General features: G+C 67.2%; 47 protein-coding genes and 2 pseudogenes (1 of these 49 running past the window's edge). 16 read left to right on the top strand and 33 right to left on the bottom strand.

The window, feature by feature from the left end; genetic code table 11:
- The 3 genes from BST40_RS08695 to BST40_RS08685 form a co-directional block, all read right to left on the bottom strand.
- Positions 1 to 204, bottom strand: partial view of a hypothetical protein gene (locus tag BST40_RS08695; protein WP_089025072.1) — the 5' portion only. The gene continues 180 nt to the left of window position 1, outside the view; the window shows 204 of its 384 coding nt (coding positions 1-204); it begins with the start codon at positions 202 to 204; its stop codon lies beyond the left edge, outside the window.
- A 167-nt stretch (positions 205 to 371) separates the two neighbouring features.
- Positions 372 to 1040: a UdgX family uracil-DNA binding protein gene (locus BST40_RS08690; protein WP_075547913.1), complete on the bottom strand. Its 669-nt coding sequence runs from the start codon at positions 1038 to 1040 to the stop codon at positions 372 to 374.
- A 133-nt stretch (positions 1041 to 1173) separates the two neighbouring features.
- Positions 1174 to 1560 (bottom strand): MerR family transcriptional regulator, encoded by a 387-nt coding sequence (locus BST40_RS08685; RefSeq protein ID WP_075547914.1) that lies wholly within the window; start codon positions 1558 to 1560, stop codon positions 1174 to 1176.
- 148 nt (positions 1561 to 1708) lie between these two features.
- Between BST40_RS08685 and BST40_RS08680 the strand changes: the two genes are divergently transcribed.
- Entirely contained in the window at positions 1709 to 2158 is a 450-nt protein-coding gene (locus tag BST40_RS08680; protein ID WP_075547939.1) for an Hsp20/alpha crystallin family protein, read from the top strand.
- A 415-nt stretch (positions 2159 to 2573) separates the two neighbouring features.
- Positions 2574 to 3308 carry a GTP cyclohydrolase I gene (gene folE, locus BST40_RS08675; RefSeq protein ID WP_240316835.1) on the top strand — a complete coding sequence of 245 codons (735 nt, stop codon included), beginning with the start codon at positions 2574 to 2576 and terminating at the stop codon, positions 3306 to 3308.
- On the opposite strand, the gene BST40_RS08670 is transcribed toward folE, so the two are convergent.
- Together BST40_RS08670 and BST40_RS08665 are read right to left on the bottom strand one after the other, a co-directional pair.
- The gene (locus tag BST40_RS08670; RefSeq protein WP_083154022.1) at positions 3305 to 4192 is read right to left on the bottom strand and encodes a universal stress protein; all 888 of its coding nucleotides are present in this window, start codon (positions 4190 to 4192) and stop codon (positions 3305 to 3307) included. The genes folE and BST40_RS08670 overlap by 4 nt on opposite strands.
- A 170-nt stretch (positions 4193 to 4362) precedes the next feature.
- Entirely contained in the window at positions 4363 to 5247 is an 885-nt protein-coding gene (locus BST40_RS08665) for a universal stress protein (RefSeq protein ID WP_083154021.1), read from the bottom strand.
- Between the two features lie 245 nt (positions 5248 to 5492).
- On the opposite strand from BST40_RS08665, the gene BST40_RS08660 reads away from it, so the two are divergent.
- On the top strand, positions 5493 to 5792 hold the full coding sequence (locus BST40_RS08660) for a cold-shock protein (RefSeq protein ID WP_089025068.1): 300 nt from the start codon (positions 5493 to 5495) through the stop codon (positions 5790 to 5792).
- A gap of 11 nt (positions 5793 to 5803) precedes the next feature.
- Here the strand turns inward: BST40_RS08660 and BST40_RS08655 are convergent, their stop codons facing one another.
- The 8 genes from BST40_RS08655 to BST40_RS08620 form a co-directional block, all read right to left on the bottom strand.
- Complete coding sequence (locus BST40_RS08655; protein WP_075547917.1) at positions 5804 to 6679, bottom strand: formate/nitrite transporter family protein; 876 nt, start codon at positions 6677 to 6679, stop codon at positions 5804 to 5806.
- 38 nt (positions 6680 to 6717) lie between these two features.
- A complete protein-coding gene (locus tag BST40_RS08650; protein ID WP_176357685.1) occupies positions 6718 to 7278 on the bottom strand; it encodes a flavin reductase family protein in 561 nt (186 codons plus the stop codon).
- A complete protein-coding gene (locus BST40_RS08645) occupies positions 7275 to 7541 on the bottom strand; it encodes a hypothetical protein (protein ID WP_075547918.1) in 267 nt (88 codons plus the stop codon). Before BST40_RS08645 ends, BST40_RS08650 begins: the two co-directional genes overlap by 4 nt.
- Positions 7538 to 8152, bottom strand: coding sequence for an RNA polymerase sigma factor (locus BST40_RS08640; protein ID WP_075547919.1), 615 nt, complete (start codon positions 8150 to 8152; stop codon positions 7538 to 7540). The genes BST40_RS08645 and BST40_RS08640 overlap by 4 nt, the downstream gene beginning before the upstream one ends.
- A 19-nt stretch (positions 8153 to 8171) precedes the next feature.
- Positions 8172 to 9239 carry an acyl-CoA dehydrogenase family protein gene (locus BST40_RS08635; protein WP_075547920.1) on the bottom strand — a complete coding sequence of 356 codons (1068 nt, stop codon included), beginning with the start codon at positions 9237 to 9239 and terminating at the stop codon, positions 8172 to 8174.
- Complete coding sequence (gene cynS, locus BST40_RS08630) at positions 9236 to 9712, bottom strand: cyanase (RefSeq protein WP_082275491.1); 477 nt, start codon at positions 9710 to 9712, stop codon at positions 9236 to 9238. The genes BST40_RS08635 and cynS overlap by 4 nt, the downstream gene beginning before the upstream one ends.
- Positions 9713 to 9722: 10 nt before the next feature.
- On the bottom strand, positions 9723 to 10247 hold the full coding sequence (locus tag BST40_RS08625; RefSeq protein ID WP_075547943.1) for an OsmC family protein: 525 nt from the start codon (positions 10245 to 10247) through the stop codon (positions 9723 to 9725).
- Between the two features lie 174 nt (positions 10248 to 10421).
- Complete coding sequence (locus BST40_RS08620; protein ID WP_083154019.1) at positions 10422 to 11258, bottom strand: DUF3097 domain-containing protein; 837 nt, start codon at positions 11256 to 11258, stop codon at positions 10422 to 10424.
- 455 nt (positions 11259 to 11713) lie between these two features.
- On the opposite strand from BST40_RS08620, the gene BST40_RS08615 reads away from it, so the two are divergent.
- From BST40_RS08615 to BST40_RS08605, 3 genes are read left to right on the top strand one after another with little or no spacing between them, the layout of a single operon-like run.
- Positions 11714 to 12037, top strand: a complete 324-nt coding sequence (locus tag BST40_RS08615; protein WP_075547922.1) for an ArsR/SmtB family transcription factor — start codon at positions 11714 to 11716, stop codon at positions 12035 to 12037.
- Positions 12034 to 12522, top strand: coding sequence for an SRPBCC family protein (locus BST40_RS08610; RefSeq protein WP_075547923.1), 489 nt, complete (start codon positions 12034 to 12036; stop codon positions 12520 to 12522). The genes BST40_RS08615 and BST40_RS08610 overlap by 4 nt, the downstream gene beginning before the upstream one ends.
- Complete coding sequence (locus BST40_RS08605) at positions 12519 to 13160, top strand: maleylpyruvate isomerase family mycothiol-dependent enzyme (protein ID WP_075547924.1); 642 nt, start codon at positions 12519 to 12521, stop codon at positions 13158 to 13160. The genes BST40_RS08610 and BST40_RS08605 overlap by 4 nt, the downstream gene beginning before the upstream one ends.
- A gap of 35 nt (positions 13161 to 13195) precedes the next feature.
- Here BST40_RS08605 and BST40_RS08600 read toward each other — a convergent pair whose 3' ends face one another.
- The 5 genes from BST40_RS08600 to BST40_RS08580 are packed head-to-tail and all read right to left on the bottom strand — an operon-like array spanning position 13196 to position 18376.
- Positions 13196 to 14170, bottom strand: coding sequence for a patatin-like phospholipase family protein (locus BST40_RS08600; protein ID WP_089025071.1), 975 nt, complete (start codon positions 14168 to 14170; stop codon positions 13196 to 13198).
- 44 nt (positions 14171 to 14214) lie between these two features.
- Positions 14215 to 15285, bottom strand: coding sequence for an ABC transporter ATP-binding protein (locus tag BST40_RS08595; RefSeq protein WP_075547926.1), 1071 nt, complete (start codon positions 15283 to 15285; stop codon positions 14215 to 14217).
- A 4-nt stretch (positions 15286 to 15289) separates the two neighbouring features.
- The gene (locus BST40_RS08590; protein WP_075547927.1) at positions 15290 to 16132 is read right to left on the bottom strand and encodes a carbohydrate ABC transporter permease; all 843 of its coding nucleotides are present in this window, start codon (positions 16130 to 16132) and stop codon (positions 15290 to 15292) included.
- Positions 16119 to 17054 (bottom strand): carbohydrate ABC transporter permease, encoded by a 936-nt coding sequence (locus BST40_RS08585; RefSeq protein ID WP_371687231.1) that lies wholly within the window; start codon positions 17052 to 17054, stop codon positions 16119 to 16121. The genes BST40_RS08590 and BST40_RS08585 overlap by 14 nt, the downstream gene beginning before the upstream one ends.
- 5 nt (positions 17055 to 17059) lie before the next feature.
- A complete protein-coding gene (locus BST40_RS08580; protein ID WP_075547929.1) occupies positions 17060 to 18376 on the bottom strand; it encodes an ABC transporter substrate-binding protein in 1317 nt (438 codons plus the stop codon).
- Positions 18377 to 18809: 433 nt separating this feature from the next.
- On the opposite strand from BST40_RS08580, the gene BST40_RS08575 reads away from it, so the two are divergent.
- Positions 18810 to 21020, top strand: a complete 2211-nt coding sequence (locus BST40_RS08575) for a PP2C family protein-serine/threonine phosphatase (RefSeq protein WP_240316423.1) — start codon at positions 18810 to 18812, stop codon at positions 21018 to 21020.
- A 55-nt stretch (positions 21021 to 21075) separates the two neighbouring features.
- Here BST40_RS08575 and BST40_RS08570 read toward each other — a convergent pair whose 3' ends face one another.
- Both BST40_RS08570 and BST40_RS08565 read right to left on the bottom strand, forming a co-directional pair.
- Positions 21076 to 22347: a ferritin-like domain-containing protein gene (locus tag BST40_RS08570; protein ID WP_075547931.1), complete on the bottom strand. Its 1272-nt coding sequence runs from the start codon at positions 22345 to 22347 to the stop codon at positions 21076 to 21078.
- Positions 22348 to 22365: 18 nt separating this feature from the next.
- Positions 22366 to 23472 carry a ferredoxin--NADP reductase gene (locus BST40_RS08565; RefSeq protein WP_158083998.1) on the bottom strand — a complete coding sequence of 369 codons (1107 nt, stop codon included), beginning with the start codon at positions 23470 to 23472 and terminating at the stop codon, positions 22366 to 22368.
- 171 nt (positions 23473 to 23643) lie between these two features.
- Between BST40_RS08565 and BST40_RS08560 the strand changes: the two genes are divergently transcribed.
- Entirely contained in the window at positions 23644 to 24273 is a 630-nt protein-coding gene (locus tag BST40_RS08560; protein ID WP_158006359.1) for a TetR/AcrR family transcriptional regulator, read from the top strand.
- Positions 24274 to 24296: 23 nt separating this feature from the next.
- Here BST40_RS08560 and BST40_RS08555 read toward each other — a convergent pair whose 3' ends face one another.
- Positions 24297 to 25103 carry a ketosteroid isomerase family protein gene (locus tag BST40_RS08555; protein ID WP_083154016.1) on the bottom strand — a complete coding sequence of 269 codons (807 nt, stop codon included), beginning with the start codon at positions 25101 to 25103 and terminating at the stop codon, positions 24297 to 24299.
- Entirely contained in the window at positions 25103 to 25663 is a 561-nt protein-coding gene (pncA, locus tag BST40_RS08550) for a pyrazinamidase PncA (RefSeq protein ID WP_075547945.1), read from the bottom strand. Before pncA ends, BST40_RS08555 begins: the two co-directional genes overlap by 1 nt.
- 95 nt (positions 25664 to 25758) lie before the next feature.
- Here pncA and BST40_RS08545 point away from each other — a divergent pair, with 95 nt between their 5' ends.
- Positions 25759 to 26616 carry a DoxX family protein gene (locus BST40_RS08545; RefSeq protein ID WP_075547934.1) on the top strand — a complete coding sequence of 286 codons (858 nt, stop codon included), beginning with the start codon at positions 25759 to 25761 and terminating at the stop codon, positions 26614 to 26616.
- On the opposite strand, the gene BST40_RS08540 is transcribed toward BST40_RS08545, so the two are convergent.
- The 3 genes and pseudogenes from BST40_RS08540 to BST40_RS08530 all read right to left on the bottom strand — a co-directional run bounded on the left by BST40_RS08540 (position 26585) and on the right by BST40_RS08530 (position 30601).
- Positions 26585 to 27130 carry a gluconokinase gene (locus BST40_RS08540; protein ID WP_240316424.1) on the bottom strand — a complete coding sequence of 182 codons (546 nt, stop codon included), beginning with the start codon at positions 27128 to 27130 and terminating at the stop codon, positions 26585 to 26587. The genes BST40_RS08545 and BST40_RS08540 overlap by 32 nt on opposite strands.
- Positions 27109 to 29094, bottom strand: a complete 1986-nt coding sequence (locus BST40_RS08535; protein ID WP_075549072.1) for a DUF7064 domain-containing protein — start codon at positions 29092 to 29094, stop codon at positions 27109 to 27111. Before BST40_RS08535 ends, BST40_RS08540 begins: the two co-directional genes overlap by 22 nt.
- Positions 29095 to 29096: 2 nt before the next feature.
- A pseudogene (locus BST40_RS08530) lies at positions 29097 to 30601 on the bottom strand (carboxylesterase/lipase family protein).
- Positions 30602 to 30679: 78 nt separating this feature from the next.
- Here BST40_RS08530 and BST40_RS08525 point away from each other — a divergent pair.
- The 4 genes from BST40_RS08525 to merB all read left to right on the top strand — a co-directional run bounded on the left by BST40_RS08525 (position 30680) and on the right by merB (position 32912).
- Positions 30680 to 31378, top strand: a complete 699-nt coding sequence (locus tag BST40_RS08525) for a hypothetical protein (RefSeq protein WP_075549074.1) — start codon at positions 30680 to 30682, stop codon at positions 31376 to 31378.
- Positions 31379 to 31554: 176 nt separating this feature from the next.
- A complete protein-coding gene (locus BST40_RS08520) occupies positions 31555 to 31974 on the top strand; it encodes a heavy metal-responsive transcriptional regulator (protein WP_083154013.1) in 420 nt (139 codons plus the stop codon).
- Positions 31975 to 31980: 6 nt separating this feature from the next.
- Entirely contained in the window at positions 31981 to 32253 is a 273-nt protein-coding gene (locus tag BST40_RS08515; protein ID WP_083154011.1) for an alkylmercury lyase, read from the top strand.
- Entirely contained in the window at positions 32253 to 32912 is a 660-nt protein-coding gene (gene merB, locus BST40_RS08510; protein ID WP_075549077.1) for an alkylmercury lyase family protein, read from the top strand. The genes BST40_RS08515 and merB overlap by 1 nt, the downstream gene beginning before the upstream one ends.
- Positions 32913 to 32962: 50 nt before the next feature.
- On the opposite strand, the gene BST40_RS08505 is transcribed toward merB, so the two are convergent.
- From BST40_RS08505 to BST40_RS31055, 4 genes are all read right to left on the bottom strand, one after another.
- On the bottom strand, positions 32963 to 34321 hold the full coding sequence (locus BST40_RS08505; protein ID WP_083154010.1) for an HNH endonuclease signature motif containing protein: 1359 nt from the start codon (positions 34319 to 34321) through the stop codon (positions 32963 to 32965).
- A 76-nt stretch (positions 34322 to 34397) separates the two neighbouring features.
- Positions 34398 to 37022: a sugar epimerase family protein gene (locus tag BST40_RS08500; protein WP_083154008.1), complete on the bottom strand. Its 2625-nt coding sequence runs from the start codon at positions 37020 to 37022 to the stop codon at positions 34398 to 34400.
- Positions 37023 to 37092: 70 nt separating this feature from the next.
- A complete protein-coding gene (locus tag BST40_RS08495; RefSeq protein WP_083154007.1) occupies positions 37093 to 49551 on the bottom strand; it encodes a type I polyketide synthase in 12459 nt (4152 codons plus the stop codon).
- A 350-nt stretch (positions 49552 to 49901) separates the two neighbouring features.
- Positions 49902 to 50273: a hypothetical protein gene (locus BST40_RS31055; RefSeq protein WP_082275607.1), complete on the bottom strand. Its 372-nt coding sequence runs from the start codon at positions 50271 to 50273 to the stop codon at positions 49902 to 49904.
- Positions 50274 to 50463: 190 nt separating this feature from the next.
- On the opposite strand from BST40_RS31055, the gene rbpA reads away from it, so the two are divergent.
- Positions 50464 to 50799, top strand: a complete 336-nt coding sequence (gene rbpA / locus BST40_RS08485) for an RNA polymerase-binding protein RbpA (protein WP_023364597.1) — start codon at positions 50464 to 50466, stop codon at positions 50797 to 50799.
- Here the strand turns inward: rbpA and lnt are convergent.
- The 3 genes and pseudogenes from lnt to BST40_RS08465 form a co-directional block, all read right to left on the bottom strand.
- Positions 50774 to 53407 (bottom strand): annotated as a pseudogene (gene lnt, locus BST40_RS08475) (apolipoprotein N-acyltransferase). The gene rbpA and the pseudogene lnt overlap by 26 nt on opposite strands.
- Before the next feature lie 178 nt (positions 53408 to 53585).
- On the bottom strand, positions 53586 to 55184 hold the full coding sequence (locus BST40_RS08470) for an amidohydrolase (RefSeq protein ID WP_075549087.1): 1599 nt from the start codon (positions 55182 to 55184) through the stop codon (positions 53586 to 53588).
- A gap of 38 nt (positions 55185 to 55222) precedes the next feature.
- A complete protein-coding gene (locus tag BST40_RS08465; RefSeq protein ID WP_075549084.1) occupies positions 55223 to 55753 on the bottom strand; it encodes an FxsA family protein in 531 nt (176 codons plus the stop codon).
- A 72-nt stretch (positions 55754 to 55825) separates the two neighbouring features.
- Between BST40_RS08465 and BST40_RS08460 the strand changes: the two genes are divergently transcribed.
- Positions 55826 to 56536 carry a dienelactone hydrolase family protein gene (locus BST40_RS08460; RefSeq protein WP_083153998.1) on the top strand — a complete coding sequence of 237 codons (711 nt, stop codon included), beginning with the start codon at positions 55826 to 55828 and terminating at the stop codon, positions 56534 to 56536.
- Between the two features lie 10 nt (positions 56537 to 56546).
- The gene (locus BST40_RS08455; protein ID WP_083153996.1) at positions 56547 to 57125 is read left to right on the top strand and encodes a hypothetical protein; all 579 of its coding nucleotides are present in this window, start codon (positions 56547 to 56549) and stop codon (positions 57123 to 57125) included.
- Between the two features lie 21 nt (positions 57126 to 57146).
- Here the strand turns inward: BST40_RS08455 and BST40_RS08450 are convergent, their stop codons facing one another.
- Complete coding sequence (locus tag BST40_RS08450) at positions 57147 to 57542, bottom strand: PPOX class F420-dependent oxidoreductase (protein WP_083153994.1); 396 nt, start codon at positions 57540 to 57542, stop codon at positions 57147 to 57149.
- Between the last annotated feature and the right edge of the window lie 129 nt (positions 57543 to 57671).

The raw sequence follows: 57671 nt of genomic DNA, 5'->3' as shown, positions 1-57671 counted from the left end.
GTCGGGGCACTGAGCGCCGCTGCATGCAGCCATGCTCATCGCCGCGCCGATGGCGAATACCATGACGAGTGCTGCCACGGGCACCGTCAGCAACGCCAGCACCCAGTTCACCAGGATGCGACGCCCACGATTGTGCTCACCAGTCTGCGGTGGGATGTCCGCGTCGGTGATGAGCTCGTGGTGTTCATGGTTCTGCAGCCTCATCAGCACCTCCCTTCCTGGGGTTCCGCGCAAACTGGCGGCGAGCCGCGGCGCCCACGATCGCTTCTTACCCGACTACCCGCGCGGGTTGAGTCGAAACATGAGGCCCGGCGCATGCGACCCGCGGCGGCGCCCCGGCTTCGTCGGCACCTCGGCGGTTGACGGCCCGGTCAGCGCCCGATGACCAGGTCGATGCCGGCCCGGGCACTCTTGAGGTCCTCGACAAACAGTGCGTAGGACTCGCCGTGGCGGTCACTGCGATCCCGCAGCACCGCCGACGGGTGAACCGTTGCGGTCACCCGTGGTTCGGGGTCGATCGCGACCTGCAAGGTCGCGGGCAGCCGTAACCGTTCACCACGATGTGCGGTCACGCGAAACGCGCTGCCCAGCAAGGATTGTGCGGCCGTCGCACCCAGACACACGATCAATCGTGGCCGTACTGCCTCGATTTCGGCGATCAGCCAGGGCCTGCAGGCTACGACTTCGGTTCGGGAGGGTTTCTGATGTATGCGCCGCTTGCCCTGCCTGCGGAACTTGAAGTGCTTGACGGCATTGGTCTGATAGGTCAATCGTGGGTCGATGCCGGCGTCGTCGAGAGCCCGCTGCAGCAGTCGGCCGGCCGGGCCGACGAACGGAAGCCCTTCGTGGTCCTCGCGATCGCCCGGCTGTTCCCCGACCAACATGAGCGGCGCGTCAGACGTGCCGTGGCCGAAGACGGTCCGGGTGGCGTCGGCGTACAGCGCGCAACCCCGACAATTGCTCGCCGCATCCTCCAACAGGGGCAATTCACGTTCGTCGGGGAGGTAGCGCCCCGCCCCAGCGGCAGGTGCTGCAGTCATGGCCGAAACCCGCTCCGGCCGATTGCGTCAGCGCCGACCTCGGTACCTTCTGCCACCGGTACTCCTTCGTCGACGCGTGTCCCACCTCGGGGTACCCGCTTCGACGGCACGCAATCCGGGCCGAGCCCCGCCGTCAGGCTTCGCCGCCGGCGGCAACTCGGGTGGCTCGGGTCGATCTTGCGGTCCCTTTCGCGGCGTTGCGCAGGGAGCGGTTGGTGGCCTGCAAGTTGTCGTTCGCAGCAGCCAGTGCCGCATTGTCGTCTTCGAGACTGAGGATGCGCGCAATTCCGGCCAGGTTGATTCCGGCGTCAACCAGAGCGCTGATCCGCTGCAGCCGGGCCAAATCGTCAGCGCTATAGCGCCGTGTCCCACCGTCACTACGAGCGGGGGTCAACAATCCATAGCGTTCATACAGCCGTAGCGACTGCACCGCGATACCGGAGAGCTCGGCTGCCACCGAGATGCCGTACACGCCCTGGTCAGGCGCCGGCGCGCCGGTTTCGCCGGGACGGTCAGCCATAGCTCAGCTCATCGACTGCTACTCGCATAGAAAACCTCTCTATCACACTTGCATTGTAATGTCGATAGTGATATAAAAAATCTATGGCTATAGCCATAGATATGCAGGCCCCATTGAACCCAGCAGATTGGAGTGAGAGGTGACCACCATGCTGATGCGCACCGACCCGTTCCGTGATCTGGACCGCTTCGCCCAGCAGGTGTTGGGCACGGCCGCCCGGCCAGCGGTGATGCCCATGGATGCGTGGCGGGACGGCGAAAAATTTGTCGTCGAGTTCGACCTTCCCGGCATCGACGCCAACTCCCTCGATATCGATATCGAGCGCAACGTGGTGACCGTGCGCGCACAACGGCCCAGCGTCGATCCGAATCGGGAAATGCTGGCCAGCGAGCGCCCGCGCGGAGTGTTCAGCCGCCAGCTGGTGCTCGGTGAAAACCTCGACACGGACCGGATCGAGGCGTGCTACCAGGAAGGCGTCCTGAGACTGGTGATCCCGGTGGCCGAGCGGGCCAAGCCGCGCAAGATCTCGGTTGCGCGCGGCAATGGCCACAAGGCCATCGACGAAGCTGGCGCGCAACCCGAGGTGATCGAAGCCTGATCGGGGATGGAGGCGCGGCGACCGAGGCCGGCATCGCCCGGACTCGCCGCGCCTCCACCAGACGGCATGTTCGCACCATCGATGCCTAGACCCGACTGGCTTCGCGGTCCGCAGAGCTGGACCGATTACTGCTGACTGCGCATCGCCGCGCCGCGGGGCAGTCCGGGCAACGGTGACGTTTCCCTCGATCGGGGGACACGAGATTCATCCGCGCAGTGACCCGTCAGCCGACAGACATCGCCGCAAGGCGAGGGCATGGTACCTGATGGAGCAGTGTCCGCGTCGGACCCGCTCCTGCCACACACCGCGAGCAGCAAGGGCGCACCGTGAAGGTTGGGCACGGGTCAGCCGCCGGACGGGAATCGAGAATGACCAGCATCGCAGTCAGCGCTGAGCCCGCGATCGGGCGGGCTGCATGACGGCCATCCCGTCGGCGCCACGCCAGGCCCGTTATCAGATGCCGCCGGTCTGCTCGAGCGGCTGGGCGATGACCAACGACGAGGTGGCGCACGGGGCTGCGGCCTACCCCGCCGACATCGACTACCAGACGACGGATTCGCCGCCGTGGTGGGACAACAACGCCGACGCGGCCGTCGAGGGAGCCGTACGGCAGCTTCTGTCCGCCCTCGGCGTCGACGAGGGCGAGCACACCGCCGAAACACCTGCGCGTGTCGCCCGCGCGTGGCGGGAGATGCTGTGGGGATACAACGAGGTCCCCGAGGACCACCTCGACACCGATTTTCCCGCTCCGGACGACCCCGGGCTGATCGTCCTGCACGGCATCTCGTTCGCCTCCACCTGCGCGCACCATCTGTTGCCGTTCTCGGGGACTGCCACCATCGCCTACCGCCCCCACCCCGGGCAGCGCATCGTGGGCCTGTCCAAGCTTGCTCGGCTGGTCCACGGTTACGCCGCGCGGCTGCAGGTTCAGGAGAACATCGGGCACCAGGCGACCGCCGGGATCATGCGCAAGCTCAACCCCTCCGGGGCCATGAGCGTCATTACCGCACGACACGACTGCATGAGGCTGCGCGGAGTGCGCGAGCCGGCCGCCGAGGCAACCACCGAGTCCCGCAAAGGCATGTGGCTGGACCGGGAAATTGCGCTGGTCCATCGCCTACATGCCGGCGGTCGTCCCGGCGCCTGTTAAGACGACCGCGCCACGATCAGGGGCATCCGCACGGCGTGCACCACCGCGTTGCTCACCGACCCCAGCAGTACGCCGGTGACGCCACCGCGGCCGTGACTTCCGACCACCACGAGCTGAGCGGTTTGCGACCGTTCGACGAGCTGCCGTGCCGGACGGTCACATACGACCACCCGGCGCACGGTCACATCGGGATAGCGCTCCTGCCAGCCGGCCAACCTCTCGGCAAGCAGGACCTGCGCTTCGGCTTCCACCGCGGACCAGTTCAGTCCCGGCAGCTCGACCACCTCGAGATCGCTCCACGCATGCAGCGCGATCAGCTCAACCCCGCGACGGGATGCTTCGTCGAACGCCACCGCCACCGCAGCCTCCGACGCCGGTGACCCGTCGATCCCGAGCAACACCGGGGCGTGCAACGGATCCGGCATCAACGGATCTTCGTCACGGATGATCGCGACCGGACACCGGGCGCGTCTCACCAGGCTCGAACTGACAGAACCCAGCAAGACCCGGGCCAACGCGCCGCGGCCGGAGCTGCCGACGACGATCATCTCCGCCTCGGCCGACATTTCGACCATGGTGGGTACCGGCGTGGAAAACACGATCTCGCTTTTCACGGTGAGCTTCCGCTCCCCCGTGACCGACTCGTCGGCGATCTTGTGGGCAGCGGCCAGAATCTTGCGGCCCTCGTCTTCCTGCCACACCGCCCAGGTGTCCGGGTAAGGCATCGGCGGCCAGGTAGCCACATCGGTGCTCACCACATGGACGATGGTCAGCTGAACGTTGCGCATTGCCGCGTCGCGGGCCGCCCAACATACCGCGGCATTCGAGGCGGGTGAGCCGTCGGCTCCGACGACAACGCCGAGACGCTTTTCCAAAATCGACATTTCGTTGCTCCTCCGATTACCTGACGTGCGTCGGCAAAGCTGCGACCTAAGCCCAAGCTACAAAACACCTACCGCTGTGGCGTCTTCCGAACGGCCTGACCAGCAGGGACCAAAGACCTCTGTTTCCGGTGTTTCGGGTATTTCGGGTGTTTGGTGCACGCGGCCGGCGATCAGGCGGGACGCACGACGATGACCGGGATTTTCGCCGAGTGGGCCACGGCAGAGCCGACCGAACCCAGGAGCATGCCGGGAAATCCCCCGCGGCCGCGACTTCCGACCACCACCAATTGCGCGTGCTGGGCTCCCTCGAGCAGCCAGTGCGCTGGCTTGTCACAGACCAGCGACCGCTGAACGCGCACGTCAGGGTACTGCTCCTGCCAGCCCGCGAGGCGTTCGGCGAGAACCTCCTCCCCCTGGCTCTCGCGATCGCGCCAGTCCATCCCGAGGATGGGGAAAACGCCGACGTCACTCCACGCGTGCAACGCGACCAGGTCTACGCCGCGACGGGAGGCTTCGTCGAATGCCAAGGCCGTCGCGGCCTCCGAGGCCGGTGATCCGTCGATGCCCACCAGCACCGGCGCGCTGGTGTCCGGAGCCACACCGTCGTCGGAATGAATGACCGCTACCGGGCCATGCGCATGGTGTAACAGCGCCGAACTCACCGAACCCAACAATGCGCGGCCCAGCGCGCCCATACCCTGACTGCCGACGACGGTCATCCAGGCGTCCTTGGAGGCGTCGATGAGCGCCGGCACGATGTTGGAATACACCACCTCCGTGCGGACATCCGGCGGGCCGGATTCACCCAGGCGCTCGTCCAGCACCCGGCGCGCCCGCTCGATCACGGTCTGTGCTTCGTCTTTCTGCCACTCCGGCATTTCGGTGTAGAGCTGGCCTACCGGCCAACCGACGACGACGGGGGCGACACCGTGCATCAAGGTGACCGGCATCTGGTGCAGGGTCGCCTCGCGGGCGGCCCAGGCCACCCCCGCGTCGGACTGCGCCGAGCCGTCGACGCCTACCAGAATCCCGTAATGCGTTGTATCCCTGGACATTTCACCCTCCTTGCAGCGGCCAGATGGGTAGCCGGCCAGCGACCGGCACCGAATGCTCACGTCGGCGCACTCTGGGCGGCGCGAGTCTCGACCTGACCGTATACGACGGCCGCCCGGTTCAGCAGAGACGATGGACCTCACTTTGACGCGGTTAATCCCAATCGGCTCGCCGGTGGGCCGAACAGCTCACGAAATCAGAGTCGAAGGACCCTACGCCGACACCCGCTCGATGGATACGGTCTGCCATGTCGGACTCCACCGACGGTAACGAGGGGAAGGCTGTCACCATGCCCGTCATCAATAGCTACGACGTCGAAGCGATGCTGGATTCGATGGCGACCGTGTCGTATGGCGTTATCAACTGGTTCGATGACGAGCGCGGATTCGGATTCGTGCATCCCGCAGACGGCGATCGCGACGTCTTCATCGATTCCTCCGAGATCGTCGATTGGCCTGCCGGCGGTGTTCATGAAGGTCAGCACGTGAGCTACCAAACCGGGGGCACCCGCCACTGGCCACTGGCGCAAGCCGTGCACATCCTCTAACGTCGCGACGGCTACCGCTCCCGCGGCTGAAGCCGCGCGATGACGTAGAACGGCAGCGCCACGAAGACCGTGCCGCCGACCAGATTGCCGAGGCTGGTAACGCAGATATTGGTGACCAAGCCGTGAGCTCCCCAGCCCCAGCTGATCCCGCAATGTGGGGCATCCTGGTGAAAAGCATTGAGCAGCAACGGAAGTCCCAGGAATCCGACATTAGCCACGACGTGCTGATCGCTGCCGATCACGAATGCGAACGGCCCGTAGAACGCAAAGCCCATCCGCGCGACATCGCTGCGCGCCTTGTAATACATGCACATGGCGGTTTGCAGGAACCAGGTGCACAGCACCGCCAGCAGGAAAGCGGTCCACAAGGGCTGGCCGGCTTTCTGGGCGCCGACGACTGCCGCACGGGTGGCGAAGGCACCCAGATACGGCCCCCCGGCCGCGGCGCAGACGGCGACGAACACGAGTGCACCAACGATATTGCCGCTCAGTCCGATAAGCAGCAGCTGCAAATAGCAGCTGACGCGCATCCGCCCCTGCAGCACCGCGAAGAAGCCGGCTGCCATGTCGGCAGTGATCAGGGATGCCCCTGACACCAGGATGAGAACAAAAGACATGCCGAACGCCAGACCCATCAGCAGGCTGGCGATACCGGGCGTGCCGACCCCGGTGCTGACGACCAACGATAGCAACGCGCCGAAACCCACCATCGCGCCGCCGACCAGTGAGCGGATCAGAAACGCCCACGGATGGGCTGATTTCTCGAGCGCCATGTCCGCTATTCGGGTCACCATGGCGGGAACACCGAGTGGTTCGAACGGATCACCGGCCCGGCGATCATCGGACGACGGGCCCACGAGGTCTGGGCCCAGGGCAAGCTGGGACATGATGCGCCTATCGGTAGGTATGGAAAGTGTTGTGTCGCTTAAGAAGCCACCGGGCAGACGGTGTCTGCCCAATCGTGCATCCGTCCCGAGTAATAGAGCAGCGGCAGGCCGCCGGCGCGGCGCACGGCGCAGGCGCGAATGAGCAGGATGACGTGGTCGCCCGCGTCGTAGATCCGGTCGATAAAGCCGCTTACCGAGGCGGCCGCACCGACAAGAACCGGACACCCGCAGTCATCGGTGTCGAATGCGACTCCCTCGAAGCGGTCGTCGACCTTGCTGGCGAAGCGGCGCGCCAGGCTCGCCTGGTCGTTCGCCAACACGTTGACAGCCACGGAGCTGCCGATACGGAACGCCGGAAGGCTGCCCGCGCTGCGCGCCACACACTGCAGCAATAGCGGCGGGTCCAGGGACACCGAGGCAAACGAGCTGATGGTCATGCCGACCGATCGGTCGCCCAGGCGGGTGGTCAGGACGGTGACGCCGGAGGGAAAGGCGCCCATGGCGTTTCGCATGGATGTGGCGTCGACGGGTCCGCCCAGTGTCCAAACCTGGTCCGGGCGGCGATCCGGTTGCGACGAGTCTGCAGTGGCGTTCGTCATTCCTGGCCTTTCCTGAGGGTGTTGATCGTGTTGATAACCCCCGTGATGTGCTCGTCGCTGAGCTTTTCCCCGTCGAATACGTGGTTGAGCAGAACCTTGAGGTCGAGCATTTGCTGCAGATACACCAGGCATGGCGGGCACTCGTCGAGATGTTTGGCCACGATCGCTCCCCACTCCTGCGGGTCCGAGTCCACCAGGTCGTCGACGAGTCGGAGGAAGTCGACGCAGTCGACGGCGGGGACCGTGTTGTCGTAGACGGTCATCGTTGGTACCGCTTTTCCAGTTCATTTCGGAGGTTTGCCCGGGCACGGTAGAGCAGGGCACGTTGCGCCTCGGCGGACAACTCGAGGATCTCGGACGCCTCTTCGGCGGAGGTGCCGACCAGGTCGCGCAGGATTACCAGCTGCCGCTGCCGCGGCGGCAGCGTGTCCAGCGCCGCCCGCACCTGCTCGACGAGTTCCCTTGCGACAGTGCGGTCCTCGGGGAGGAACCGCCTCGACGGCGGCACGCTCCAGTGCCCGGCGTCGGGATGGCCGGCCGGGTGCATCCGGTCCGACAGCGGGTCGGTGTCGTCGGTGGCCAGCAGCTCGTGCTCGCGGATCCGGGACTCGCGCCGCCGGTGCCGCGACGCGGTGTTCTTGACGATCCCGAACAACCAGGTGGCCACCGACGAGCGACCCTCGAACGAGGCCGACGACCGCATCACCTGTACCCATGCTTCTTGTACCGCTTCTTCGGCCGCCGTTGGCGAGTTCACCATTGTGCAAGCAAAACTCACCATTTGGCGGTGATAGTCGCGCACCAAGCCGGCCAGCGGAACCCCGCCGACCATGTGCTCGGATGCGGATCCGGGTGGGACCGCGACCGGGGTCATCGTCGACCCGAGCGGTCACTCAACGGCATCCCCCCAGTTCCCACCGCAGCTGCGCCTCCGACGGCGACTGCACGGGCAGGAATGCGGCTTCCCGGTATCGGCGGCTTGCCGGCGTCCTACTGGCATAGCCCTTGCCGCCGGCCGTACGAATCTCCAGCGCGGCGCTGGCACTGGCGATTTCGGCCGCGGTGAGGCGTAGCGAGAGCAACTCCTTCTTGCTCGGTGGTTGCTGGCCGCCGACCGATGCGGCCACGCTGGCCAAGGTGGTCTCGGCCAACGCGAGCTTTCCCGCGATCAGGTCGACGTCGGGGGCGAACACCGAATTCACTCCGGTGAGGCCGATCCGGCATTGCGTCAGCGTGGTCTTGGCCAGCCCGAGGCACATTGCCGACTGCAGCACCAGGAAAGTGGGGCGAACCGCGTCCAGAAACCCGTCGAAGTCCGTGGACAGCACCTGCTCCTCGCCAACGTACACATCGGTCAACTCCAGATACGACGAGGCCGTGCTGCCCATCGCCAAGAGTTCGAAGTGATCACCAATGGTGATACCCGGTGTGCGCAACGGCACCGCCACGATCAGCTTGTCGCCGCGTTCGGTGCGCGCCGCGGTCACCAAGACCGAGTCGTGGTACAGGTTGCTGGCCCACCTGATCGAGCCGCTCAGCTGGTAGCCGCCCTCGGCGGCTGCGGCGGTGAGCTCGAGGCTCCCGCAGCCGGCCGCGTCTTTGAAGGCGGCCGCCATTCCGGTGATGCCCAGCGCGGTGCCGGCCAGCAGCGGCTGGACCGCGGCCATGCTGTATTCCGTTGCGGCGGTGAGTAAGTACTCGATCGCCATCCGGTTGGCCCACACGCAGAACCCGGTGCTCATGCACTCGCCGGAGATCATTCGGATCACCTGGCCCATCTGTGGCAGCCGTCCGTCGATGTTGCCCGGAGCGCCAAGCCCGAGCAGTCCGACGGCCCCCAGGCCCGCAAAGCTGCGGCGGGCGGTGTCGTCTCCGCGGTCCAGCACACCGGCGTGCGTGCGGATGTCTGCCAGCAGCTCCGAATCGAGCAAGTCGATCGCAGCGTCGATGGTCGCGGTCACGACATGACCTCCTGTTCCGTGTTGTTCCATGTGTAGTCGAGAAACTTGCCGTCGAAGGTCACAATCACCCGATCACCGTGCGGATCCGGACGACGTCGCACACTCATCCGGAAGTTGATGGCGCTCATGATCCCGTCGCCGAACTCCTCGGCGATCAGTTCCTTGAGGGCGGGCCCGTAGAGCGACAGCGCCTCATGGAACCGGTAGATCGTCGGATCCGCCGACGCCGATTCGTCGGATCCCCGGTAGGGCGTCAACTGCAGTGCGGCGACCGCGTCGTCGTCGAGGTCGAGCAGTGCCGCGACGGTCGCGGCGTCGTCAGCCGACAGCGGGTGCTGGCCGAGGAGCGCCGCTACCGTCCACACCCGGTCCTTGCCGATTGCGTCGGCGATCTTGGTCCAGCTCAATCCCTTCGCCATCCGGGCCAGCTTGATGGCCTCGGCGAGCTGCAGCCTGGTCGCGTTGTATGTCACGTGGCGATGCCTAGTCGATGGTCAGGGTCGAGTCGACGGTGGCCGGACGGCGGAACGTGTTCACCACGGGCGACCAGGCGATCGCGTTGTCGTGGATCTCCTGCAGCGTCGCATCGTCGGCATCTCCGGCCAAGGTGACGCGGCAGCGCACCGAGGTGAAGCCGAGGACCTTGCCGGCCGGGGTGTCGCCGACGCCCCACACGGCGGAGATGTCGATGTCGCCTTCCATCTCGACCTCGATCTTGGTCAGGGTCACGCCACGGTGGGTGGCGTTGGCCAGCAGGCCCACCGAGATGCAGGATCCCAGGGCCGCCAACGTCGTCTCCGAGGGGTTGGGCGCCGAGTCGTCACCCAGCAGCGCGGGGGGCTCGCCCACGAGCATGGGCGCCAGGTCGCGCACGTAGGTCATGTTGCGAAAGCCGCTCTCACACACCGTCTTGGCTTTCAGGGTCTTCTTGCCGGTGCTGGGGTCGGTCTTGGCGTTGCACGACAGTCGGTCCAGGCCTTCGGCATCGATGACAAGCATGTCGGTCATGTCCATTCCTCCGTTTCTTTCCAAATCAAATAGTTTTCGGGGTCAAGCTTTAGTGCTCGGCAGACGCGCAGACGTGACGACGATCGGAAGTCTTTTACACGATCGACACAAAGCTCACCTGGATGAAACGTGGCGGTGCGCAGTTTTCCTACTGCCAGCGGGTGGCCTGGGCAGCTAGACGGCAGGCTGGGTAACGAAGTCGATCAGTTCTTCGACCCGGCTGATCAGCGCGGGCTCCAGATCGTTCCAGTCGCGGACCGTCGACCGGATGCGCCGCCACGCCGTGGCGATGTCCGCCTGGTCGGCGTGCGGCCAGCCCAGTGCCTGACAGACTCCGTGCTTCCACTCGATGTGCCGGGGTACGTTCGGCCACGCCTTCAGGCCGAGCCGGTGCGGTTTGACGGCCTGCCAGATGTCGACATAAGGGTGACCGACGACCAGGGTGTCCGAGCCACCCGGTCCCTGACGCACCGCGTCGGCAATGCGGGCCTCTTTCGAGCCGGGGATGAGGTGGTCCACGAGAACGCCGAGTCGGCAGCGCGGTCCGGGCCGGAAATCGGCGACGATGCGCACCAGGTCGTCGACGCCGCCGAGGTGCTCCACCACAACGCCTTCGATGCGCAGGTCTTCCCCCCAGACCTGGGCGATGAGCTCGGCATCGTGACGGCCCTCGACATAGATCCGGCTGGCACGGGCAACCCGAGCGCGGGCGCGGGGGACCGCGACCGACCCGGATGCCGTGCGCTTCGGTGTGACCGGCGCCGGGCGGCGCGGGGCAGTGAGGATTACCGGTCGACCGTCGATGAGGTAACCGGGCCCGAGCGGGAAACCGCGGGTCTTACCGTGGCGGTCTTCGAGGTCGATGCGGCCGTATTCGACTCGGACCACGGCGCCGACGTAGCCGGTTTGGGCGTCCTCGACCACCATGCCGATCTCGACCGGATGCTCCCCCGATCGCGGCCTGCGCCGCCCTCCCCCGGACAAGACGTCGCTGCCATAACGATCCAGCACGCGGCAATACTAGGCAGTCGCTCGCCGGACGCGGTTGCGGCGCGCCGTGGCTGCTCAGCGAAAATGCCTGCCTCACTCGGAAATTCATGGTGACCACGAATGCGGCTGGTCTACGATGTCCTGTTGCGCTGCCTTGGCTGCCTGGCTCTGTTTTCGGCACGCCAATACCGCACCCTCGCTCAACCGCTTGTGGTAGCAGGCGTTCGGGGGAAGTCGCACGTGCTCACCGTATCGGCTGGCATGCCGCCGTATCGAGTGTGCGGTGACGGCTTTGACTGTCCATGTAGGGCGGAAACATCCACGATCGGCCGCCCTGACGGCACAGTCGGCGGCGCCAGCGCACACTCGACGCCATTAACGCACGCTCGACGCCCTTCAGCACGGAGGACATCGGCGGCTCGCCACAGCCAACCCGCTCTTGAATCCCAGTATTGGTAAGCATAGACTTACGGTTCGTGGTTACTTACCAAGTGGGCGCCCAGGCGTGGCAGGCTCTGGCCGACGGGACTCGGCGGGCCATCATGGAACGCCTTGCTCATGGTCCGTCGGCCGTCGGTGAACTGGCTCGCGACCTGCCCGTCAGCCGGCCGGCGGTGTCACAGCACCTCAAGGTGCTCAAGGCAGCCGGACTGGTCTGCGACCGCGCCGCGGGCACGCGTCGGGTCTACCAGCTCGACCCGACCGGTCTCGAGGCATTACGCGCCGACCTCGACCGATTCTGGACACAAGCCCTGACCACCTACGCACAGACCATCGACATCGAAGGAGACGGCGTATGACACGTCCGGGAAGCACCGCAATCCACCACCATGTCGTCGTCAATGCCCCGATCGAGCGCGCATTCAGGGTGTTCACCGCTCGGTTCGGCGACTTCAAGCCCCGCGAGCACAACCTGCTCCGGGTGCCGATCGCCGAAACGGTATTCGAATGCCACGCGGGCGGGCATATCTACGACCGTGGCGTTGACGGCAGCGTGTGCAGATGGGCCCGCGTGCTGGTCTGCGAACCGCCCAATCGGGTGGTGTTCACCTGGGATATCGGCCCCACCTGGCAGCCCGAGACCGATCTGTCCAAGACCAGCGAAGTCGAGGTCCGGTTCACCGCCGAGTCCACCGAGACGACCCGGGTGGACCTGGAGCACCGTCACCTCGACCGACACGGTCCGGGCTGGGAATCGGTGGCAGCCGGCGTCGACGGCGAGGCCGGTTGGCCGTTGTACCTGCACCGCTATGCCGGCCTGTTCGGTGTCGAGGTGCGGCCATGAGCATCGACGGTGAGGGCGCGCAAGCCACCATGATGAGCATGGCCCGTGCCGAGCGCGCAGAACTGGCGGAATTTCTGGCGTCCCTGACCCCACAGCAATGGGCCACACCCAGCCTGTGCGCCGGATGGAGCGTCAAAGATGTTGTCGCGCATATGTTCAGCTACGAAGAACTCAACTCGCCGGGGCTGTTGAAGCGGTTCGTCAAGGGCCGGCTGGTACGGGCCAACGAAGTCGGCGTCCAAGAATTTTCCGCGCTTACCCCACCGGAATTGCTGGAGTTCGTCGGCCAACACCTCCAACCACGGGGGCTCACAGCGCGTTTCGACGGAATGATCGCACTGGTCGACGGAATGATCCACCACCAAGACATTCGACGCCCACTCGGTCGGCCCCGCACCATTGCCGCCGAGCGACTCGTCCGCGTGCTGAAGTTGGTGCCGAAGAATCCCCGGCTTGGTGCTCGGCCACGGATCAAGGAACTGCGGCTACGGGCAACCGACGTCGACTGGGCACACGGCAGCGGGCCCGAAGTGACCGGGCCCGGTGAGGCGTTGCTGATGGCCATGGCCGGCAGGCCGGCGGCCCTCGCCGACCTCGGCGGACCCGGACACCGCACCCTCGCACAACGCATGAGCTGACCGCCCGAGCCGCTTCGACCGTTGGCCCGGTGCGCTTAGTCCAACGGGGTGGCGGGGCCGCCGCACGCCGCGATGTAGTCGGGGTAGTTCCAGGTCCGCAGAAACTCTTGACCGGCTTGCAACCCGCGCTGGTACAGGGCCTCGCGTTGTTCGGCGGTGATATCGAAGTTGATCGGGCTGATCTCATCGGCCGGGACGAAGATCGTGCGCCGCACGGTACACGGGTCGTCGATGTAGGCGTTGTCCTGATTGCTGACCAACGTCTCAATCGCGGCGAGGCCCAACGACACCGGCCCATGAACCGGATGCGTGGGCGGAATTCCCGGACGCGACGACAGCCGGATCCCGAAGGTCGGCCACTCCGGCCCGCCGTCGGACCGGTCGAACAGCCCCACCGGAAAGTTCGACAGCAGTGCTCCGTCCACCCACGTCGCGCCGGCGACCCGAACCGGCTCGAACACGAACGGGATCGCCGACGAGGCATGGACCGCGCGCGCGACCGAAAAGTCGTCCGGGTCAATGCCATAGGAGTCCAGATCCCACGGGATGCGAACCAGGCGCCGCCGCGAGAGGTCGCTGGCGGTGACCACCAGCGACCAGGCGAATTGTTCCGGCTCGTCGCCGGTACGCAGGTCGGCGAAAGTGCGCACACCCAAGTCGGCTAGCAAACCGGTGAGCAGCTGTTCCAGATGGGTTCCCTGATACACGCCGTCCGACGTCAGCAGCGAGAGCACCCCGCCGATCAACGGCACCCGTCCGATAAGACTGCGGTCGAGGAACTTCGAGTAGTCGATGCTGCGCATGATCTCGGAAAGACGCGTCAGCGGTTCCCCCGCAACCTGCAGCGCGGCGACCAGTGACGCGACGATCGCACCGGCGCTGGTCCCTGCGACACGGGGAAACCGGTAGCCGGCCGCGCCCAGCGCGTCCACCGCACCGACCAGTCCGATCCCCCGGACCCCGCCGCCTTCGCAGACCAGATCGACACGTTGGGTGCTCACCGGCGTCACCATAGCCGCATCATGGGCAGTTACCGGTATGCGGCACACCGAGGTCAGGCAATCCGACGGCCGTCGGCTCCGAAGAAGTGCAGTTGACCGGGTTGAGGGTGCAGCCGCACCCGGCCGCCACGCTCGGGCGGCAGACGGCCGTCCGTGCGAGCGACGATCGCCTGACCGGCGAGCTGACCTGCCCCACTGATCCGGCCATACAGATAGGCGTCGGCGCCGAGCTCCTCCACCACGTCGACCTCGATTTCGACGCCGACATTGCCCACCTCGAAATGTTCGGGACGAATGCCGACGACAATCTCCGCTGCGGCGGCGGCTATCTCGCGTGGTATACCGATAGACCAATCGCCAAGCGTCACTGCGGAATCGGCGATCGGCAGGGTGAACAGATTCATCGCCGGGGAGCCGATGAATCCGGCGACGAACACGTTGTCCGGGTTGCGGTAGAGTTCCCGCGGCGGCGCGCACTGTTGCAGCACCCCGTCGCACAGCACCGCGACCCGGTCGCCCATCGTCATGGCCTCCACCTGATCATGGGTGACATAGACCGTCGTGGTACCGAGTTGACGTTGCAATGCGGCGATCTGATTGCGGGTTTGCACCCGCAGCTTGGCGTCGAGGTTGGACAACGGCTCGTCCATCAGGAACACCTGCGGACGGCGCACAATGGCGCGCCCCATTGCCACCCGCTGGCGTTGTCCGCCGGACAGGTCCTTGGGCTTGCGGTTCAGGTATGGTTGCAAATCAAGCAATTTCGCGGCGGCCAGCACTCGTTGGCGAATCTGCGGCTTCGGCGTCTTGGCGACCTTCAACGCGAATCCCATGTTCTGCGCCACCGTCATGTGCGGGTAGAGGGCGTAGTTCTGGAAGACCATGGCGACATCGCGATCCTTGGGATCGACATTGGTGACGTCCCGGTCGCCGATCCGGATCCTGCCCGAATCCAGTTTCTCCAAACCGGCCACCATCCGCAGCGACGTGGTCTTGCCGCATCCGGACGGTCCGACCAGCACCACGAACTCACCGTCGCCGACGACGAGATCCAGACGGTCCAGTGCGGGCCGGTCTGCGCCGGGGTACCGCCGGGTCGCCTCCTCGAAACTCACCGTGGCCATGCGGCTAGCCGCCGAGTCCGGTCGCGGCGATACCCCGGATAAACCAGCGCTGCGCCACCGCGTAGACGAGCACCAACGGCAGCAGGATCAGCATCGACGTCGCCATGAAAACCGGCCAGCGCGCCACGTATTCGCCGCGCAACCGCACCAGGCCCAGGGTCAGCGTGGCCAGGCTGTTGCGTTGGATCATCAGCAGCGGCCACAGAAAATCGTTCCACACACTCACCCAGGTGAGCACCGCCAGCACCATCACCGCCGGCCTAGCATGCGGCAACAGGATCCGCCAGTAGATCTGCCAGGGCGAGCAACCGTCCAGAATCGCCGCCTCTTCGAGATCGGCCGGCAGAGTGCGGAAGAACTGCCGCATGAGGTAGGTGCCGAAGGCGCTACCGAACAACCCCGGAACGATCATCGCCCACGGTGTGTCCACCCATCCCAGCACGCGCATGAGAATGAACTGCGGAATCACGGTGACCGTCAGCGGCACCATCAGCGTGCCCAGATACATGACGAACAAGGTGTCGCGGCCGCGAAAGTGCAGTCGCGCGAAGGCGTATCCGGCGAGCGAGCAGAAGAACACCTGACCGGCGGTGACGCAGCCGGCATACAGCACCGTGTTGAAAAACATTCGCCAGAACGGCATCAGCGCGAATACGTCGCCGTAGTTGGACCACTGCGGATGGTCGGGGATCAACGTCGGTTGGCTCACCTCGCCTTCGCTCTTCAACGAGCCCGACAGGGCCCACACGATCGGGAACAGGGCGCACCAGGCGATCGCGATCAGCGCCGTGTACAGGGCCAGGGCGCGAACAACGTTGCGGATGACCACTCGATCAGCCGAGCCCACGGGAAGCCTCCCACGAGCGGCGCCGCGCGAGGCGCAGCTGAAGCACGGTCAACATCAGCAAGACGGCGAACATCACCCAGGCCAGCGCCGACGCGTAACCGAATTCCAGGAATCCAAAGGCGTTTTGGAAGAGCATGATGCCCAAGACATAGGTTCCGGTTTCCGGTCCCCCGTTCGCCCCGGTGAGAACGTAGACCAGATCGAAAGCCTGGAATGCGTGGATGATCGAGATGACCACGACGAACGACATCGCGCCGCGGATCAACGGCACCGTAATCGACACGAACTGCCGTATCTCGCCGGCGCCGTCGATTTTGGCTGCCTCGTAAACGGTTTCAGGAACCCCCTGCATCGCGGCCAGCAGCACGACGGTGGCAAACGGCACGCTTCGCCACACACTGACCAGACACAGCGAGGCCATGGCCCACCTGGGTTCGATCAGCCAGGGGATCGGGCCGATGCCCACCCAGCCCAACATGATGTTGAGCAATCCGTTGTTGGTATCGAAGACGAATTGCCAGATCACCGCCATCACCACCGACGAAATGGCCAGCGGTAAGAACGTGATCGTCCGAAAGATGCCGATGCCCTTGGCTTTCCGGTTCAGCACGCCGGCGATGGCGAGGCTGATGAGAACGGTCGGGGCAACCGTCCCGACAGTGAAGATCGCCGTGTTGCGCACCGCGATGAGAAACAACGGGTCAGCGGTGAACAAGTCGCGGAAATTCCGCAGACCCACAAACTTTGGCGGGGTGAACAGGTCCCAGCTCTGAAAGCTCATGTACAGCGAGAACCCGAGCGGGAACAGCATGAACACCACGACGGCAGCCAGATTCGGCGCGACGAACAGTCGCCCGGCCCACGGCCGGCGGCGCCAGAGGCTCGGCCTGGTGGGGCGCTTCGCGGTCCCCGGCGTGTCGATCGATGTCACGGGCCGCGCAGCACCTCATCGACGGCTCGCGACAGCCCGGTCAGCGATATCGCCGGGCGGGATCCGCGTAGTACCGGTCCCATGCTGCGTTCCATCAGGGCGTAGACCTTCGGCCACGCCGGGGTGATGGGCAGGCCCTGGGAATGGCTCGGTCCTCCGGTGAGTACGGCGAGATTGTCAACCCTACTGTGTGCATTGGCGAATCCGGCCGAGTTGATCGCAGACCACACGACCGGCACGAAAAGGTTGGTTTCGCCGATCAACGCCTGACCCACGGGTCCGGTCGCGAACTTGACGAACTCCCAGGCCTGCTCCCGGCGCTGACAACTGGCAGCGATGGCCAATCCGGTGGCGCCGATATTGGAGCGGGGCGCGTGCCCCTGTGGGCCCAACGGCAGCGCGGTCACATCGAAATCCAGGCCGCCGGCGCGGTCGAACGTCTGGTAGCGCCAGTGCCCGCCCAGTGCCATCGCCGCCATGCCCCGCGAGAACAACTCCGGCGTGGCCGTCGACTGCAGCTCGGACGCGGTGGGCGCCACCTGGTGCTTGTTGGTCAGGTCGGCGTAGAACTGGACGGCTTCGATGAAGGCGGCGTTGTCGAAGTTGAGATGCGACGGGTTCATTCTCGGCGACGACCACGGCACCCCGTTGTTCATGGCGAACAGTCCGGCGGAGAGGGTCGGGACGAAGGTGTCGACAAACCCCCACTGGCTGACCCGTCCCGCGGCATCGCGCTTGGTGAGCGCGCGAGCCGCGTCGAGAAATTCGGCAAAAGTCCACGGCCGCTCCCAACTGGTGGGCGGTGGCCGAATGCCGGCCGCGGCGAAAAGCCGCTTGTTGTAGTACAGGTAATTTCCCGACCATTGCTCCGGAAAGGCGTATTGGCCGCCGTTGTAGGTGAACGTCTCATACAGTGGCCCAATGCCGTCCGATGACAGCTCGGCGGCGAAGCCGGGATCCCGCGCCAGCATGGTGTTCAGATCCAGCAGCACACCCCGGTCAGCCAATCCGGCGTAGCTCAACTCCCACGCCATCAGCACATCGGGACATTTGCCGCCGGCGCAGAACGTCGATATCTGCTGCAGCGGCCCCGGACCGGACAGCAAGGTCCGCACCTTGATGTCGGGGTGGCGGCGGCAAAACTCCTCGACGATGCGCATCCGAGCGTCCGCTTCGTCGGGATTGGCTGCAAAGAAGAAGGTCAAGGCGTCGTCGTCGGAGGCACACCCGGCGGGCCACGGCGCCAACGACGCCACGCTGAGTGCACCCGCTCCCCGCAACAGGCGCCGCCGCGCAAACGGCTTGTCGAACATGTTGCTCCCGGTTCTGGGCGTCGACTCCTGTGCCGACCTTATGTCATCGTCGTGGGTTGTCGGCGAGATATCCGAGTGCCCGGTTGGCAGAATTGTTGCAACACTTGGGAAGTCATTCCCGGCCCACCGATCCACACCGCCTTCGGCGCACCCTCGGCGGCATTGCGGCGCCGACGACAGGCCGGCGTGTTTGCTCAGAGATGCCCGCGGCGGCTGTTTTTCTTGTTGACGCGCCATCCGACGATGGCCGATGATTTGTCGGCAGTGCGGTTGGTTGGCTTAGCTGGGTAATCGGGGCCCGCGGCCAGCAGTGCGATCCGGACGACCGGCACAGGAGCGAAATGCGCGATAGCGCCAAGCACCGTCGCACCGATAACGCCCGCGGAACGGGCATCAGCAACCCCATCGGCTTCGCGGGAGGTTCACAGTGCCGGTGACTCCGCCGTCGCCGCCGGCTGGGCTCCGGCCACGCCCCCGACATCGCCTCGCCGACTGGTGGTCGATCGCGGGCCTATTCGGCGTGGTCGCGGTGCTCTACGGCGGTGGCGCGGAATTGGCGTGGCATTCGTCGGGCATCGCCGCGGTCGGAGCTTCGGCGGGCGCGGACTCGTGGCAGGCTTTCGGTCCCGCGGTGGGATTCGCGTTTTTCCCGCCCGCGGGCGTGACGGTGGCCGCGATGCTGCTGACCAATCGGGCGCGCTGGGCGGCGGTCGTCGCCGCGATCGTGGCCGCCGAGCTTGTGGTCGATGCGCACCACGGGATGGACATGTTGGCGGCTGCCGGGCTTGCCGCGGCCAACGCGATCGAGCCGTTGGTGGGTGCGTCGTTGGTCCGAGCATGGTGTGGGGGTGCGCCGGACCTGCGGCGGCGCACCGATCTTGCCCGCTATGTCGCCGGGGCATGTGTGTTGGGCCCGTTGGTCGGCGGGCTGCTGGGTGCGGTGGTCGGTGTGGCGTACGCGGGAATCTGGTGGCCAGGTGGCGTGGCGCGCTGGGTGGCCGCCGACGGGCTGGGTGCGTTGGTGGTCGGTGCACCGGCGCTTCTGTGGCCGCGCCAGCGCCAGCTCCTGGCTGCCCGGCGGGTGGAAACGACGCTGGTGGTCGTCCTTGCCGCCGCGTTGTCGGTGGCCGCATTTTCGATTCGTTCACCACCGGCGTTGTTACTGCTGCCCGTGCTGGCCTGGGCGGCGTTTCGGCTGGAGGTCATCGGCGCGGCCCTGGCCAGCGCGGTGTTGGCGGTCGCGGCCAACTACATGACCGCCGCCGGCCGGGGCGCGTTTGCCGCGGCGCCGCTGCCGGGGCCGGCCCGGCTGGCTGCCACACAGGGATTTATCGCGGTCATCATGTTGGTTTCCCTGCTGATCGGCCAAGAAGCCGCTGGACGGATCTCCGCGATCAGGCAGCGACAGGCCGAACAGCGCGAACGGACCCGCCTGGAATCGTTGGCGCGGCTGGGCGAGTCACTCGCGGCCGCGCTGACCCCCGAGGAGATCGGTCGGGCCACCTCCGTGGAGGTGCGCACGTATGCCGGGGTGCATGCTTTGGCGCTGGGACTGGTCAGCGACGACGGCAACACCCTGCATTGGATGCACATGGCCGGCGAGCTGCCGCCCATCGTGACGCAGTTTGCCGATGGCCTGCCGTTGACTCAGTCGTGCGCGGCCACCGACGCGATGGGCACCGGGATCCCGGTATTGATCCGCGACGAAGTTGAGTATCAGCGGCGTTACCCCGACACCGCGCACTGGACGATGGCGGCCGGCATTGCCTCGGTGGGTGTGTGGCCATTGACCGTCGGCCAAACCCGCATCGGCGTGTTGGAGCTGGTGTGGAGCCGGTCCCAGCCGCTGGACGCTACCCAGCGCTCGTTCGTCTCCGCGGTGGCGTCCATGGTCACCCAAGCACTGATCCGTGCCCGTGCCTACGCTGACGAGCACACCCGGGCGGCGGTGCTGCAGGCGGCCGTGCTGCCGGCGTGTCCGCCCGAGATCGCGGGCCTGGACCTGGCGGTGTGCTACCAGCCCGCCGATGTGACTCATGGCCTGGGCGGGGACTGGTGGGACGCGATGTCGCTGCCGAAGAACCGGACCTACCTGGCGGTCGGTGATGTGGTGGGCCATGGTCTGGCGGCGGTGGAGGACATGGCCCAGCTCCGCGCGGCCGGGCGAGCACTGGCGGTTCAGGGGCTGCCGCCGTCCCAGCTGCTTGCCGAACTGAACATCTTCACCGGCCATGCCAGCCACGGGAAGTTCGCCACCATGACGGTGGCGATCTTCGACCCCGGATCCGGCGTGCTGCATTACGGTTCCGCCGGTCATCCGCCGTCGCTGCTGCGCCGTTGCGGCACTGGCAAGGTCGTCCGGCTCGGCGGGGGGCGTGGACCGGTGTTAGGCCCGCGCCGTCACGCCGCCTACGAGCAGGACCAGGCGCTCATCGAAGCCGGCGACATCCTGGTGATGTACACCGACGGCCTGATCGACCGGCGTGGCCACGACATCGAAAAGGCGCTGGCCCAGGCTGAGCAACTCGTCACCGGCTGGCGGGCGCATACCTCGTTGCGCGAGGCGTGCCAGAGCCTCACCGCAGCTCTGGCGCCGCCGCCACGCGACGACGACGTGTGCGTACTTGCCGTCACATTCCGGTAGGACGCCTGTCGGTGACACGACGGTGACGGTCGAACAAGCGGCCCGACCCGATCCGTTATCCGACTCTCGAGGGCGCGGCCCCCGCCGCCAACTCCTGCAATTCGGCCGGCATCTCGTCGGCGTCGTAACCGGCGCCCGCGTCGACGGTCAGGTCGTCCTCGGTGAGCTGGGTGGCGTTTTTGCCGCCCAGATATTGGGTGAGCCCGGACTTTTCGTAATGGGTCTTGATCCGGTCGCTCATCAGCCCGATGTATTCGAGGTTGGGAATGAGCCGCTCGAACATGATGCTGCGGAACTTGACCATGCTGGGCGAATCCAGCATCTGTTGGTCCCAGACCCTGAGCGGCACCTTGTGGGAGAACCACTCTTCGTACACCTCGTGCATCAGGAACCGGTTGCGCATCAGCAGCGCCACCTCATAGACCCAGTCTTCGCGCTCGCGCCGCTCCTTTTCCGAGATGTTCTGGGTGATGTGGTCGCGCAACGCCAGCACGCCATAGTGCACGTGGCGGGCTTCGTCTTGGATCACCATCTTGAGCAGCTGTTTGAGCAGCGGCTCACGGGTCTGCTGGAAGATGGTGGTGAACGCGCCGAGCGCCAGGCCCTCGATCATGATCTGCATACCGAGAAACTTGAAATCCCAACGGCCGTCGGTCATCAGCTCGTCGATGAGGACGAAGAGGTTGTCGTTGACGGTGTAGATCTTCTCGAGCTTGGTGTCGAGGTAGCGCAGGAACACCTCGAGATGCCGGCCCTCGTCCATGACCTGGGTTGCTCCGTAGAGCTTCGCGTCGGTCCAATGCACGCACTCGGTCACCTGAGCCGAAGCGAACAGGGCGCCCTGCTCACCGTGCATGAACTGGCTGAGCAGCCACGCCGCGATGTCCCAGGTCAGTTGGCGCTCCTCCAGCGCCGTCAGCCGAACACCGAATCCCTCGATTTCCTTGAACGGCACGAAGCTGCGCGGCAGGATTTGCGCGTCGGGGTTGTCGGGGGTGACGTCGAGGTCCCACGGTAGGTCGGCGTCACCGTCCCACTGCTTGGACACCGCGCGACGATAGAGGTCATACATCTCGGCGAAGTCGCTTTGGTAATTGAGCCGAAAGTGCGCACTGTGGTGGGCAGGCATATCCACGTGATCGCCGCGCTTGCCTTTGCCCAGCACCAGTCCCCGTACCGCCGAAGGCGCCATGGAGACGGCAACTTTCGGGTTCTGCACCGACAGCATCAACCCGACACTGTCGAGGGTCTGGTGAATCTTGTTCTGCGCCTTGATCGGTAGCCCGCGCACCATCGATTCCACCGAAGTCTTCACAGTCGAAGTCATCTCCAACCTCCTGGGGTTTTAGGCGTCGAGGACGACGCTTTCTTGGGCGTAGGCCGAGCAGCTGAGGATGTAGCCAGCGGATCGTTCCTGGTCGCTCAAACAGTTCGGTTCGTCGACGGCCACCGCGCCGCTGATCACTTTGAGTTTGCATGCGGCGCAACCGCCGACGGTGCAGCTGAAGTTGAGCTTCAATCCGCTGCGCAGACCCGCCTCCAGAATCGTCTCGCCCGGCTGCTGGGTGACGGTGCGACCGGTCACGCGAAACTCCACATCGTGCGGTTCGGTCGGCAGCGTGCGGGTGTGATGGGGCGCCGCATAGAACCGCTCTCGATGGATGCGACCGGCGTCGACACCGCCGCGCGTCAGCGCGGCGGTGGTCACGTCCATCAATTCCGTTGGGCCGCGGAGGTATACCTGGGTGTCCGAGCCTGCCGCCAAGAGCGTGGCGGCACGTTCGCCGGTGAGCCGTCCGGCCTCTCCCGGCCACGCCGGCGCCGGCTGCGAGAGCACGTGCAACACCCGCAGCCGCGGATATGCGGCGGCCAACGCTGACAGTCGCCGCTCGAAGATGATCTCGCCTTGCCGCCGCGACGCGTACACCAGCGATATCTCGCGTTCCGCCGACTGTCGCAGTGCGGTTTCGATCATGCCGATCACCGGCGTGATCCCGCTGCCGGCGGCCAGGAACGCCAGTGGCACCGCGTGATTTTCGTCAATGTCGGGAAGCACGAAATCACCCGATGGGCCCAGCACCGTGTACTCGTATCCGGCAGCGACGTTGCGGTGCACGAAGCCTGACACGACGCCGCCGTCGATCGCCTTGACGGTGCAGGCCAGTCGATCGCCCTCAGGCGCGCTGATCGAATAGGCGCGCTTGACGGTCACGCCGTCGACGTCGAAGCAGTGCGTCAGGTACTGCCCGGCGCGGAACTCGACCGGCCGCCCGTCGGTGACCTCCAGCACCAGCGTCACCGCATCGTCGGTCTCGCGGATGACCTCGACAACCCGAACGGGTCGTCGCGCCGACGTCGTCTGGGATTGCCCCCATCGCCGCGACGGGCCGTTGGGCCGCGGCAGGACGACCGGATTGGGTTTCCTCGGGCGGAACAGGGTAACCCGCGGCATCGTGGGAAGGCTCGGCATCGGGTCCCCTGCCACAAAGTAGGAACTGGACGGTTCCGACAATGTTGACAGGTGTCACGTTTTGGCCGTAGGGCCGAAAGTCACTAATTCACACGGACGGCGCGAGCATCTCCAGGCAGCATGGGCAGCACGATGCTGTGTCAAGATGACTTCGTGATCCGCGTCGTGAGGCCATTTCGCGGCGTCAGCGCAGCGGAACGACGCGACCTGCGCCGAAATCAGTTGCTCGAGGGGTGCCTGGAAGTTGCCGGCACCGTCGGGATGGCGGCGACGACCATCGAGGCGGTCAGTCGGCAGGCCGGCCTGTCGAAGCGGTACTTCTATGAAAGCTTCCGGACCCGCGACGAGCTGTTCGTGACCCTGGCGCAGGGTCTGCTCGCCGAAATCAGCAGCGGCGTTCTCGATTCGATGACAGATTCCGCCACGGAGCTGATAGATCGCGCGCGGATGGGTATCGGTCGGGTGATCACGGTGCTGACCGATGATCCCCGCAAGGCGCGGTTGTTCACCGAGCTGATCGGCAGCGAGCTGCTCAAAGACACCGTCGGCGGGGCCGAGCACGAACTCGCCGAGCTGCTTACCCAGCTGCTGCTCGCCGGGACCGGCAGCGACCAGAGCCAATACCATCGGCTGCGGCTCGCCACACTGGTGATCGTGGCCGGCACCGCGAAGGCCGTCACCAGTTGGCTCGACGGAAAGCTGACCGTGTCCCGAAACGACCTCATCGAGGAGGTCGCCCAGATGTCGGTCGCCGCGGCGCACACCGTGCGCAGCGATCTGTGACCGCTACCGTCGCCCCCACCGAATCACGCCGGGAAGTAACGGATCCGGTTGATCAGATTCCCGCGCCATCCGCGCCACGGCAGTTCGGCGAACATGATCCCGCGCCCATGATCGGATGCCAGCGACACCGTGACCGTTGATCCGGCGCCGTTGATCTTCGTCCAGCTGACCCCACGGAGCTGTTGTGCTAGTTCGGCCGGGTCCAGTACCTCGTCATCACCCAAAGTCATTGCCGCAGTAGGCGACAGCGCACGCCCAGCGGCGTAGGTGTCACCGCGCCCGACCGCGTCGAGAAATGTCGTCACCAGTTTCTGGCGACGTGCGCCCGCCCGGCGGAATCCGGCCAGGAAGCCGCCGGTGCCGCGCAGGCCCTGATTGCCCAACAGCCCCTGCGACAGCTTCAACGCCGGCGACATCGCCGGCGTTCCGCTCCGCAGGAACTGCAGCATCATCGCCGGCAAGTCCCAGTACGCCCGCAGAACGGCAATCTTCCAGTCGCCGTTGACCTTTCGCAGGTCGTAGCGCAAGAAGGCGGGAACGAACATCGTCACCGCGGGTGCCATCTCCACCTCGAGTTCGACGTCGCGCAGGACGACCGGGGCGGAGACGATGTCGAGGTCTCGGTGGAACTTGATATCTCGCGGACCGATGAAAGTGTCGAAGAAGCGGCCGATCTGCTCGTGGCCCACGTGCGGCTGCGAGCCCACCGGGTCTTGGACCCGGCCGTCGCCGGTGAACAGCCCTACCCAGCCGGCGCGGTCGTGCGCTGCGGCGGCCCGCGGCGACCGCTCGACAGCGGCCAGGAGATCGTCGCGATCCGGCAGCGCCATCAGCGGGTCCGGATCAATGCGATGCCGGCGGTGCGCAGCTGCGTCAGCGCCTCGTCGGTGGTGTCGGCCGACGCTCCCGCGGTCAGGTCGACCAACACCCGAGTCGCGAAGCCGGCGCGGTCCATGTCCTCGGCGGTGCACCGCACGCAATGATCAGTGGCGACGCCGACCACGTCGACCTCGTCGATCCCGCGTTGCCGCAGCCAATCCACCAGGGTGGTGCCGTGCTCGTCGACACCCTCGGCCCCGCTGTAGGCGGCGCCGTAGGCACCCTTGCGGAAGACGGCCTCGAGTTGGCCGGTGTCGAGGTCGGGATGGATGTCGGCGCCGCGGCTTCCGGCGCGGCAGTGCGCTGGCCACGACGAGCAATAGTCCGGCCGGTCGGAGAAGTGGTCGCCAGGATCGATGTGGAAATCCTCGGTGGCCACCACGTGACGGTAACCGGGCCGGCCGGCCAGATAGTCATTGATCGCCCGGGCCAATCGGTCGGCGCCCGCCACCGGCACCGAGCCGCCTTCGCAGAAATCGTTCTGCAGGTCGACGATGATCAGTGCTCGCACGTTGTCCACCCTAATCCCAGCGGTTGCGGGCTGCTTGGGGCTGCGGCGACGGCCCGGCCGGTTTGCCGGCACCCGGACCGGGGAATACCCCGCCCATGTTGATTCGCAGAATCGCCCGACCCATGCTGTCAGCGGCGTTCATCGGCCAGGGAGTGGAGTCGCTGCTCAACCCGAAACCCGCGGCGGAAGCCGCCCAGCCCACCGTGAGCGGATTGCGGACGCTGCCCGATCCCGTCGGCAGCAGCATTCCCTCCAATGCCGAGACGTTCGCTCAGATCAACGCGGCCGTCCAGATCGGGGGTGGCGTGCTGCTGGCCACCGGCCGGCTACCTCGTTTCGCCTCGGCGGCGCTGGCGCTGACCGTGATTCCGGGCAACCTTGGCGCCCATATGTTTTGGAGCGAACCCGATCCGGCGGTCAAGGCGCAGAAGCGGCGCGAATTCCTGACCGACCTGAGCCTGCTGGGCGGGTTGATCATCGCCTCGGCGGACACCGCGGGCAAGCCGTCGTTGGCGTGGCGCGGCCGGCGCGCGGCGAGCCGCCTCTCCGAGGCGGTGTCCTCGACGTTGCCGGGATCCGACGACACCGTACTGGGCACTGAGCTAGGAGAGCTCGGCGACAAGATCGTGCACGGCCTGAAGGCCGGAGCCGAGCGTGGCCGGGAGCTGGCCGAGACAGCCGCCGAAAAGAGCGCGCCCTACGCCGAAGCCGCCCTGGAACGCGGCCGCCATCTGGCCGGTACCGCGGCCGAAAAAGGAGCGCCGCTGGCCGAGGCGGCGCGCGCCCGGGGCGAAAAGCTGGCCAGCAAGGCCCGGCAGCGCCGCCTGGAACTCGCCGATACCGTGCGTCACCAGGGTTCCCAGCTCGCCGACACGGCGGTGGCACGCGGCAGCGATCTGGCCGACACCGCACGTGAGCAGGTCAAGCGCCAGGGTAAGCGCCGCCGGAGCTAGCCAGGAAGCGCTCGACGATCGCATCGACGTCCTGACTTAGATCCACGACGACACCCGACTCGTCGCCGGCGAGCGGCTCCAGCGTGTCCAGCTGCGAGCGCAGCAGCGCAGCCGGCATGAAGTGCTCGGTTCGGCCGGCCAGCCGCCGGGCGATCAGTTCCGCCGAGCCGCTCAGATGCAGAAATCGCAGCTGCGGGCAATGCGCTCGCAATTGATCGCGGTGGCTCCGTTTGAGCGCCGAACAGCTGACCACGCCGCCGTCCCGGTGGGCGGCCAGCCACTCCCCCACCCGTCGCAGCCAGGGGTAGCGATCGTCGTCGTCCAGCGGTTGGCCGGTGGCCATCTTGGCGACATTTGCCGGTGGATGCAGCGTGTCGGCATCCAGGAACGGCATGCCCAGCCGCCGGGCGAGGGCAGCGCCCACCGTCGACTTGCCGGACCCGGAAACACCCATCACCACAATGGGACAACGCATCGACGCGCGCGCCGTGGTCATGCCTGGTTGCGATTCCATTCCAGCCAGCCCACACCGCTGCGGCCGTCGGCGGTGCTGACAGCGGCCCAGGCGCGCGGGAATTGGCTTACCCGCCCGTCGACGGCCACCAGCCGCACCGGTGCGTGCGCGCGTACCTCGACGTCCACGGTCAGCTCACCGGGATCTAGGCTTAGTATCGCGCGCAGTGGTAAACCGTTGGGGCCGAAGCTATCTTGAATGCTCACCGTCTGCAGCTCGGTAAGTAGCCCGTCAGCGTCCTGAACGTAGCCGACACTGAAGGCCGGTGCGCCCGGGATTTGGATTCGGACACCGTGCAGGTGGGTGCCGTCGTCGAGGTGCACGGCACTCCACATCCAGTCCATGCCCCACCAATCGCGCACGCCCCAGGAGTGGTCGCGTTGCCCGGGAACGGAGTCGAAGCGGTAGCCGGTCCCATCGACGGTGACGGTTCCCGATACGGTGCAAGGGATTTCGTAGCGCGACGTCATTCGATACCGATAAGGACGGCCGTCGGTGGTCCACACCAGGCGCATCGTGACCTCGACCGGATCTCCGGGCTCCCCGCGCAACAATGCCGCGGGGTCGGCATATGCCTGACCGCGCGCCTGCAGGTCGACGCGATACGTCTGCAGCGGTGCGCCGACGGCGTGACCCAGCTCGATGGCGTCGGTGCGCACCGTCCACGGGTCGTCGGGCAGCGAGACATCGACGTCGACGACGGCCACGGTCGGCATGTCGGGTCCGCATAGCAGCGCATGCACCCATGCGGTGTGCTGATCGGCTATCCGGCCGAGACGGAACCAGCCGCCCAATCCCTGTGGCGCGTCGACGAAGTCGGCGTACCAGCTCTCGCTCCACAGCGGTTCGTCGGTCGGTGGGTGGGCGAGTTCGTCGTCGTCCGAAGGCCGCAGCGGCTCGGGTCGCTCGGCGGCCGGCAGTGTTGCCAACGCGTCGGTGTCCAGCACGTGGTCGCAATGGCGTTGCAGCATCGTCATGAACAACCGGTCACCCCGCTCGGTGCGCTCCACCAGCATCGACGACACGATTGCCATCATGACGCCGAAAAAGCTCTGGCCACGGACACCTTCGGCAACCTCGGTCAGGCTGATCGGCGGCTCGGGCCCCAGCGCTTGGTGATAAGTCCGCAGCAGGTCCTGGTAATGGGCCCGGCGATCTGGCGTCGGTAGCGCACAGCCCAGGAAGTACGCCAGATCGGTCATCGCCGGACCCCAGGAGACGGTCTGCCAGTCGACGACCGTCAACGCCCGGTCGGCTCCGGCTTCGCCGAAAAGCAGGTTGTCCAAACGGTAGTCGCCGTGTACGAGTCCCTGGATGGCGCCTTGAGCGCCTTGTTGGTAGCCGTCGAAAGCGGCGACCAGCCGGTCGCACACGTCCCGGCATCGGGGCGCGATCTGGTCGCCGTAACGCTCGACGAAGCTGCCGTAGAGCGAAGCGATCATCGCCTGATTCAGCGGGGCGTCACGGTTAAGCCACGGCGCGTCGGCCAGCGTCGCGTCGCCGAGCGCCGGCCCGTGCAGCCGTCCCAGCTCCGCGACCGCAAGCCGGGCTTGTTCCATTGTGGCGCCGGCGATTTCGTCGCCGACCACGGCCGGCCCAGCGTCGCCGAGCAGCAGGTCGAATGCGCCGGTCGACACGTCTACCGCCGCGTGGTAACAGGGGGCGACCGGACCATCGAGCCGTGGCGCGATGTCGCGGTAGAACCGGACCTCACGTTGGTAGAGGCCCAACGTGCGGCCGGTCTGCCGGCTCATCGGGTCGGTGGCCGCGACCTTGAGGACTACCGATGGTGGGCCGCCGGCCGCGGCGTACGTCGGCACGACGCGGTAGCACTCGCTCATCTGTCCGGTGCCGATGCGCTCGACGGTGAAACCGGTGACAGTGCCGGCACCGAGCGCCCCGCTCAGCCACGACGCTGTCAGATCGTCGGGTCGTTCGATGACGCGCTCGTTATCGGGATCCATGGTCACTGCACCAGCGAAAAGCCGTCCCAGACCAACCGGCGGTGCTGGTGCGGATCGAACTCGACGCGACACTTGCGGTCGATCACCAGCACGGCTCGCTCGGCGTGCGTATAGGCGGGCCAGTCGTCGCCCGGCACACCGGTCTGGCTGAAAGACCGCCAGCGCCTGATGACGTCGTCACTGACCCGCAGTGCATGTCTGCGGTCGGCGGCAGCGGTCAGCAACGCACCGAACGTGGTCCGGTAGATATCGAAGACGGCAAGCAGTTCGGTCGCGTGGGTAGCCCCGAAACCGGACCAGCGCAGAGCCCGCGGGGCGTAGTCGTAGCGGTAAAGATAGGTGGGGGCGTGCGCGCCGTGCGCCTCGGCGATCTGCCAGGCGGCCGCGTTGAACGCGAAATCCCCGCCAAGTTGGATGCATGCCGACGGCTTGGGGTAATCCGGGTAGGCCGCGGTAATGCGTTGCCGGGTAGCCGGTTCCGCGTCGGCCAGTAGTTCGTCGATCATCGCCTTGTTGGTTGGCAGCATCTTGAGAAAGCGGGTGAACAACCGGCCCTCTTCGGCGTTGGTGCCCACGATCAGCGGCACCTGATGCGATTGCCCGGACCGCATCGCCTCGACGGGATCGACGGGCAGGCAGTCGTCGCCGAAGGTAGGGCCGATCGGGAAGGCGCCCAACCGTTTCTGCATGCCCTGCTCGATCAGGCGGTGCTGGGCTTGGACCAGCTGAGCCGGGGTCGCCCGGAGCAGCGCGCTGGCGGCATCGCGCGGGCGTGCCCCCAGCAGATCGGCAAAGCGTGCCGCGAACTCAGCGGCCAGCTCGCGGGGACGCACCATGCCCGCCGCCGGACTTTCCGAAATCGCCTGCCCAAAAAGGCCTTTCGCGGCTGGCACGGCCAGCAATGTGGCCGTGATGTGAGCGCCGGCGCTTCCCCGAAGATGGTGACGTTGTCGGGGTCACCACCGAACTGGGCGATGTTGTCCCGGACCCATCGCAACGCCAGCACCAAATCGCGCAGGTACAGGTTGCCGTCGATGGTGATGTCGGCCGTCGACAGCGACGACAGGTCCAGACAGCCCAGCGCACCCAACCGGTAGTTGACCGACACGTAGACGCAGCCCCGCCGCGCCAGCGCGGCGCCGTCGTAGAGCGGGGTGGCCGAGCTGCCCAGGATGTAGCCGCCGCCGTGAATGAAGACCATCACCGGAAGCGGTTCGGTTGCGGGGGCTTCGGGCGTGACGACGTTGAGGGTCAGACAGTCCTCGCTCATCGGCTGGTACTTGCCAACGCCGAGCATCGTGTAGCGACGCTGCTGGGGCGCGCAGTTGGTGAACCCGTGGCAGTGCCGCACACCGGACCAGGGCTGCGCCGGCTGCGGCGCCCGGAAGCGCAGCGGCCCCACCGGCGGCTTGGCGTAGGGGATGGATCGCCAGCGGTGCACGCCGTCGCGGGTGAAGCCCTCGACGATACCGGTGACCGTGCGTGCGCGGACGGTGCGCTCGTGCATAACCCGACGTTAGCGGATTCGCCGGGCACACCGGACGGGCAGCACCTTGAGCCACGCCGAGGCCGCTAGCCTGAATCGATGCGGATCGCGATGCTGGTCGCAGTGCCATTGCTGGTCGCCGGGTGCTCGCACGACATCGGCGGCCGGCCGGGGCAATCGCCAACCAGCACGCCGGCCGGCGCCGTGACGTCGGCGTCGTCGTCGGCGTCGGCGTCGTCGCCGACGAGCAAACCGGCGGCCGGGTCCGCCGCACCGGCGGCCGGCGCCCCGATCTCGGCCGTCATCGCCTGGATCGAAGCAGGCAGGCCGGCCGATCCAGTGCGCTATCACAGCGTGAGCCGCGACGGTGTCACCACCGAGCTGGGCGGCGACATTGCGTTTGCCACCCAGTCCGGCAAAGCGTCGTGTCTGACCGACTCCAAACACACCGGCAGCGCGCTGGTGTGTCTGGTCAGCCTGACCAATCCCCCGCCCGCTCCCGCCACGGCCTACGGCGACTGGAAGGGCGGCTGGGTCGACTTCGACGGGGTGAAATTGCAGGTCGGAGCGTCCCGCGGTGACCCCGGGCCGTTCGTCAACGGCAACGGACCCGAGTTGGCCGACGGGGACTCATTGTCCTTCGGCGACTACCGCTGCCGCGCCGGCCAAGCCGGGCTGTTCTGCGTGAACTACGCCCACCAGTCCGCGGTGCGGCTCAGCGCCGGCGGCGTCGAGCCGTTCGGTTGCCTGCGCCCGGTGCCGCCGCCCGACGGGGTGGGAACGGCGTTCAGCTGCTGAGGTCCTCCACTGCCGGGCGGTTCTGCGTTGCGCCGCGACGATGCCGATATGAATTCGGTACAGACCCCGATTCACCGTCGGCCGCCCGGTGGTACCGCGGCGATCTTCTTCCAGGGCTATCGGCATGTCGTCGCCGGCTTGACTATGTAGTTGAGTACAAGGTTCATGCTTGAGAGGTGAGAACCAGCGAGGTCGCCAGGCAGACGCAGGTCAACGTTCAAACGCTGCGCTACTACGAACGCCGCGGTTTGCTGCCCGAACCCCGGCGGACCCCATCGGGTTACCGGACCTACACGCCGGACGCGGTGCGGGTTGTGCGGTTCGTCAAGCATGCACAGCGGCTTGGATTCACCCTCGATGACATCAAGGATCTGTTGTCTCTGGCCGAGGGCGGTCTCAACTCGTGCGACGAAGCGAGGGCGTTGGCCCGCGCCCGGCTCGCCGAGCTGCAGCAGCGCATCGAGCAACTCGCGGCTATGCGCGATGCGCTCGACCGACTGACCGCGACCTGTGATCGGCACCCCGCCAAACCGGATTGCCCGATCTTGCATGACATCGAAACAGCCGCCGCCACAACGTCGACCGCTGCGGACTGAACCACTATGCGGATTGAGCTACTCATCTCTCCGGGATGCCCCAATGCCGCCGCCGCCAGGGCGACGATCACCGAATGCCTGGCATGGTTGGGCATCGACATGCCGATAATCGACCGTGTCGGTAGCTATCCGTCACCGACGGTCCTGGTCGACGGGGTTGACGTGATGCGACCCGAGGCCGGACCAGCTATCGGCAGTGCGTGCAGACTCGACTTACCCACGCCGTCGCGGGTTTTCGACGCATTGCGGGCCAACGCGCCCACGACGACGGAATCCTGATGGCCGACCGGTTCGCGAATACGCCCGAGTCGCCGGCTACCGCCGCCCAGCACCTCCCACCGGTGATCCGGGAACTACACCGAGCTGTACTGCGCCGCTTCCTCGACCATGGCCGATGTCACCGTGACGACCTACGCATGACAGCCACTGCGCTGGGCGTCGAACTCGACGACGCGTTGTACCGACTGGAATCCGACGACCTGGTGCACACCGCGGCTGACGGAGACATCGAGGTCGCCTACCCCTTCTCGGGTAGGCCCACCACGCATACCGCCCATCTGACCGGGCGCCCTCCGGTCGCAGCGATGTGCGCCATCGACGCGCTCGGTATCCCGCTGATGAGCGGAAGCGACGGCGTCATCTACTCCGCCGATCCCGTCAGCCAAACGCGGATACAGATTCGACGCCACGGTAGCGACTGGATATGGCAACCTTCCTCCGCCGTGGTAGTGATCAGCCGAACCGATTGCCCCGGAACCCTGGCCGACACTGCATGCGAGTCGATTGCCTTCCACACCACAGCGCAGGACGCGCAAGCACATCTCGACAGCCATCCCGAACTTCGTGGTGTCGTCCTCGGCCAGGCCGACGCGATCGCCGTCGCCGCCAGCGTATTCGGATCCCTGCTCGCAGCTGACCGAACCACGTCGTCCGGCTAGGGCGTGACGCGAGCAAACTGCTGGGCACCATGCGGATTGGGCCAACCACCCTAGAACCCGTCGTCGGCATCGTCGGTGAGCGACTTCTCGGGATGGTGGAAGCCATTGGTTCGCGGCTGCCCGTGGTCCAGGTGCGGCGGCGGAATCCATTCGGTGTCGCCGTGGCTGTTTTTTCGGGTGCCCCAGCCTTTGTCGAGGAGTCTGTGGTGCGCGCCGCAGGCGAAGGTAAGGTCGTCGATATCGGTGCGATGGATGCCGGCCCACTCCCGCACATGATGGACCTCGCATCGATAACCCGGCACGTCGCAGCCCGGCGCTGAGCACCCACGATCCTTGGTGTACAAGACAATTCGCTGCCCCGGCGAAGCCAGGCGTTTGGTGTGATACAGAGCCAGGGCTTTGCCGTCGTCGAAGATCGCGAGGTAATGATTCGAGTGGCGGGCTAGGCGGATCACATCTGACATCGGCAGCAGGGTGCCACCGCCAGTGAGGGCCTTACCCGATGCCGATTCCAGTTCTTTGAGCGTGGTAGACACGATGATGCTGGCCGGTAACCCGTTGTGCTGACCCAGTTTCCCGCTGGCCAGCCGGGCACGCAACGCGGCGTTGAGGCCGTCGTGGTTGCGCTGGCTTTCCGAGCGGGTGTCGCGCTGCGCCACGTCTTGGGGCGGCGGTCCGTCGACCACCGGACTCTCGTCCTGCGGGTTGCACATGCCAGGAGCGGCCAGCTTGGCCAGCACAGCGTCCAGCCCGGCTCGCGCTTCCGGGGTCAGCCAACCACTGAGCCGCGACATTCCATCCAACCCCTGCTTGCCCAAGGTCAATCCGCGGCGGCGGGCCCGGTCCTCATCGGTGAAGGTGCCATCGGGATTGAGGCAGTCCATCAGCCGCTGCGCCAGCTTCCCCAACTGGTCGGGGCGAAACCGGGTGGCCAGCCGGGCCAGATGGGCTTCGGATTTCTCCCGAGTCTCGATGTCCACCTCAACCGGCAGGTGACGAACGAAGTCGCGGATCACCCGCACATGCGCCTCGCCGAGGTGCCCGGCGCGCTGAGCGGCAGCGGTGGCGCTCAATTGCGGCGCCAACGGCTCGCCGGTCAGGGCGCGGCGCTCACCGAGCTCGGTGGCCTCGCCTACCCGCCGGCTGGCCTCAGCACGCGTGATCCGCAACCGGCTGGCCAACGCCGAAGGCAGCCTGCCGCCCAACTCCTCCTCGCTGGACTGCTCGGCGATCTGATTGATCAGGGCATGTTCGATGCTCGGCAGCTGGCGCCGAACGGTTTCGCAGCGCTCCAGCAGGGCCATGCGTTCAGGGGTGGTCAAGGCGTCGAAGGACAGGTCCTGCAGCCGTGACACAGCCGCCTGCAGCGCGTCGAACGACGCCACCACCGACTCCCGATTCGAACCCATGTTCGAATGCTATCGCGGCGCACCGACAAGAACCCGCCTCCGTCAGAGTCCTGAAACCACAGTGACGCAAGTGATTTCAGTCGCTCGCCGAGCCCCCGGTAGCCAGCTCGAGCACGTGAATCTCCCCCGTGGCGCCGTCAACCTCGATGAGCGCACCGGGCTGCAGGAATCGCGTCGCACCCTGGACGTCGACCACGCACGGGAAGCCGAACTCACGGGCCACCACGGCCGCATGGGACATGGGTCCGCCGAGCTCGGTGACCACCGCCGCGGCGTAGCAGAAGGCGGCGGTATAGCCGACGTCGGTGACCTCGGCGACCAGGATCTCTCCCGGCTGCAGGTCATCGATCGTTTCCGGACGAACGATCCGCACCCGCCCTCGGACCCGGCCACCGCAGACGCCGACGCCGCGCAACGTGTCCCCGGCCCCCAACGCGGCCGACGACCCGGTCGATGGCTCCCAAGTCCCGCTGAACACCGTGGGGGGAACGACGGCAGTCAGTCTGCGTTGTTCGGCGCGGCGCCGAGCCACCAGCTCGGCGACGTCGCCGGGCAGCGCGTCGAGCTCATCGACCAACAGGTAGAACACATCATCGGGGGTTTCGACGACACCGGCCGCGACCAGCCGGCGCCCGTACTCGCGCAGCAGATCGCGCAGCACCCAGATCGCGCGGACCATCCTGTCACGACGGACTTCTCGATCCCGGAGCTGACGCGCAGCCAGCAGCGCAACCGGCTTGGCCCGCAACGGGATTGCCGGATGCTGCGGCTCCGGCACGGGCGGGGCGCTCAGCGCCTTGGCCACCATCCGGACCAGCAATTCCGGATTGTCGGCGTAGCTGGTCGACAGCATCTCGACCTCAGCCGGACCGCGATGGCCGATCAACGAAAGCTCTTGCAACACCAGGGCGTAGAACTGCGGCGCCGCCACCGCCAGCTTGCCCAGGCGCTCCCCCGGCTCCTGCAGCACACGCATCACGTCGGGATCGCGCCGCGCGGCACTCACTAGCCGCTGCACGGCTTCCACCGGACGCGCGCTCACCAATTGCGGCCCCGCCGCCGGCGCGGTGTCCCGGCCGCACAAAGCACGCAACAACACGTTGAAGGCGGCACACAGCATGAAGGATCCGGATGCCAAGACCCAGCCGTGAACGACGTGGTCTCGGGCCAGCAGGATCAGGCTAAGCAGCCGGCGATCGTCCAGCTGCGCAATGTCGCGGGTCAGATGTTCCAGCCGGTCGACGTCGTCAAAGTAATCACTGGTATCCAGTGGCGAACCAGCGCTCAACCCGACCAGGTTGACGCCGAAAACCCCGATGTTGCGGACCGTGCGCAGCAGTCTGCGGGCTCGCCGTGATTCCGACGGCGGGCGCTCGTCGCCGAAGATTGGCAGCGACGCCATACTCGGGCCGAAGAACCCGCTGTTGCTGACGATCATGGCCGGCTTGGCGAACGGGACTGTCTCGGCCATGAAGTGCGCCGAAGTGATGGCCCCGTACAGTCGGTGGGCGAACACCGCCACCGTTCGCATCGCGATTTCCCGCTGAATCACCCCACCGGGCCGCAGCCGTTCTGCGATACCCACCCCGCCGGCACGCAGTCCGCGTACCGTGACCGACGCCGACGACGGCGAAAACGGACCAGGCAGCGCCTCGGACAAATTCGTGGCCAAGAACGTCGGGAAGCGGGGATCAATCGGGGTGTCGAACTCACCGTTGACCCCTTGGGGCCCAGCCAATCTGGGAACCACACCGTCCGCCGCCGGGGCGTCGACAGCCGGGAGGTCCTGGATCGTGGCCAGCCGCCAGGGCAGCGATACCACCCGCCTGCCCACGCAGACCCGGCCGCGCACCGCCAGGACGAAATCTTCGACGGCCTCCTCGGCGGTCCACGCCGGTCGGAATCCCCACTCCTCGTGCAGCCGCGACGTGTCCATCATCGGAACACCTTGCAGCAGTTGGAGTTCGGCGAATGTTGGGACAAGCTGCAGCGCCCCGGAGGCGATCGGCAGAATGGGGCGGCCCAGTGCGGCGGCGATCTGGCGAAAAGTCGGCTGACCCGGCGCGGTCAGGTTCACCGCACCACTGTCGGTACCCAGGATGGCCCGGATCAGCAGGCGCAACACGTCGTCGACGTGGACCACCTGCACGACGGAATCGGCCAACGCGTCGGGCAACACCGGCAATGCCCACACCCGGCGCACCCAATTGTCGACGCTGCGGCCGACGATCAGTGCCGAGCGCACCGTCACCCATTGGGCTCCGGAATCCGCCAGCATCTGCTCAACCCGGGCTTTGTGCCGGCCCTCGATGGAACCTGGTGCGACTTCGGCGTCTTCAGCAGCCGGTGGTTCCCCGGGACGGTAGACGTGGGCGGAGCTGGCGAAGACAATGCGGCCGGTCCCGGAGACCCTCATCGCGTCCAGGACGTTTCCCGTGCCACCGATATTGACCTGGTGGCTGATCTCACTGTCCGGTCCAGGGCTCCTGACCCATGCGCAGTGCGCGACGACGTCGGCGCCGGTGATCGCGCGCCTGACCGCGGCCCCATCCCGGATGTCTGCCGTAACGAAATCAGCTGCACTGGGCCAGCTCTCGGGTCGATGACGGGCGATGCCGATAACCTGGTGGCCTTGGCTGAGCAGTCTGGCGACCAAGCCGCGGCCGAGCACTCCGCTGGCCCCGGTAACCGCGACTTTCACAGGGTCGGTCGGGTCATGGTCACCCGCTCCGCATCGGTTCGTCCTGCATTGTTGCTGGTGTCGCTCATGGCTATTCGTCGTCGTCCATGAACGCGGCGTTGACCAGATCGTCGAGGTCCATGTCGGCAATGTCCTTTTCGGTGGTCGCTGCCGGCGCCCCAGGCTGACCGCTCACCTCGGTGCCCTGGGCCAACGACAGCAACAGGTCCAGCACTCCCGCCTGCCGAAGGCGCTTGATCGGAATGGATGCGACCACGCGCTGCAGTTCGGCCTCGCCGGGGGCCGTGGCCGGGGCGTCGTGCGGCGCCGAACCCAACAGTTCGCGGTGCATGTAGCCGGCCAGCGCAGCCGAGTTGGGGTAGTCGAAAATGAGCGTCGGCGAAAGCGCAAGGCCAGTAGCGGATTTGAGCCTGTTGCGCATCTCGACCGCGGTCAGCGAATCGAAGCCCAACTCCTGGAATGCCCGGTCCGGGTCGATCGCCTCCGGGCTGGTGTTGCCCAGTACGGTCGCGATGTTGGACCGCACCAGATCCAACAGGACGGCGTGCTGCTCGTCGTCGGGCAAGCCGTCCAGACGTTGCAGCAGAGCGGATTTCGACTTAGCCGCGGCCAGCGAGTCGTCGACTTGACGACGCGTGGGCGCGTTGATCAGGTCGACGAACATCGGCGGCAGCGTGCCATTATCGAATTTGACCCGCAACGCGGCAAAGTCGATGTGGGCGGGCAGCACGAACGGTTCGTCGACGATCATGGCGGTGTCGAGCAATTCCAGCGCTTCTTCCGAGGACATCGCCACGATGCCGTCGCGGGCGAACCGCTTGAAGTCGACACTTGCCAATCCGCCGGTCATGGCGCTGGCCTGATTCCACAGACCCCAACCCAGCGAGATTGCCGGCAGCCCATGCGCCCGCCGGTGCACGGCCAGCCCGTCCAGGAATGAGTTGGCGGCCGCGTAGTTGCCCTGTCCCGACGAGCCGACCAACCCGGCCATCGACGAAAACATCACGAAGGCAGACACATCCAGATCGCAGGTCAGCTCGTGCAGATTCCACGCCGCGTCGACCTTGGCCCGCATTACCGTTTCCATCCGCTGCGGTGTCAGCGAGGTCACCACGGCGTCATCGAGTGCGCCCGCGGTGTGGATCACGGCCGACAGCGGGTGCTGAACCGGGATATCGGCGATCACCTTTGCCAACGCGGCCCGATCGGCGGCATCACAAGAAACCACCTGCACCTGCGCGCCGGCCGCGCCCAATTCGGCTACCAGTTCGTCGGCCCCGGATGCGTCCGGGCCACGCCTGCTGACCAGGACCAGCTGACGCACCCCGTGGCGAGTCACGACATGGCGTGCCAACGCCGAGCCGGCCATGCCGGTCCCGCCGGTGATCAGCACCGTGCCGGCCGCCCACGCGTCCGGCATGGTCATCACCACCTTGCCGACGTGGCGTGCCTGGCTCAGGTACCGCAACGCCGCAGGGGCGCGACGCACGTCGAACGTCGTGACCGGCAACGGTCGCAGCACCTCGTCGTCGAACAGGGCGGCCAGTTCGGCAAGGATCTGCGCAATGCGGTCCGGTCCGGCCTCGAAGAGGTCGAAAGCTCGGTAGCGCACTCCCGGGTACCGCTGCGCGATCACTTCGGGTTCGCGGATGTCGGTCTTGCCCATCTCCAGGAACCCTCCGCCCGAGGCGACCAGACGCAGCGACGCATCCACGAAATCACCGGCCAGCGAGTCCAAGACCACGTCCACGCCGCGCCCACCGGTAGCGGAGCGGAATTTGTCCTCGAATTCCAGGCTGCGCGAGTCGGAGATGTGGTCGTCGTCAAAGCCCATGGCCCGCAACGTGTCCCACTTGCCCTTGCTGGCGGTGGCGAACACCTCGAGACCCCAATGCCGGGCCAGCTGCACCGCCGCCATACCGACACCACCGGTGGCGGCGTGCACCAGGATCCGTTGCCCCGACCGCACGGACGCCAAATCGCGCAGCGCGTAATAGGCGGTGGCGAACACCACCGACGCGGTGGCCGCCGCGGTGTGCGACCAGCCCGCCGGAACCTTGACCAACAGCCTGTGGTCGGTGGTGGCGATCGTCCCGGTGCCTTCGGGGAACAAGCCCATGACTCGGTCGCCGACGGCGAAACCCCTATCTTCTGGGCCGGTTTCGAGGACAACACCGGACGCCTCGACACCCATCACCGCCTCGGGGTCGGGGTAGAGCCCCAATGCGATCATGACGTCCCGGAAATTGGCTGCGATGGCGGACAACCGCACCCTGACGTGTCCGGGCTGCAGCGGAGTGTCGGCGTCGGGAATCGGCTCCAGCCGCAGGTTTTCGAACGTGCCGGCTGCGCTCATGCCCAACCGCCACGGCCCGTCGCCCGGGGGGACCAACAGCGCGCCAACCGTGCGGCTGCCGTGGACTCGGGCAATGTACACCTGCCCACCGCGCCACAACACCTGCGGCTCGCCGGCGGCCAACACCGCCGCCAGGGCCGATTCATCCAGGGGCGCATCGGTATCGACCAGCACGATACGTCCGGGATGCTCCGTCTGCGCCGAGCGCACCAGGCCCCACACCGCCGCGCCGGCCAGGTCGGTGACGTCTTCGCCGGGCAGCGCGACAGCACCGCGCGTCGTCACCACCAGTACCCCTGCGCCGTCGCGGCCGAGCCAGGACTGCAGCACGTCGAGCACCGAGTTCGTGGCGGTGTAGACACCCGCCACCGCGTCGCCGGCCACCGGCACGGATTCGAAGACCACCGTTGACGAGTCGCTGTCCGCCGTTGTGCCCCAGGCCATTACGGGCACCGGTTCCAGGGCAGCCGACGGCTGGGCCGACCAGTCCACCTGGAACAGCCGGTCGGGACCCGACCCGGATACCGCGGCGCGCAGCTGCTGATCGGTGACGGGCCGCGCCAGCATCGACGCGACCGACAGCACCGGCAATCCCAGCCCGTCGGCCAGCTCGATCGACACTGTGGACGGCCCCGCCGGCGCGATGCGCGCCCGAACCGCCGATGCGCCGCCGGCATGCAGCGACACACCTTGCCAGGAGAACGGAACGAGCACCGAGCCCTCGTCGACGCCGAAATCGTCGGCGCCGTTGGAGGCCAGAATCACCGCGTGCAACGCCGCATCCAGCATCACCGGATGAACTCCGAAGCCCGCGACCGACACCCCGGCGTCGGCGGGTAAGGAGACCTCGGCGAAGACTTCATCGCCGCGGCGCCACATCGCGTTCAGGCCGCGGAATGCCGGGCCATAGCCATACCCGCGCTCGGCCAACCGTTCGTATCCGTCGGCGACCTCCACCGGTACCGCGCCCACGGGTGGCCACGCCGCCAAATCGGTTGTCGGAGCAGCGGTCCCGTTAGCGAGCGTGCCCTCGGCATGCAACACCCAGCCGCCGCCGGCCTCCGCGCGGGAGTACACCGACACCGCGCGAGCGCCGGACTCATCCGCACCACCCACGATCACCTCGACGGCAACCGATGACCCGGCCGGCAACACCAAGGGCGCGGCCAGGGTCAACTCCTCGACCACCGTGCAGCCCACTTCGTCGCCGGCTCGAATCGCCAACTCGACGAAGCCCGCTCCGGGGAAGATCACCACGCCGCCGACGGCATGATCGGCCAACCAGCCCTGCGCGCGCGGCGATAACCGCCCGGTCAGCACGACGCCGCCGGAGGTCGGCAGCTCCACCACCGCGCCCAGCAGGGCATGCTCGCTGGCCTCGAGGCCGAGCCCGGCGGCGTCAGCCGCAGCTCCGTCACTAGACAGCCAGAACCGCCGCCGCTGAAATGCGTAGGTCGGCAACTCGACGAAGTTCGCCTGCCCCACTACGGTGCGCCAGTCCACGTTGACACCGGCGACGAACGCCTGAGCCACGGCGTTGACCAACGTCACCGGCTCGGGCCGATCCTTGCGCAGCGCGGAGATCGTCAGGATCCCGGTATCCGGCAGCGATTCTTCGATCGACGCGGTAAGGCCGCTGCCCGGCCCGACTTCGAAGAAGCGGGTGGCACCCGCCGATTGGGCGAATTGGACGCTGTCGGCGAACCGGACCGCCTCCCGAACGTGACGCTTCCAGTACGCCGGGGAGCCGAAGTCGTCGGCCGCCAGCGCACCGGTGACATTGGAGATGACCGGAATCGCAGGTTGTCCGATGGCCAGACCGCTTGCCACGGAGCCGAATTCGTCGATCATCGGGTCCATCAGTGGCGAGTGGAACGCGTGCGACACGGCCAGGCGATGTACCCGTCGGCCGTCAGCGCGCAACCGGTCGGCGACCGCGAGCACCGCGTCCGCGGCGCCGGAAATCACCACGGAGGCAGGGCCGTTGACGGCGGCGACGCTGACGTCCGCGCCCAGCAGGGGCGCAATTTCTGCTTCGGTGGCCGCCACCGCGACCATCGCTCCGCCGGGCGGCAGGGCCTGCATGAACCTGCCCCGTGCGGCGACCAGCACCGCGGCGTTTTCCAGGGACAGGACGCCGGCGACGTGTGCCGCCGCGATTTCACCGACGGAGTGGCCCATCACGAAGTCTGGTCGCATTCCCCAGGACTCCAGCAGCCGGTACAGCGCGACTTCCACCGCGAACAGCGCTGGCTGCGCGAATTCCGTTGTGTTCAAAAGGTTTTCGTCGTGACCCCAGATGACTTCGCGCAGCGGGCGCAGCAGGTGGCGGTCCAGTTCGGCGACGACGGTGTTAAACGCCTCGGCGAACACCGGATATCCGGCGTGCAAGCCCATTCCCATGCCCAGTATTTGGGAGCCTTGGCCGGGGAAGACGAACACCGTCTTGCCCGCAGGGGTGGCGGTAGCGCGAACCACCGAGAGCACGTCATCGCCGGAATCGCCGGCCAACTCTTCCAGCCCGGCCAGCAACCCATCGCGGTCCCCGCCGACCACCACCGCCCGATGCTCAAACATCGAACGCCCCGCCAACGACCACCCCACATCGGCGACATCCAACCCGTCATGGGTCCGCACATACCCGGCCAGCCGCGCCGCCTGCGCCCGCAACGCCGCATCCGACTTCGCCGACACCACCCACGGCACCACCGGCCGCGACGGACCCTGCGCCGACTCTGAGGCCGGGACCGCCTCGACAATCACATGCGCATTCGTGCCACTAATCCCAAACGACGACACCCCCGCCCGTCTCACCCGACCACCACCCGGCCAAGGCTGCGGCCGGGTCAACAACGACACCGCCCCCACCGCCCAATCCACATGCGGGATCGGCTCATCCACATGCAACGTCGCCGGCAACAACTCCTGGCGCATCGCCAACACCATCATGATCACCCCGGCCACCCCCGCCGCCGCCTGGGTATGACCCATATTCGACTTCACCGACCCCAACCAGAGCGGCTCGGAACGCCCCTGCCCATAGGTCGCCAACAACGCCTGCGCCTCAATCGGATCACCCAACGTAGTCCCGGTCCCATGACCCTCGACCACATCCACATCCGCCGCGCTCAACCCCGCATTAGCCAACGCCGCCCGCACCACCCGCTGCTGCGACGGACCATTGGGCGCGGTCAACCCATTCGAAGCCCCATCCTGATTGACCGCCGAACCCCGCACCACCGCCAACACCGGATGCCCCAACCGCCGCGCATCCGAAAGCCGCTCCACCACCAACATGCCGCCGCCCTCGGACCAGCCGACCCCGTCGGCCGCGCCCGCGTAGGCCTTGCAGCGCCCGTCCGGCGCCAGCCCCCGGTGCCGACTGAATTCCACGAAGATGTCGGGCGTGGCGTTGATGGTCACTCCGCCGGCCAGCGCCAGGTCACACTCCCCCGAACGCAGCGACTGCACCGCCATATGCAACGCCACCAACGACGACGAACACGCCGTATCCACCGACACCGCCGGACCCTCCAACCCCAGCACATAGGCCACCCGGCCGGAGGCCACACTGGACAGTTGGCCGGTCAGCCGGAAGCCTTCCACCGGTTCGGCAGCGAACATGCCGTAGCCCTGGGTCATGACTCCGGCGAACACACCGGTGGCGCTGCCGCGCAGGCTGCCGGGCTCGATTCCGGCCCGCTCCAACGCCTCCCACGACAGCTCCAGGAACATCCGCTGCTGCGGGTCCATCGCCAGGGCCTCGCTGGGCCCGACGCCGAAGAACGCGGGATCGAAGTCGCCGACCCGGTCCACGAACCCGCCGGTTTTGGTGTAGCACGCGCCGGGCACGTCGGGATCCGGGTTGAACAGCCCTGCCAGGTCCCAGCCGCGGTCGGTGGGGAATTCGGACAGCACATCGCGGCCCTGAACCAGCATGTCCCACAGGTCATCTGGCGACTCAATCCCCCCGGGATAACGACATGCCATGCCCACGATGGCAATCGGGTCGCCGTCCGTGGCGCGCACCGCCGATACGTGCTTGATCTCCTGTGGAACACCGGCGAGTTCACCGCGGATGTAGCCGGCCAGGCCGTTGGGGGTTGGGTAGTCGAAGATGAGCGTGGGTGAAAGGGTAAGGCCGGTTGCGGTTTTGAGTCGGTTGCGCATTTCGACCGCGGTCAGCGAGTCGAAACCCAACTCCTGGAACGCCTTGTCGGCGTCGACGGCCTCGGGGGCGATGTTGCCCAGGACGGTGGCGATGTGGGACCGCACCAAGTCCAGTACCACGGCGTGCTGTTCGGCTTCGGGCAGGCCGTGCAGGCGGTGCGCCAGCGCCGATTTCGACTTGGCGGCAGCCAGTGCGTCGTCGACCTGGCGTCTGGTCGGCGCGTTGACCAGATCGCTGAACATCGGCGGCACCGCCACCGCGTGGGCCCGCAGCGCGCTCAGGTCGATGCGGGCGGGCGCCAGGAACGGCTGGTCGACGATCAGCGCGGTGTCGAACAATTCCATCGCCTCATCCGAGGACAACGCCAGCACACCTTCGCGGCCCAGCCGGGCACGGTCGGCGGCGTCCAGTCCGCCGGTCATGTCGCTGGCCTGATCCCACAGGCCCCACCCCAGCGACATCGCCGGCAAGCCGTGGGCCCGCCGGTGCGCGGCCAGCCCGTCCAGGAAGGTGTTGGCGGCCGCATAGTTGGCCTGACCCGACGACCCCACCAGCCCCGCCATCGACGAAAACATCACGAACGCAGCCACATCCAGGTCAAGGGTCAGCTCGTGTAAGTTCCACGCCGCATCGACCTTGGCCCGCAGTACGGCATCGACGCGTTCCGGTGTCAACGACGAAATCACCGCGTCATCGAGCACACCGGCCGCATGGATCACGGCGGACAACGGGTGCTGCGCCGGGATGCCGGCGATCACGTCGGCCAGCGCCGCCCGGTCGGCCGCGTCACACGCCACCACATGCACCTGCGCGCCGGCGGCAGTCAACTCGGTCACCAACGCCGCGGCCCCTGCGGCGTCGGCACCGCGCCGGCTGAGCAACACCAGATGACGGACCCCGTGGCGGGTGACGGCGTGACGCGCCAATACCGAACCGGCCATGCCGGTTCCACCGGTGATCAGCACGGTGCCGGCAGCCCATGCGTCGGGCATGCTCATGACGACCTTGCCGATATGGCGGGCCTGGCTCAGGTATCGCAGGGCCGCCGGCGCCCGCCGGATGTCAAACGTCGTCACCGGCAGTGGCCGCAGCACCCCGGCGTCGAACAATGCGGCCAGTTCGAGCAGGTACTGGTGCATGCGGGGACGGCCGGGTTCGAACAGGTCGAAGGCACGGTAGCGCACACCCGGATATTCCTGGGCGATCACGCCGGGATCGCGGATGTCGGTCTTGCCCATCTCGAGGAACACCCCGCCGGGCCCCAGCAGGCGCAGCGACGCGTCGACGAATTCACCGGCCAGCGAGTCCAATACGACGTCCATGCCGCGGCCGTCGGTGACCGCGCGGAATTTCTCCTCGAATTCCAGGCTGCGCGAATCGGAGATGTGGTCTTCGTCAAAGCCCATGGCGCGCAAGGTGTCCCACTTGCCCTTGCTGGCGGTGGCGAATACTTCCAGACCCAGATGCCGGGCCAGCTGCACGGCCGCCATGCCGACCCCGCCGGTGGCGGCGTGCACCAGTACCCGCTGGCCCGGTTGGACGTCGGCCAAGTGTATGAAGGCGTAGTACGCGGTGGTGAAAACGGCTGAGATGGCGGCGGCTTCGGCATATGACCAGTCGGCGGGCATCGGCAGCAACAACCGGATGTCGCCGGCCACCAGCGTGCCGCTGCCGTCGGGGAAGAATCCGTATACCGAATCCCCGACCGCGAATTCGGTCACTCCCGGGCCGACCTCGACGACGACGCCGGCGCCTTCGCCGCCGATCAACGCGTCGTGGGTGAACATGCCCAGGGTGATCATGATGTCGCGGAAGTTCGCGGCGATGGCGCGCATGGCCACCCGAACCTGGCCCGGGCCCAACGGCGCGCCGGCGTTGGGAACCGGCTCCAGCCGCAGGTTCTCGAAGGTGCCCGCACTGCTAAGACCCAGCCGCCACGGCCCGCCGGCCGGCGGCACCAGGATGCCGTCAACGTCGCGGCTGGCGTGCACCCGCGGGGCGTAGGCCTGTCCGTCGCGCAGCAGCACCTGCGGTTCGCCGACCGCCAATGCTGTTGCTACCGCCGAATCATCAAGCGGCGCATCGGAATCTAGCAACACCAGCCGGCCGGGGTTTTCGGTTTGCGCTGACCGCACCAACCCCCACACCGCGGCCCCCGCCAGGTCGGTGACGTCCTCACCCGGCAGCGCCACGGCACCCCGGGTGACGACGACCAGCACTCCGGAGTCATGCTCGGCCAGCCACGACTGCACGGCCGCCAGCGCCCGGCCGGCACTTTCGTGGGTCGCGGCCACCGGATCCTCAACAGAGGCAACACATTCGAAGACCTCGTAGCACGAGGGCGCATCGCCGCTCGCGGCGGCCGCCGGTGACCAGACGACCTCGAACAGTCGGTCCGCACCCGCACCGGACAACACGGCCCGCAGTTGCTGCTCGCTGACCGGTCGGGCCACCATCGCCGCGACCGACAGCACCGGCAAGCCGAGGTCGTCGGCAAGCTCGACCGATACCGCTGACGGTCCGGCCGGCGCGATCCGCACCCGCGCCGCCGCCGCCCCGGTGGCGTGCAACGACACGCCTTGCCACGAAAACGGCAGCACCAGTTCGGCCTCCGGATTCGCGATCACCGCGGTGTGCAACGCCGCATCCAGTAGCGCGGGGTGCAACCCGAAACCGGCCACGCCGCCGGCCGCCTCCGGCAACCTCACCTCGGCGAACAGCTCGTCACCGCGGGCCCACATCGCGGTCAACCCGCGAAACGCCGGACCATACCCATAGCCGCGCTCCGCCAGCCGCTGGTAGCCGTCGGACACATCGACGGCGGTGGCACCCGTGGGCGGCCACACCGACAGGTCGGCCGCGGGGTCAACGGTCCCAGCACGCAACGTCCCCTCTGCGTGGCACACCCACACCGAACCGGCGTCGACGTCGGCGCGCGAATAGACCGAGACGCTGCGCTCCGAAGGCTCCGCCGCGGCGCCGACCACCACCTGCACCGCCACCGACCCCGAAGCCGGAACCAGCAACGGTGTCCGCAGGGTGAGCTCGTCGACCACCGGGCAGCCGACTTCGTCGCCGGCGCGGATCGCCAATTCGACGACACCGGTGCCGGGGAACACCACGACGCCCGACACGGCATGATCGGCCAACCAGGCCTGGGAGCTGACGGACAACCGGCCCGTCAAGACCACGCCACCGGATGCCGGCAGTTCCACCACCGCGCCCAGCAATGTGTGTTGACCCGCCGTCAATCCCAAACCGGATGCGTCGGCCCCCATGCCCTCGCCCGAGAGCCAAAACCGGCGCTTCTCAAAGGCATACGTCGGCAGCTCGACGAACCCGGCTCCGTCCAGTACGCCGCGCCAATCCACCGGCACACCCGCGACGAAGGCGGCGGCGGCCGACAGCAGGAACCTGGCGAGCCCGCCGTCCTCGCGGCCGAGGGTGGGGACGACGACGGGTTCGGAGTCAGCCATGCAGTGGTTGGCGGTGTCCTCGATGCCGGCGATCAGCGCGGGATGGGGGCTGGATTCGATGAAAGTGCGGTATCCGTGTTCGCATGCGCTGCGCACCGCCTGGTCGAACTGCACGGTCTGGCGGATGTTGCGGTACCAGTAGTCGGCGTCCAAACCTGCTGTGTCCACCCGGCTTCCGGTCACCGACGAGAAGAAGGCGGTGCGCGCAGAACGCGGCTCGATACCCGCAAGGGCGCCGGTGAGCTGGTCCCGAATGGCTTCGACCTCTGCCGAATGCGAGGCATAGTCCACCTCGATCCGGCGGGTGCGCAGCTCGCGGTCCGCGCAAACCTGGATCAGCTCCTCCAGCGCGGCCACCTCACCCGACACCACGACGGCCGAACGGCCGTTGACCGCGGCGATGCTGATCCGAGTTCCGAAGGGCGCCAACAGCTCCTGCGCCTGTTCGGCGCCGCACGCCAGCGACACCATGCCGCCGGGACCGGCGAGGCCGGTCAGCAATGTACTGCGCAGCGTCACCACCTTGGCGGCGTCGCGTAGCGATAGCGCACCGGCAACGTAGGCGGCGGCGATCTCGCCCTGGGAATGACCGATGACGGCGTCCGGACGCACGCCGATCGACTTCCACAACTCGGCCAGCGACACCATCACCGCAAACAGCACCGGCTGCACCACGTCTACCCGGTCGAGGCCGGGGGCGCCCGGAGCGCCGCGCAGCACGTCGGTCAGCGACCAGTCGACGAATTCGGCGAACGCCTCGGCGCACGCCTCGATCTGCTGCGCGAATACCGGTGCGGTGTCAAGCAATTCGACGCCCATGCCGACCCATTGGGAGCCTTGGCCGGGGAAGACGAACACCGTCTTGCCCGCAGGGGTGGCGGTACCGCGAATCACCGAGAGCACGTCATCGCCGGAATCGCCGGCCAACTCTTCCAGCCCGGCCAGCAACCCATCGCGGTCCCCGCCGACCACCACCGCCCGATGCTCAAACATCGAACGCCCCGCCAACGACCACCCCACATCGGCGACATCCAACCCGTCATGGGTCCGCACATACCCGGCCAGCCGCGCCGCCTGCGCCCGCAACGCCGCATCCGACTTCGCCGACACCACCCACGGCACCACCGGCCGCGACGGACCCTGCGCCGACTCTGAGGCCGGGACCGCCTCGACAATCACATGCGCATTCGTGCCACTAATCCCAAACGACGACACCCCCGCCCGTCTCACCCGACCACCACCCGGCCAAGGCTGCGGCCGGGTCAACAACGACACCGCCCCCACCGACCAATCCACATGCGGGCTGGGCTCATCGACATGCAACGTCGCCGGCAACAACTCATGGCGCATCGCCAACACCATCTTGATCACCCCGGCCACCCCCGCCGCCGCCTGGGTATGACCCATATTCGACTTCACCGACCCCAACCAGAGCGGCTCGGAACGCCCCTGCCCATAGGTCGCCAACAACGCCTGCGCCTCAATCGGATCACCCAACGTAGTCCCGGTCCCATGACCCTCGACCACATCCACATCCGCCGCGCTCAACCCCGCATTAGCCAACGCCGCCCGCACCACCCGCTGCTGCGACGGACCATTGGGCGCGGTCAACCCATTCGAAGCCCCATCCTGATTGACCGCCGAACCCCGCACCACCGCCAACACCGGATGCCCCAACCGCCGCGCATCCGAAAGCCGCTCCACCACCAACATGGCCCCACCCTCGGACCAGCCGACCCCGTCGGCCGCGCCCGCGTAGGCCTTGCAGCGCCCGTCCGGCGCCAGCCCCCGGTGCCGGCTGAATTCCACGAAGACCGTCGGGGTGGCGTTGACGGTGGCGCCGCCGGCCAGCGCCAGGTCACACTCCCCCGAACGCAGCGACTGCACCGCCATATGCAACGCCACCAACGACGACGAACACGCCGTATCCACCGACACCGCCGGACCCTCCAACCCCAGCACGTACGACACCCGGCCGGAGGCGACGCTGGAGGTCATACCGGTCAGCCGGTAGCCCTCGATCTCCTCGGCGAACATGCCGTAGCCCTGGACGATGAGCCCGGCGAAGACGCCGGTGGCGCTGCCGCGTAGCCGCGTGGGATCGATTCCGGCCCGCTCCAGCGCCTCCCACGACAGCTCCAGCAGCATCCGGTGCTGCGGGTCCATCGCCAGGGCCTCGCTGGGGGCAATGCCGAAGAACGCGGGATCGAAGTCGGCGACACCGTCGACGAAGCCGCCGGTGCTCGCATACGACTTGTGGGGTGTGTCGGGATCCGGGTCGAACAGGCCGGCCAGGTCCCAGCCGCGGTCGGTGGGGAACTCGGACATCACGTCGCGGCCGTCGGCGACCATCTGCCACAGGGCCTCCGGAGTGTCGACCCCACCGGGGAAGCGGCACGACATCCCGACGATCGCGATCGGCTCGCTCGACCGCTCCAGCAGCGCGCGGTTGGTCCGCTTCAGGCGTTCAACCTGAACCAGCGCTTTCCGCAGCGCTTCGGTTGCATGCTGGAGTTGATCAACCATTACTAACCTCGCCTAACCCTCGCCTAACCCCTGGTCGTCGCCGACCGGGTGCGGCCTTATCGCCGAATCACGGAAGTCGCTGCACGAATCGGCCTCGCCGTTTCGCCGACCAGCGTCGCTTTTTCGACCGGCGTCGTGCTGCGTTCCGACCGAAGAATGTCGCTGGTGAGTATCGCCAACTGTGGCAGGATTTCAAAACGTCCGATACTCCCAGGTATGCACGGGCGGGCCGGGTGCCCTGGAAGCGCTGGAAGCCATTCTGGGCGGGCAACCGCGGCCGCCTGCACACCTGGGTACACCGAGCCCGCCGTCCATGGCGCGACTTTACCCGGTTCGCCAGTGTCTAACGGCTAGACACCCACCCTGCGCCAGCCGTCGGCGGCCCTGGCCGCTCGGATCAGCTCGCCGCACAGCTCACGCAATTCGGGCACGCCGGCTCCTTCGTCGAGTGCGGTGGCGACGTCTTCGGCCGCACATCGCATCTGGTAGATCCGGTCCGACAGATCTGCCGCTTCGTCGGCCGTCAACACCACCGCATCGGCGGGCAGAGCCACCGCGGCCCCGGCATCGCCCCGCGTCATCATGGCTCGCTGCTCATAGGCCCGCTGCCGGCACGATTGCCGGCAGTATTGGCGGCGGCGGCCCATTCCGGCATCGGTCACGTCACGTCCACACCAGCGGCATGGCTGGGGACGGGCACGTTGACGTCGGGCCGGGCTCACGCCTGCCGACTTTAGTCGGCTCGGGCCCGTGATCCCGGTATCATCGATGTTCGCGGATGGTCGCGTCGCGCGCTGTGACTAGCCCGGGAACTACCCCGGGAACTACGTGGGCGGCTGCGGCGTTCGCTGAAGCGGAGAGAATCACTATCCGGAGCCAACCAGCTCAACGAGTCCAGAGGAGTTAGCGTCGATGGCTGATCGTGTCTTGAGAGGCAGTCGTCTGGGAGCCGTGAGCTACGAGACCGACCGCAACCACGACCTGGCACCACGTCAGATCGCGCGGTACCGCACCGAGAACGGCGAAGAATTCGAGGTCCCGTTCGCCGACGACGCCGAGATTCCCGGCACCTGGCTGTGCCGCAACGGCATGGAAGGCACCCTGATCGAGGGTGACCTGCCCGAACCGAAGAAGGTCAAGCCTCCACGCACGCACTGGGACATGCTGCTAGAGCGTCGCTCCGTCGAAGAGCTCGAAGAGCTGCTCAAGGAGCGCCTCGAGATCATCCGGTCGCGTCGGCGCGGCTGATCCGGACGCTATCCGGCCGGTTGAGAGCGGTCGTGAGCGCGGCCGGCTCGGCCGTGTTCACGTCGACCCTCAATACCCCATCGGGTGACCTTGAACAGCGCTTCGCGAATGTTGGATCCGCTCATCTTTGACACGCCGATCTCGCGTTCGGTGAAGGTGATCGGAACTTCGACGACGACGAACCCGCTGTTCACGGTGCGCCAGGTCATTTCTATCTGGAAGCAGTAGCCCTTGGAGTCGACGCTGTCGAGATCGATCGTCTCCAGCACTTCGCGGCGGTAAGCGCGATAGCCGGCGGTGATGTCGTGGACCCCGACACCCAATGCCAGCCGTGAATAGGTGTTGGCCGTCTTGGACAGCGCCAGCCGCCGCCACGGCCAGTTACGCACCGTCCCCCCGGGCACATAGCGTGAACCGATGGCCAGATCGGCCCCCGCACCGACGGCCTCCAGCAGGCGGTGCAGCTGCTCCGGCGCGTGGCTGCCGTCGGCGTCCATCTCGACAAGCACCGAGTATTCGCGGCTGAGGCCCCAGGCGAACCCTTCCAGGTAGGCCGCCCCCAGGCCGTTCTTGACGGTGCGATGCAACACATGAGTACACCCCGGGTCGGCCTGCGCCAGCTCGTCGGCGAGCTGACCGGTGCCGTCGGGACTGTTGTCGTCAATGATCAGCACGTGCACGTCGGGGCAGGCGTCCTTGACCCGCCGATGTATCAGCGGCAGGTTCTCCCGCTCGTTGTACGTCGGAATGATCACCAGGACACGCTGGCCGAGACGATTGCTCGGCACCTCGGCCGCAGGTTGGCCGCTGGTCATGTAGCTCCTTCAGGTCGCCCGAACTCGTGGTGCCCGCCCGCGTCGGGCGGAGTGTCTTGCGCGGTCTGCGGGCCGCCCCCGGATTCGTTCCGGAGCGCCGCTTCCGAGTCGTCGCCGTCGTCCGGGGGTCCGTCGGACTCGCCAGCTCCACGCGGGAGCCCGAACAGCCAACGCCCCGGACGCGGGAACCACCCATTGTGCCGTATCGCGACCAAAACGACCGCGCCCGCCGCCCCGACCAAAATCCACTGCAGTAGCGGAGCCCAGCGAGTTGCCGGCGTCAGCCTGGTCTTCAGCCGCACCTGGGTGTCCAGGTACCCGGGCTCGAAGAAGTCGGTACGGACCAGCTCCGCGCCGTCCGGCGCAATCACGGCGCTGATGCCGGTGGTACCGGCGACCACGACGTAGCGGTCGTGCTCGACCGCCCGGACCTTGCCGAATGCCAGCTGCTGCTCACTCATCGTCTGGTTGAAGGTGGCGTTGTTGCTGGGCACGGTCAGCAGCTGCGCGCCGTTGAGCACGGCTTTTCGCGGGGCCCGATCGAAGATCACCTCCCAACAGGTGGACACCCCGACGGGCACGCCGGCGATGCGCACTACCCCGGAACTCGTGCCGGGCACGAAATTACCAGCGCGGCCGGCGTAGCCAGAAAGATGGCGAAACAGCCATGGCATGGGCAAGTATTCGCCGAATGGCTGCACGATCTCCTTGTCGTGGCGGTCGGCGGGCCCCGTTCCCGGATTCCAGACGATCACCGTGTTGGTGAATTCCGGGCGCTGTTGCGGTGGACCCGGCGCGTCCAGCACGGTGCCAACCAGGATCGGCGCGCCGATCGCCGCGGCCGCCCGCGATATCTGCTGGGCAGCGTCGGGATTGAGGAACGGATCGATGTCCGACGAATCCTCGGGCCAGACGACGAATTGTGGTCGCGGGGCACTGCCTGCACGGACATCCTCGGCCAGCCGCAGTGTCTCCTGCACGTGGTTGTCCAGGACCGCTCGCCGCTGCGCATTGAAATCCAGACCCAGACGCGGCACATTGCCCTGAACGACCGCGACGGTGACTGCCGGGTCGCCGCCCGCTCCAGCACCGGCGTGCCGCACCTGCGGCCACACGATGACGGCGGCGAACAACACCAGGCAGATGGACACACCCGGCAACACCACCGCCGGCGGCGCGGCCGTTTCGGCCGACCCGGTTTTACCGCCGCTGCGCCACCACTTCTCGATTTCCAGCGCGATCGCGGTCACACTGCAGCCCACCAGCACGATCCCCGCGGACAGCAGCGCGACACCTCCCAGCTGGACCAAGGGCAGCAGCGGCCCCTCGGTCTGACCGAACGCCACCGATCCCCAGGGAAAGCCACCGAACGGCACGATCGACTTCAGCCATTCCTGCGCCGCCCACAGCACCGCAAACCAGATCGGCCAGCCGGGCAGCCCGCGCACCACGACGGCCAATAACCCGAAAAGACCCGGGAACAGCGCGGACACCGTCGACAGCACCAGCCAGGGCATCGGTCCCACCAGCGAGCCGATCCACGGCAACAACGGCACATAGAACGCCAGACCGAACAGGAATCCGTAGCCCAGCCCACCTACCGGCGTGGTTGCCCGGTGCATCAGCACCCAGGTGAGCAGCGCGACCGCGACGATGGCCGCCCACCACCAGCTGATCGGCGGGAAGCTGGCATACAGCAACAAACCGGCCCCGACACAGACCAGCAGGCGCGGCAGCCGCGGCCCGACCGCGGCCCACAGCCCCGGTAGCCGGGTCAGCGCGCCGGTGCCCATCGCCGACAGGCGCCGACGGGCGGCGGCGCGGAGCCGAGTGGTCGCGGTCGACGTGCCGGCGTCCCGCTCGGACTCTTGCACATCGGCGGGATCGGCGGCCAGGTCGTCGTCAGGCGCCGCATCCGCCGGATCGATCTCGCCGCTGTCCAGGTTCGGCGCCTTGCGGCCGGGCCATCCCCTAGCCATAGATGACCGCACCCCGGTGCACGGTTTGACGGCAGCGCGGCAAGGCGTCCTGCGGACCCAGCCGCGGTAGCGCCGGCACCCGGGACCGCGGATCGGTAGACCAACGCTGAACGGCGTCGCGCGGCGCACTGACGTCCAGAACATCGACGTCCCACACGGCGTACGAGGCCGGCGCGCCCGGCACCAAGGTGCCGGCCTGCCCGTCGCGGACACCGCCGGCCCGCCAGCCCCCGCGGGTTGCCGCGGCGAACGCCGCCCGCGCCGACACTGCACTGCTCGGGGTGCGGTGGTTGACCGCCGCAGCCACGTTCGCCCACGGGTCGAAGCCGGTTACCGGCGCGTCGGAACCAACGGCGAGTGGCACGCCTTGGGATGCTAACAGCGCAAGCGGGTTGAGCCGGCAACCTCGATCCGGCCCGAGGCGCTGGGCGTACATCCCGTCGACGCCGCCCCAGAGTGCGTCGAAACTGGGCTGCACGCTGGCGATGACACCCCAGGCGCCCAACTTGGCGGCCTGATCGGCAGTGACCATCTCCACGTGCTCCAGACGGTGTCCGCACCGGGCGACCGCGACCACGCCGAGGTCCTGCACGACCCGGTCGAAGGCTGCGACGACCGCCGACACGGCGGCATCGCCGATGATGTGGAAACCGGCGGTCAGCTGCGCCGCGGTGCACGCCCGCAGATGCGCTTCGATGGCGTCTGAGTCGAGGTGGCAGGTTCCGGTGCAGCCCGGCGCGTCCGCGTACGGCTCATGCAGCCAGGCGGTGCGCGACCCGAGTGCGCCGTCGACGAAAAGGTCACCGGCCAACCCGTGGGCTCCGGTCTGCTCGATCAACGCCCGGGCCTGGTTCGGTGTGGTCACTGCCTCACCCCAGTAACCGATCACTTCGACGCCGTGCTGGAGAGAGCGCAGCGCCAGCCAGTCTTCGAGCCCGCCGATTTGCGGGCCGGCGCACTCGTGCACGGCGACGACGCCGGACGCGGCCAGGGCCTGCAGCGCCGCAGCCCGAGCTTCGACCAGCTGCACGTCGGTCAGCATGTCGCGGGCCGCGGCCCGGACCAGGTGGTGAGCGTCACCGGTCAACGGCTGCTGTGCGCCGGCGCCGGCCGGAAGTTCGGGTATCCGCCGCCGCAACGCCGACGAGGCCAGCGCCGAATGGACGTCGACCCGGGCCAGGTAGGCGGGCCGGCCGTCGAGCACGGCGTCCAGGTCGGCGGTGCTGGGCGCGGATTTTTCGGGCCAGGCCGACTCGTCCCAGCCGTGTCCCCAGATCGGCCGGCCGGGATTAGCCGCGGCGTAATCGCCAACCATGCGCAAGCATTCCGCGCGTGACGTCGCGGAGCGCAAGTCCAGCCCGCTGAGCGTCAGACCGGTCGCGCTCAGGTGGATGTGGCTGTCGACGAATCCCGGCGCGACGAATGCGCCGTCGAGGTCCTGCACTTCCACATCCGGGAACTGGTCGCGCGCGACATCGTCGCTGCCCAGCCATGCGACGATGTCGCCGCGCACCACCATGGCGGTGGCGTCGGGGTGGGTCGGGCTGTAGATCCGGCCGTTGACCAGCAGCTTGGACGGAATCTGGGGAATCTGCGTCACACCGCAAAACTACGTCGGAAGTCCAAGACCTAGGTCCAGTTCGGGGCTTGGTCGGGAATGCGAGCCTGCGGCAGGGTCGGCGGTTCCCCATCGATGACGTCGATGACCTCCCCATCAATGAAGTCACGCCGATCGGGTTGCTCGCGGCGGGTGAACGCGCCGGCCATGCCGGCGGCCGCGGTCGCCGTCAATGGCACCCGCCGCAGGATTCCGCGCAGTGCGATCGCGGTCAGTCCGGGGCCGGCGGCTGCCCGGATCGGCGGCGCCAGCAGCAACAACCCCACAGCGGTGGTGACCAGCCCGGGGACCAGGACCAAACCGGTGGCCACGGCAACCAGGGCGCCGTCGCTCAGCGCGCTGCGTGGTTCCTGCACGCCGGACCGCCACTGCATGAGGTGCCGCCCGAGCTGCCACCCGCCCAACGGAGCCCAGAGGACCAACCCGAGGACGAAGGTGGCCAGCAGCACCACCAGGGCCCAGCCGAACCCGATGACCGCTGCCAATCCGATGAAGGCCATGAGCTCGACGACGGCGTAAATGAGAAGCAGCCGACCTAGCATGTGAAGCCAACGTCTGCGGGCCGCGCCCGAGTTCCGCAAGCGGTCGCGTGACGGCTGCAGTTAGATGACGCTATGACCACGATCGAAATCGACACCCCTGCCGGACCGATCGACGCGCTGCTGAGCGTCCCCACCGGAGAAGGTCCGTGGCCGGGCGTGGTCGTCGTGCATGACGCGGTCGGGTATGCCCCGGACAACGAGGCGATTTCCCAGCGCATCGCCCAAGCGGGTTATGTCGCGCTGACCCCGAATATGTACGCCCGCGGCGGCCGCGCTCGATGCATCGTGGGGGTCTTTCGCGACCTTTTGACCAAGCGCGGTCGTGCCCTCGACGACATTGTGGCTGCCCGTGATCACCTGCTTGCCATGGCCGAATGTTCCGGCCGGGTAGGCATCGCGGGCTTTTGCATGGGTGGCGGGTTCGCGCTCGTCTTGTCGCCCAAGGGCTTTGGCGCCTCGGCGCCGTTCTACGGCACGCCGCTGCCCCGCCATCTCAGCGACACTCTAGACGGGGCGTGCCCGATCGTGGCGAGTTTCGGCGGTCGCGACCCGCTGGGTGTGGGCGCGGCCGACCGACTGCGCTTCGTCACCCAGGCGAAGGGGATCACCGCGGACATCAAGGTCTATCCCGGGGCCGGGCACAGCTTCGCCAACAAACTTCCCGGTCAACCGCTCATTCGGGTTGCGGGATTCGGCTACCACGAGACCGCGGCCGAAGATGCGTGGCGCCGGGTGTTCGCGTTCTTCGGCGAGCACCTGAGCAGCGGAGCCGAAGGACAGTGAGGAGCCGACGATGCATGCTGGGCTGAAGAGTGCATCCGCGGTATTCGCGGTGCTGGGGGTTCTGGCCGGAACGGGTGTGCTGACGCGTGGCGCGCCGGCGTCGGCCCCGACGGCCGCCCTGGTGACGGGTATCGCAACCACCGAGGCTGTCGCTGAGCCGTTTACCCCGGGCGAACAGCAAGTTGTCCGGCTGCTGCCGCCCGGCTACTCCGCCGGCTCGTGCATGCGAGCCACCAACCCGTTCCCCGCTGCCATCGCCAGCCTGGACTGCACCGACAATCTGCAGTCCGAGACGCCGGACTATGCGCGCTTCACGCTCTACGACAATGTGGACTTGCTGACCGCCGACTTCTATGCGACCGCCGAAAGCATGGTGGTGTCGCCGTGTCCCGGGGGCAACGCCTCGCCCGGCAGCTGGGATTACGGATCGAGTCCCGGCCGTGCCGGCGGCAAGATCGTGTGCGGCAGCATCGAGGACCGCGCCGATCTCGCCTGGACCCGCGACGCTCAGCTGCTGCTGGCCACGGTCAACGGAGGGGGCAGCCTCAACGACCTGTACCGATGGTGGTTGCGCTATGGCGGCTCTTGAGCTCCCGTCGGCGGTGACTAGCTAGGCGCCAGCCACTCTGAGCTCCAGGCCAATGTTGTTGTCCATGCCGCCGCGGAGCTTGCTGACAAAGTTGAAGACCTTGCCGAGGATGCCGTACCGCTTGGCGATCGCATCGTAGACGGCGCCGGTCTGCGAATCGTCGAGAATGGCCGCGGTGCCCTCGACGGCCTCGCTCTTCGGGCGACCGCGCACGTCGCAGATGGCCATCGTTACTCGTGGGGTATTGCGAATTCGCTTGACTTTCCACGCTTTTTTCTCGGTGATGACCAGCAGCCGGTCACCGCGGTCCTTGTCCAAAGCGGCCCAGATGGGGGTCGGCTTCGCCCGGCCGTCTTTGGTGAAGGTGGTCAGCAGGATGTACTGCGCTTTGGCAAGGTCGGCGAAGGTGGGTGTCACGGTGTCAACCTAGCGCTGAGCAGACGCGGAATAGCCCCCGCAAACGGCATAGCGGGCGCGTACGCGGGGGCGGGCCCGGGCGACCGCCGCCGGGCCTCCCCGGGCCCCCCCCGACGGGGGGACAAACCC

The organism is Mycobacterium persicum, assembly GCF_002086675.1.
GTDB lineage: Bacteria > Actinomycetota > Actinomycetes > Mycobacteriales > Mycobacteriaceae > Mycobacterium > Mycobacterium persicum.
Note: the sequence above shows the minus strand (reverse complement) of the source record. Positions and strands in the feature narration are given on the sequence as shown.

Excerpts from the sequence above, each read along its gene's own strand:
- BST40_RS08515 (WP_083154011.1), top strand. The coding sequence starts at position 31,981 with ATGCGGATTGAGCTACTCATCTCTCCGGGATGCCCCAATGCCGCCGCC.
- BST40_RS08535 (WP_075549072.1), bottom strand. The coding sequence starts at position 29,094 with ATGGATCCCGATAACGAGCGCGTCATCGAACGACCCGACGATCTGACA.
- BST40_RS08690 (WP_075547913.1), bottom strand. The coding sequence starts at position 1,040 with ATGACTGCAGCACCTGCCGCTGGGGCGGGGCGCTACCTCCCCGACGAA.
- BST40_RS08540 (WP_240316424.1), bottom strand. The coding sequence starts at position 27,130 with ATGGAATCGCAACCAGGCATGACCACGGCGCGCGCGTCGATGCGTTGT.
- BST40_RS08660 (WP_089025068.1), top strand. The coding sequence starts at position 5,493 with ATGTCGGACTCCACCGACGGTAACGAGGGGAAGGCTGTCACCATGCCC.
- merB (WP_075549077.1), top strand. The coding sequence starts at position 32,253 with ATGGCCGACCGGTTCGCGAATACGCCCGAGTCGCCGGCTACCGCCGCC.
- BST40_RS08655 (WP_075547917.1), bottom strand. The coding sequence starts at position 6,679 with ATGTCCCAGCTTGCCCTGGGCCCAGACCTCGTGGGCCCGTCGTCCGAT.
- BST40_RS08555 (WP_083154016.1), bottom strand. The coding sequence starts at position 25,103 with ATGGCGCTGCCGGATCGCGACGATCTCCTGGCCGCTGTCGAGCGGTCG.
- BST40_RS08455 (WP_083153996.1), top strand. The coding sequence starts at position 56,547 with ATGCATGCTGGGCTGAAGAGTGCATCCGCGGTATTCGCGGTGCTGGGG.
- BST40_RS08625 (WP_075547943.1), bottom strand. The coding sequence starts at position 10,247 with ATGACCGACATGCTTGTCATCGATGCCGAAGGCCTGGACCGACTGTCG.
- BST40_RS08545 (WP_075547934.1), top strand. The coding sequence starts at position 25,759 with ATGTTGATTCGCAGAATCGCCCGACCCATGCTGTCAGCGGCGTTCATC.
- BST40_RS08460 (WP_083153998.1), top strand. The coding sequence starts at position 55,826 with ATGACCACGATCGAAATCGACACCCCTGCCGGACCGATCGACGCGCTG.
- BST40_RS08565 (WP_158083998.1), bottom strand. The coding sequence starts at position 23,472 with ATGCCGCGGGTTACCCTGTTCCGCCCGAGGAAACCCAATCCGGTCGTC.
- BST40_RS08580 (WP_075547929.1), bottom strand. The coding sequence starts at position 18,376 with ATGTTCGACAAGCCGTTTGCGCGGCGGCGCCTGTTGCGGGGAGCGGGT.
- BST40_RS08495 (WP_083154007.1), bottom strand. The coding sequence starts at position 49,551 with ATGGTTGATCAACTCCAGCATGCAACCGAAGCGCTGCGGAAAGCGCTG.
- BST40_RS08640 (WP_075547919.1), bottom strand. The coding sequence starts at position 8,152 with ATGACCCCGGTCGCGGTCCCACCCGGATCCGCATCCGAGCACATGGTC.
- rbpA (WP_023364597.1), top strand. The coding sequence starts at position 50,464 with ATGGCTGATCGTGTCTTGAGAGGCAGTCGTCTGGGAGCCGTGAGCTAC.
- BST40_RS08680 (WP_075547939.1), top strand. The coding sequence starts at position 1,709 with ATGCTGATGCGCACCGACCCGTTCCGTGATCTGGACCGCTTCGCCCAG.
- folE (WP_240316835.1), top strand. The coding sequence starts at position 2,574 with ATGACGGCCATCCCGTCGGCGCCACGCCAGGCCCGTTATCAGATGCCG.
- BST40_RS08595 (WP_075547926.1), bottom strand. The coding sequence starts at position 15,285 with ATGGCCACGGTGAGTTTCGAGGAGGCGACCCGGCGGTACCCCGGCGCA.
- BST40_RS08505 (WP_083154010.1), bottom strand. The coding sequence starts at position 34,321 with ATGGGTTCGAATCGGGAGTCGGTGGTGGCGTCGTTCGACGCGCTGCAG.
- BST40_RS08525 (WP_075549074.1), top strand. The coding sequence starts at position 30,680 with ATGCGGATCGCGATGCTGGTCGCAGTGCCATTGCTGGTCGCCGGGTGC.
- BST40_RS08650 (WP_176357685.1), bottom strand. The coding sequence starts at position 7,278 with ATGACGAACGCCACTGCAGACTCGTCGCAACCGGATCGCCGCCCGGAC.
- BST40_RS08645 (WP_075547918.1), bottom strand. The coding sequence starts at position 7,541 with ATGACCGTCTACGACAACACGGTCCCCGCCGTCGACTGCGTCGACTTC.
- BST40_RS08570 (WP_075547931.1), bottom strand. The coding sequence starts at position 22,347 with ATGACTTCGACTGTGAAGACTTCGGTGGAATCGATGGTGCGCGGGCTA.
- BST40_RS08605 (WP_075547924.1), top strand. The coding sequence starts at position 12,519 with ATGAGCATCGACGGTGAGGGCGCGCAAGCCACCATGATGAGCATGGCC.
- BST40_RS08670 (WP_083154022.1), bottom strand. The coding sequence starts at position 4,192 with ATGTCGATTTTGGAAAAGCGTCTCGGCGTTGTCGTCGGAGCCGACGGC.
- BST40_RS08685 (WP_075547914.1), bottom strand. The coding sequence starts at position 1,560 with ATGGCTGACCGTCCCGGCGAAACCGGCGCGCCGGCGCCTGACCAGGGC.
- BST40_RS08610 (WP_075547923.1), top strand. The coding sequence starts at position 12,034 with ATGACACGTCCGGGAAGCACCGCAATCCACCACCATGTCGTCGTCAAT.
- BST40_RS08465 (WP_075549084.1), bottom strand. The coding sequence starts at position 55,753 with ATGCTAGGTCGGCTGCTTCTCATTTACGCCGTCGTCGAGCTCATGGCC.
- BST40_RS08665 (WP_083154021.1), bottom strand. The coding sequence starts at position 5,247 with ATGTCCAGGGATACAACGCATTACGGGATTCTGGTAGGCGTCGACGGC.